Raw genomic sequence first — 55,287 nt, forward strand, 5'->3', positions numbered from 1 at the left:
GCCTGGCCGCACACAGCGGCCACCGCCAAGCCCGCCGAACCCAGCGAGGCCTCGCCCGACGACGCGGACATCGCGTCCGAAGACAGCGACGTTGATGAGGCGCGGGGGCGCGCGCGCCGCCTACCAGGTGGGCGTGCTGCGCGGCATCGCACGGCTGGCGCGCGACACTGCGCCGAGCGTCACGCGCACGCCGTTCGACGTGATCTGCGGCACCTCCGCGGGGGCCATCAATAGCGTGGGACTGGCGCGTGGCGCACAGGATTTCACGCAGGCAACCGAGGCGCTCTCGCAGCTCTGGGCGAACCTGCACGCCGACCGCGTCTATCGCACCGATATCAGTCGCGTGGGCGCCAGCGGCGCGCGTTGGCTCACCGCATTGGCGTTCGGCTGGATGACCGGCCGCACGCCCCGCGCCCTCTTCGACAACACACCGCTGCGTGAACTGCTGGAAGCGCAGCACGATGGCCAGCAGGTGCAGGCCGCCTTCGAGGCGGGCGCATTGCGCGCGCTGGCCATCACGGCGCTGTCCTATACGACCGGGCGGCACGTCACCTTCTACCAGTCGCCGCATGTGGTGCTGCCATGGCGGCGTTCGCAGCGGATTGCGGTGACGGATGAGATCGGCGTGGCGCACATGCTGGCGTCTTCGAGCATTCCGTTCGTGTTTCCGGCCGAGCCGGTGCCGCTTGAGGGCAACGACGAGTGGTTTGGCGATGGCACCATGCGGCAGATGTCGCCGCTGAGCCCCGCCATTCATCTTGGCGCGAACCGTATCCTGGTGGTGGGGGCCGCATCCCGCTCTCAGCCGGGCTGGTACGACACGGTACCGGCCTCGGGCTATCCGTCCCTGGCGCAGATTGCCGGGCAGGCCCTTGCCAGCATCTTCCTCGATGGTTTGTCAGCCGATATCGAGCGCCTGCAGCACATCAACGCGATGGTCAGCCGCAACCCCGAGATTGCGGATGCACGCGATGGGTGGCGCAAGATCGAAGTCCTGGTGATGGCGCCGTCGGAGCGTATCGAGCTGCTCGCCCTGCGCCATGTCCAGCACTTGCCGAGCACCGTGCGCGCGCTGCTCAAGCCGTTGGGCGGCACGGAGGCCCGGGGTGCGGCGTTTGCCAGTTACCTGCTGTTCGAGCCCGAATTCACGCAGGAATTGATCGACCTGGGCGAGCGCGACGTGCAGGCCCGGCGCGACGAACTGGCCGCGTTTCTCTACGGCGTGGTGCCCGACACCGTTCGTGTCGCCTGAATCAATGGGGTGCCGGCTCGGCCAATAGCGCGCTGATGCGTTTGATGAGCGCCGGGTCCGTGGGCTCGACCTTGCTGGGGTACACGGCAACCACGCGGCCCTGGCGGTCCAGCAGGTACTTGTGGAAATTCCACTGGGGCGGCTGGCGTGTCTGCCCAGCCAGCCACGCATACAGCGGCGAGGCCCCCGGGCCGATCACCGCCGTCTTCGAAAACATCGGGAACTTCACGCCGTACGTGTTGTAGCAAAAATCGGCGATCTGCTTGCTACTCCCGGGTTCCTGCTCGAAGTCGTTGGACGGGAAGCCGAGCACCGTCAGCCCCTTGTCGCGGTATTTGGCGTAAAGCGCTTCCAGGCCCTCGTATTGATACGTGTAGCCGCAATAGCTGGCTGTATTGACGATCAGCACCACCCGGCCGGCGTACTGGCAGAGGTCTTGCGGAGCATCATCCTGCAAGCGCTTGACGCGAAAGTTCAGGCTTGCCGGGCACGCGCCGGCCACAGCGGGCGCAGCGGTCTGTGCAGCGGGTGCTGCGGCATGACCCGTACGCGGCAGCAGCAAGGCGATGATCGCAATGACGATGGCAATGGCGATCAGCAGCACATGGTGGCGGCGCAGTACGCCAGACGTGTGCCGGGGCAGGGGCCGGCGACGCGCCTGAACGATGGCGGAATACAACATGTCATATCTCCGTGAGCAAGCAAGGCATGAACTGACTTCAGTCTAGGGTATAAAGCGGCGGGATTTGGGCGTTCGGCGCACCAAAAGTGCTTCATATGCGACACATCGGCCGCCGCCCCGAAACGCTGCGCTCTCTATACTGGAGGGCAGCCGGGGCACCGAGACGGCTCGCCCGGAATAAGACGACGGCCAGGACCGTCCGACACATCGCGGCACACCGCGAGACGACGCGCCGGAGACCGGCGCGTCAAAAGGGGGCCGCCAAGCCACGGTGGGTGCGTGGCGTTGGGGGGCCTGTTGTGATGAGGAAACGGGCAGGCGCCATTCTTCGCCCCGGTGAACACGAAAAGCCGGGGGCGGTCAAGCATGTCTGCTAGAATCCGCCTGCAAATTCAAAGGCTTACCATGCTCTATCCCGAATTGTTCAAGTCGTTGGAAGCGGTCCGCTGGAATATGGAAAAGGATATTCCGTGGGACACGTTCGATGCGTCGCTGTTGACCGACGCGCAAGCGCAGACCATCAAGATGAATGCCATCACCGAGTGGTCAGCCTTGCCGGCCACCGAGATGTTCCTGCGTGACAATCGTCACGATTCCGATTTTTCGGCGTTCATGAGCGTGTGGTTCTTTGAAGAGCAGAAGCACTCGCTGGTGCTGATGGAATATCTGCGCCGATTCCGTCCGGACCTGGTGCCGACCGAAGAAGAGCTGCACAATGTGCGCTTCGAGTTCGATCCGGCCCCCCCGCTCGAAACCCTGATGCTGCACTTTTGCGGCGAAATCCGTCTGAACCACTGGTACCGCCGTGCCTCCGAATGGCATACCGAGCCGGTCATCAAGGCGATCTACAAGCATCTGTCGCAGGATGAAGCCCGCCACGGCGGCGCTTACCTGCGCTACATGAAGAAATACCTGGGCCAGTTCGGCGACAGCGCGCGCAGCGCATTCGCCAAGATCGGTGTGCTGATGGCCTCGGCCCGCCGTACCGAAAAGCCGCTCCACCCCACCAACCTGCACGTGAACAAGGCGTTGTTCCCGCAAGACACGGTGCAATCGCGCCTGCCGAACCCGGACTGGCTGGAGCACTGGCTCGACGAGCAGATCAAGTTCGATGCCGGCTGGGAAAAGAAGGTCATCGAGCGCATTCTGCACAACATGGGTCTGCTGTTCGAGCGCACCTTCGAAACCGTGCAGGACCTGAACCGCTACCGTAAGGAACTGAACGCGCGCCTGCTCGGCTCGGCCGGTGCCGAACAAGCGGCTTGATCCTGCCTCTGGCAGCCAGCGGCCCATCGATTCGATGGGCCGTTTTGTTTTCCACTTTCACCCTGTTCCATGACCACCGCTCGCCAGCCCGCACCCGCCTTTGAACAGAAGATCTGCGACTCCGCCGATGTGGAAGCCCGCGTGCGCGCCTTGCCGCGCCCGATCGTGTTCACCAACGGCGTGTTCGACATCCTGCATCGGGGGCATGCGACGTACCTCGCGCAGGCGCGCGCCCTGGGCGCGTCGCTGGTGGTGGGCGTGAACACCGATGCTTCCGTGCGCATGCTCGGCAAGGGCGATGACCGCCCGCTCAACACGCAGGACGACCGCCTGGCCGTGCTGGCGGCGCTCGAATCGGTGAGCCTGGTGGTGTTGTTTGCCGAGCGCACGCCGGTCGAGCTCATCCAGCGCGTGCGTCCCGACATCTACGTCAAGGGCGGTGATTACGACATCGACGCGCTGGAAGAAACGCGCGTGGTACGCGGCTGGGGTGGCACGGCGCTGGCCATTCCGTTCGAGCACGACCGCTCGACCACGGCGCTGCTCAAGCGCGTGCGCGCGACGTCCTGAGCGATCAGCGCGATGCTGTGACTGCGGCAGCCGGCGAGGCGCAGGCGCGCAACTCATCGGCGCCGAGCGTCTTTCTGAGGGTTGCCAACTGGGCCGCAACGCCAGATGCCACGTCGGGCGACGTGGTCACACGCAGCCATGTGCGCGCGGCGCTGCGGTGCGTTTCCGTCATCACGGCGGTTCGCACGTCCTTGGCGTGCAGATCGTCCAGCCGCTGCTGCGCGCGCGCCTTGTCGCGGAACAGGCCCAGCGACACCACGAACGCATTCCCCTCCTGCACGATGGCCGAGTCGCTCACGTTGCGGCGCTTGAGTTCGCTGACCTTGCGTTCGGCGTCGTCGCGCATGTCGCGGGCAGGCATGTGGACCCACCAGCGGGCGTCTTCCTGGCGTGAGATGCGTTCGACCTGCACGCCGGCCATCCCCTTGAGCTGATCGATACCGCGCGCGGCCTGCGCATCGGACAGGCCGCCGAGCTCGTTGCAGGTGCTGACCGTGTCGGCTGTGGAGAGGGCCGTGCGTTCGATGGAGGCTTGCGCCGCCGATGGCGCAGATGCGGGTGCAGCCGGAGCCGGAGCCGCCCCCGACGCCGGCGCTGGCTCCAGAATGCGAATCTCGTCGGTGCGGATCTGGCGGCGCATGCGATCCGGTTCGCGCTCGCTCTCGAACCAGGCGTTCGCGACATCGGGCCCGAAGACGCCGGTGTTGGCCGCCAGCAGAGCGCCGTTGACGAGCAGCAGGAGCAGCAGGGCGAGGCGAAGCGTCATGGTGCGAACGGACGTGGATTCGGATGGTGGCTCGGAATGCAGGAACACGGTGGCGACAGCAGCGGTAAGACGAGTACGGCGGACGGGCCTTCAGTCCGGCATCGCGATGCCTTCACGGCTTGCGCGCGCCAGCACCTGCAGGCCAAGCAGCACGAGATTATCGTGCATCTGGAACGGCAGGCGCAGATGCGGGGCCAGCGCGGTGCGGGCGCCTCCGCTCAGCACGCAGCGTGCCGGACCGGGATAGCGCGACTGGAGGGTCTGCCACGTCTGCGCGATGGCGCCCGCCTGCGCGGTGACGCAGCCCAGCGCGATGGCGTCTTGGGTGTTGTCTGCCCACGGCGGTGGCGCGACATCGCGCTTGCCGAGGTATGCGATGTCCACTTCCGGCAGCTGGGCCGTGTTGCGCGAGAGTGCGCGCATCATCAGCGTGATGCCGGGCAGGATCAGCCCGCCGGCAAACAGCCCGTCGGGCGTGATGATGTCGAGCGTGGTGGCCGTGCCGGCGGTCACAAGCAGCAGGGCGGTATCAGGCCACAGGCCGCGTGCGCCCACGGCGCCGACCCAGCGGTCTGTGCCGAGCTGCGTCGGTTCTCGGTAGCCATTGCGCAGCCCGGCGGTTGCGGCTTCCGACGCGGCAATGCGCACGCGCGCACCGTCAAACACGCGCGCGATGCGCGCCGTCAGCGCGTCGCGCAGGGCCGGGCCCGCCACCGCGCTGATCCACACTTCGGGCGGGGCGACCTCTGCCTCATGGCAGTCGCGCCAGTCTTCCACCAGTTCAGCGAGTTGATCGTGCGGGCGCGCGCCGGCATGCTGCCATGGACCGCTGCCGGCATTGCCGGGCGCATCAGGCGGTGTATCAATACCGCCGGCTATCCATGCCCACTTGATGCGGGTGTTGCCGGCATCGATCAGCAACAGGGGGCGCGCTGCGACGGGAAGGACGGGGGCTTTCAAGCGCGTCATGGCTGCGCCGCGCTGGCTGCGCGCAAGGAGACTTCGCCGCTGTGGACCCATTGCACGCGCCCGCCCGATTCGATGGCCAGGCGGCCGTGCGCGTCAATGCCGTGCGCCACGCCTTCAAGCACGACGATGCCGTCCTGCCAGAGTTGTACGCGCTGGCCGGCAAAGGCGTCGCGCGCCGCAAACGGCGCGACGAAAGGCGCGAGCCCCTGCGCGCCAAAGCGTTGCAGGTGTTCACCCAGGGCAGTGAGCAGCGCCGAGAACACCGCGTTGGGCTCCGGTGCGTCCACCAGTTCTTCCACGCCAGACAGTTCGCGGCCCAGCGCGTTTTCCAGTGCACGCGGGCGTTCCAGGTTCAGGCCGATGCCGATGACCGCCCAGGTCTGCCCGGGCGCGTTACGTACGGTTTCGACCAGAATGCCAGCCAGCTTGCGCCCGGCGATCTGCACGTCGTTGGGCCACTTGAGCGCCAGGGCCTGGCCACTGCCGCCGTGGCTTTCCGCGTAGGTTGCCACGGCATCGGCCACCGCCACGCCGACAGCCAGGCTGAGGCCCGCCAGCTGGGCGGGTTCGCCGGCAAAGGCACAGGCGACGGAAAAGGTCAGGCCGTGATCTCCATTCCACGGCCGGCCTTGCCGGCCGCGCCCGGCAGTCTGACGCTGGGCGCCCAGCACGCGGGCGGCCAGCAGTGGCGCGGGACCTGCGCCGGCAGCATGGCCGGGCCAGGCCGCTTCCCGCACGGCAGCCATCAGGTCAGCGTTGGTGGAGCCAGTGGCCTCGACGACGTCGACCGGCCAGTCGGCCGCGGGGCCGGTGGGCTGGATGCGTTCGCGCGACAGGCGCCAGCGCGCGGAAGGTTCAGCGACAAACATAACAGGCAGGCGATCGGGTTCGCGCAAGAGATGGGCGCATTGTACGAGCGCGGCCTCCAAACCGCGGTCCGGCGCTTGCGACAAGCTGCGCATGAGGCCCACAGTGTGACAGCGTCGGGCAGCGCGTTGGCTACAATTCGACCGATATCCGGCATCACCCGCCCACGGAGCACCGTTTGATCACTTGCCGTACGCCTCAACTGGAGATTCGCCTTGTCGATGGGCGCTCCGTCGCGTTCCTTTCGGGCGACTGGACCACGCTCGCGCTGGCCGAACGGGCCGGCGTGCGCAGCGCGCGGCAGCAGATCCGGGCGGGGCTCGACAACGCCAACGCCTGGTGCCTCACCGAGGTCGGTCGCATCGATCACTTCGGCGCGCAGCTGCTCTGGCGCGCCTGGGGCAACCGGTGGCCGGAACACCTCGACGCCCGCCCGGACCAGCGCCGCATGATCGACCGCGTCGCGAGGCTGGACCCTGGCGGCTGGAAACAACGCCTCGCACCGCGCATCAACCCGGTGGCCATCCTTGGCGAAGGCATGCTCGAGTTCTTCGACCACGCCCAGGAAGGCATCGCCATGGTGGGCCAACTGATGTTCGATGCCGTGCGCTTCCTGCGCGCACCGCACCGGGGGCCGTGGCGGGAGATCTCCGCCAACATCTACAGCACCGGCTACAAGGCGCTGGGCATCACCGCGCTGGTGGGTTTCCTGATCGGCATCGTGCTGAGCTATCTGTCGGCGAATCAGTTGCGCGTGTTTGGCGCCAGCATCTTCATCGTCAACATTCTCGGCATGGCGATCATCCGCGAGCTGGGGCCCGTGCTCGCGGCGATCCTGGTGGCGGGACGCTCGGGCTCGGCCATCACTGCGCAGATCGGCGTGATGCGCGTGACCGAAGAGCTCGACGCGATGCGCGTGATGGGCATCTCGCATGGCTTCCGGCTGATTCTGCCCAAGGTGATTGCGCTGGCGATCGCCATGCCGCTGCTGGTGGCGTGGACAGACCTGCTCGCGCTGGCCGGCGGCATCCTGGCCGCCAAGTTCCAGCTCGACATCAGCCCGACCTATTTCATCACCGCGCTGCCCGATGCGGTGCCGGTGGCCAACCTGTGGCTGGGTATCGGCAAAGGCGTGGTGTTCGGCATGCTGATCGCGCTGGTGGCATGTCATTTTGGCCTGCGCATCCAGCCCAACACCCAGAGCCTGGGCGAGGGCACGACCACGTCGGTGGTGGTGTCGATCACCATCGTGATCCTTGCCGATGCCGTATTCGCCATCCTCTTCAAGGATGTCGGGATATGACGCGGCCACGCCACCCGCACGTCGAACGTTCGTCCGCACCGGACGCGCCTGCCGCCACGCCCATCACGCCGGCCCGTGAGCGCGTGATCGAGGTGCGCAACGTCACCAAGCGCTATGGCAGCGTCACGGTGCTGGAGGACATCGACCTCTACGTGTTTCGCGGTGAGGTCCTGTCCATCGTGGGCGGATCGGGCAGCGGCAAGACGACGCTGCTGCGCCAGGTGGTGGGGCTGGAAAAGCCCACGTCAGGCACGATCCAGATCTTCGGAGAAGAGCTGACCTGCCAGGTCGGCAATGAATTGCAGTCGATGCGCAACCGCTGGGGCATGCAGTTTCAGCATGGCGCGCTGTTTTCGGCGCTGTCGGTCATCGACAATGTGGCCTTGCCGATGCGCGAGTTGCGGACGTTGCCCGATGACTTCGTCGTGCGTGTGGCGATGCTCAAGCTGCAGATGGTCGGGCTCAAATCGACCGATGCCGACAAGATGCCGTCGGACCTGTCTGGCGGCATGATCAAGCGGGTGGCGCTGGCGCGGGCGCTGTCGCTGGAGCCCGAGCTGGTGTTTCTCGACGAGCCGACCGCTGGGCTCGACCCGCGTGCCTCGGATGACTACGTCGCGCTCATCCGGGAGTTGCGCCAGGAACTGGGCCTGACCGTGGTGATGGTCACGCACGATCTGGACACGCTGGTGGCGCTGTCCGACCGCATCGCCGTGTTGGCTGATCACAAGGTGGTGGCGGCCAAGCCGATCGAGCAGCTCATTCAGATCGACCATCCGTTCATCAAGGAATATTTCCTGGGCGAGCGGGGGCAGCGGGCCTTGCTGGCGCTGGGGCCGCAAATGACGGAAGCGGTGGCCGCGGCCTCGCTTTCGACGCAGGAGGATTGATGGAAAACAAAGCCCACGCATTCCTGGCCGGGCTGTTCACGATCGGGCTGATCATCTTCATCGGGCTCGCAGTGATGTGGTTCAACCGCGACCAGACGGTGCGCGTGCCATACGACGTGGTCACGCGCTCGACCGTCAACGGGCTGAATCCGCAGGCCGCCGTCAAGTACCGTGGCCTGGACGTCGGCAAGGTCGACAGCATCCGCTTTGATGACAAGGTGCCGGGGCAGATCGTGGTGCGCGTGCTGGTCGACAAGGACGCGCCCATCACCACCACCACGTATGGCCGGCTTGCGTATCAGGGCGTGACGGGCCTCGCCTATGTGCAGCTCGACGACCGCGGCTTCGACAACAGCCAGCACGCGCCCAGCCCGGTGCGCCTGGCCACCTCCCAGAAGGACCCCGCTCGCATCCGCATGGATGCCGGCTTCCTCGACGAACTCGACAAGCGCGGCGACCAGATGCTGTCCAAGATCGACCAGACGCTGAGTTCGCTGTCCATCATGTTCGATGAGGAGCACCGGCAGCAGATCACCGATTCGATGCAGTCCTTCAGGAAGACGATGGACGCGTACAGTGCGCTCGCACAGCAGGCACAGCCGACCCTGCGCAAGCTGCCGCAGATCGCCGATAACCTGGACGCGACGCTGGCGTCCACGCGCAAGCTGTCGCAGTCACTGGCTGACCCCAAGGGGGCGCTGATGATGATCCTGTCCGGCGCGGGTGCAGACCTCACGACGGCCACGCAGTCGATGCAATCGGCTGCCAACGTGCTGACCTACGAGACACTGCCCCAGCTCAACGGCTTCGCACGTGAGGCGCGTCAGGCGGTGCGTGGTTTCGACCATGCCGTGACCGATTTCAACGCGCGGCCGCAAAGCGTGCTGTTCGGCCCCGCGCCCGCCATGCCGGGCCCCGGTGAGACCGGATTCAACGCGCCTGCCGCCCGGGCTTCGGCCCAGCCCTGAGGAGACCCCATGCTGATGTTGTCCGCTGTCTTCCGTCGCGCGCTGGCGTTATCAGCGCTGGCCGCGCTGGCCGCGTGCTCGAGCGCACCGGCCACGCCCACCGCGCTCTACGATTTCGGCCTCGCCCCTGCCGCCAGCAGCGGCGCGCGCCTGCCCACCGCGCTGCGCGTGACCGAGGTTGCCGGCCCCGGCTGGATGGACGGCAATGCCATCTATTACCGCCTCGCCTACGCGCAGGGCCAGCGTACCGACGCCTATGCGAACAGCCGTTGGGTGGAGTCGCCCGTGAACCTGTTCGATGCGCGGCTGCGCAACGCGGCGGCCGCGCGTGGGCGGGTCATCAGCTACGCCACGCCGGACGTGCCATCCCTGCGTGTCGAGCTGGTCGATTTCTCGCAGGTATTCGACCGCCCGGATGCGAGCCGCGGCGTGGTGCGCTTGCGGGCGACGGTGTTCCAGTCACGCGGGGTCGTCGACCAGCGCGTGGTCCAGGCCGACGCGCGCGCGCCCAGCCCGGATGCCGCCGGCGGCGTGGCGGCGCTGACCCAGGCCTCGGACAAGGCGATCGGCGAGGTGCTCGACTGGGTGGCGGGCTTGCCGCTGGGTGGGGCTTCACCGGTTGCGGGGTCTAATGGTGGGCGCCAGCCCTGAGCCCTCCGCCGGATGGAGGAATCCTTCTTGATGTGCCGCACCGGACGCTATCATGGGTGACTTTCCTGTACGTCCGTTCCTTCTCGTTGACTGTAGCGCCCTCCGGTGACGGACCTCCACTCGCAACCCGCCGCACCTGTTCCGCATCGCCACTCGCCGCTTGCGCGCGCCGGGCTGGGATGGTTCGTGCTCCTGGTGATCTACGCCAGCCTGTATCCGTTCGCGGGCTGGACCGACACGGGCGTCTCGCCGTTTGCGTTCCTGACCGCGCCCCTGCCGCGCTACAACACGAGCTTCGACCTGCTCACCAACGTCTGGGGCTATATGCCGCTGGGTATGCTGACGGTGCTGGCAGCCCATCCGCGTATCACGGGCTGGCGGGCGGTGCTGCTGGCGCTGCTGGCCGGGCTGCTGCTCTCGGGCGCCATGGAAGCGATGCAGACCTATCTGCCCACGCGCGTATCGTCCAACGTCGACCTGGCGACCAACACCATTGGCGCCCTGCTGGGCGGCATCGTCATGGTGCCGTTCTCGGCGCGGCTGATCGATCGCGGCGGGCTGCGTCGCCTGCGCCGCCGCTGGTTCGAGCCGTATGCCACCTTTCCGATCCTGTTGCTGCTGGCATGGCCGTTCGCGCAGATCTTTCCGCAGGAGTTCCTGTTCAGCATGGGCGGAGTGATCCGCAGCATCCTGCTCGATCCGTCGCCGGATGCCTTGGTGGTGAACCTCGTCAATGGCTGGTTCCCGGCGCTCTTCGATTGGCATGACAAGTGGCAGGCGCACCCGGAAGCGTTGCAGCGCCAGGAACTGCTGGAGGCGCTCATCACCGCGTGCAGCTGGATCGGAACCGGGCTGCTGGCCACCGTGTCCATGCGCCGCGGTGCGCCCATATTGCGCCTGCTGGCGGCACTGCTGGCCGGTGCGCTGCTGGTGAAGGCCGGTGCGACGCTGCTGCAGTTTCCATCGGGCGGGGCCTGGGACTGGCTGTCGTCCGGCGCGCGCTTCGGGCTGATCGTCGGGTCGCTCGTGCTCGTGCTGCTGGTCCGGCTGCCGCGCTGGCTGCGCGGTGCGCTGGCCATGACGCTGCTGATCGCGCTGATCATCCTCTCCAACGTGCTGCCTCCGAGCCCCTACTCCTGGGTGTCGGCGCAAGCTTGGCGCCTGGGGCGCTTTGTCCATTTCAACAGCCTGTCGCAATGGATCGGCTGGCTGTGGCCGTTTCTCGGCCTCGGCTACCTCGCCTGGCGCGCCGAGCAGACGCATCTGCAGCGGCGCGCCGGACGTCAGCCCCGCTAGGCGCTGAGCTCCGCGGATGCGGTGTGCGATGCGCCCGCACGGCGCACCGCGAGTAGCGCCGCGAGCGCCGCCAGGTACATCCCGGTCATGGCGACAAAGCCCGCGCGCCACCCGAACAGGCCCGTCGACAGCGCGGCCACGCCCAGGCCGATGAGCGCACCGCCCTTGGCCGCGCTGCTGCACAGCCCCAGGGCAAAGCCTTGACGATCTTCCGGGCTGGTTTCCACGACCAGGCTGTTGAGCACCGGCAGCAGGCCGCCGAGGCACAGGCCCCACGCCAGCCGGGCGACGATGAAATCGGCTTCGCCCTGCGCGAGCCCTTGCCAGAGCGAAATGCCTGCGCAGACGGCGGTCAGCGCACAGACGCGCCCCAGCGTGACATGCACGGGCAGGCCCGCAAAACGCTGTGCCCACCAGCGCGCAGACAGCGCCAGTGTCGCGGCCGTGGCGCTGTACGCCAGACCTGCCAGCATAACCGACCCATGCAGCGTCTCGGTGATATACGGCGCGAGGAAGCTTTGCGGCATGACGCGCGCGGCCTGCACTGCCACCATGCCGAGCAGCAGGCCGATCACCAAACCGCCCAGCGGCGCGCGACGTGCCTGGCGAGCATCGGTGTCCCGCTCGGTCTCGGATCTAGGCGCGGGCTTGATCGCGGGCAGGCAGAACATCGCCAGCGGAATGCACGCCAGGATCACGACCGCCCCCGCCGTGTTGGCCATCCGGAAGCCCATCAACCCCACGAGCCATGCGCCGACCGGCGGCGCCATGAAGCTGCCACACGCCGTGACGGTCTGCAGATCGGCGAAGACGCGTCGGCGCATGTCGGCCGGCGCCACTCGCATGGCGTAGATCTGTGCGGCCGCCAGGAAGCCGGCGAGGCCACCTTGCACCGTGCGCGCCAACAGCACGCTCGCCGCCGAGTCTGCATAGACCGACCACAGCTGTGACGCCGCCAGCGCGACCAGCGCCCGCAGGATCATCGGCTTGGGCCCGACACGGTCGGCGAGGCGCCCCCACCATGGCGCGGTGACGAGCGTGGCGGCCATCGGTGCAAAGTACGCTGCGCTCGCCACCCACGCGAACGGCACGTGCGGCACCGGTGACAGCTCGCGCAGGAACAGCGGCCAGAACGGCCCCGTCATTTCCATTGCGCCCATTGAAAGGGCCTGGATGACGAGGAGCCACCGGATGGCCCCCCGCCACGCGTCCACAGTCGTTGCCGGGTTCATGCGCGAGCTGCTGCAGCCAGCGGATTGGGCAACGCGGCGTGCATGTCGTCGGACTGGTCGCGCAGGCGCATGCGGACGAACGTCTTGAATGTCCATGGCGCTTCGAGCAGCGCGTGGCGCTCGTGCGCCCAGGTGTCGGCATCCAGCGCTGGGCGGTTCGCATCGAACACGGCGTGCATGGCGTCACGCCAAAGGCGCAGCCCGACCTTGCTGCCCTGGTCGGGAAACAGCGCCAGCGCCAGCTCACCGATATGGCACAGCAGGAAGGCGTGGATGAGCTTCTTGCGCGGAATGTCGCGATCGGGATACGTCGTGTGGCCGGCGCGGAACGGTTCGATCGAGAAGCCCTGTGCCTGCAGCGTCGGCAACGCGATCTTCACGTCGCCAAAGTCACGCACCACCAGCAGCTCCGGCATGCCGGCCTCGCTGATGACGACGAAGGTGTTCTGCTGATGCGCTTCCAACGCCATGCCGTAACGCAGATAGAGGCCGACGATGGCCGGAATGGCGACGCCCAGGTACGCCTCAAAGAAACGCGCGGCGCGCTCGGCGCGGGTGCCGTCGGCCTGGCGTGCGAGCACGGTGTCGAGCAGCATCGGCGCCGCCGCGTCGGTGATGTCGGCCGTGAAGTCCGGTGTGAAGAGGGCGCCGACCGGCAGCAACCGCGCGTTGCCGGCAATGCGCGTGGTGGGGTTGTCGCGCACGATCATCGACAGATGCCGGGCGCGATCGTCATCCGTGCCGGCCACGTGGATGCCGTGGCGTTCGGGCACGATCGACAGGACGCTCGCCAAGCCTGCGTCGACCGCAAGGATGCGTTCGAGCAGGGCACTCACGCGCGGGCCCATCACGGCCGACTTGGGCGACACAGTGCGCTCGACGCTGGTCAGCCGCATGCTCACTGGCAGCTTGAGCATCGGGCCGCCCGGCGCGTCGGTCGCGGCCAAGGTGCGGAATGACATCGTGGGCCGGGCGGCAATGTTGATGTCCGGTAGGTGGAGCAGTTCGCCTGCAGTAAATTCAGCGGCAAAGGTCTCACCGAGTGTCGTGTCGCGCTGCCATGGGTGGACGGGCAGCGGCAGCCACGCTTCGGGCGCGAGCCGGCGTGCCAGCAAGGCTTTGCGAAACGCCGCCATGGTTTCGGGGAAGGTCGCCGCGAACCAGTGGGCGTACGGCTGCACACCCTCCATCGTGGTGACCTGCAGGCGATGGGCCGCCACGGCCACCACGCCGATGGGCACCTGCGCCTCGAACTCTGGTGAGAGCTCGATGACCTGCTCGGGCGCGAGCCCCAGCCGCGTCTTGTAGGCCGGATGCCACGGATGCCCGCCGGTGCCCCACTGCTCGGTACGCGCCAGGGCGTGCGGCGTGCCATCGCCGCAGAGCAGGGCGAGCGCGTCTTCCGACGCCGCAACGCGATGCTCGGCGGCGAGACGCTCACCCCGGACCAGTCGATAGGCCTGGCACAGCGTGTCGTTGTCCTGGCTGTTGTCGAGTTCCGTCGCGAGCCGCGCAATGGCGGTCAGGCGATGGGCATCGGTGGCATCGCCGATCTCCAGCATCGGTGCGAGCCAGTGGAGCAGCGTGGATGGACGTTCAATGGGCGTCGCCGGACGATCGTGCGCCAGGACGGCGACATCGCCCGCCAATGTCCAGCTACCGAGCGCGCCCGACCGCAAACCGGCAAAGCGCAGCAACACGCGCTGCTGCCAGATCGGCAGCAATGTCACATCGGCGCGGGTGTCGGCGATGAGCTGGTCTGCGTTGAGCAGCGCTTCACGAAACAGCGCCTGCAGCAGGCGCGACAGGACACGTCGGCGTGCCAACTGCTGCGCTGCCGACCAATGTTCGGTCTGCACGCCGGCCTCGAGCAGCGCAGGAATGGATTCAAGGGTCAGGTTGCCGGCCGCAGCGGCAGCAGATGCTGTTCGGGTTTGAGCGGCGGTATCAGATCGACGTTGCACGAGGGCTCCTACGGGACATGAGCGTGTGCAGGCGAGCGGGGCTCGGCCCTGCAGCACAGGGGGTCCAGATGTAGGGGCCGCTTCTGAGGCAGGCGGGCGTGCAGCGCTCCCGTGTGGAAGCCGCAAGGACAGTCGTTCTTCTACTGCCACGGGCTTTGCGGGCCGGCTGAGTTCAGCCGCGCAAAGGCGTCATTGCGTGCATTGCAGTGTAGATGAGAATCGATCGCATTTGCAACACTATTCCATCCATTTGTCGGGGGCAGGGATCGCGCCGGCGTGCGCCGTCTTCACGCAACCGACATGAATCCTTTCTACCTTAGCGCGTGGTGAGCAGACGGCGCGCGCCGCACAGTCCGGCTCGCTGACGTCATCAGGAGGTGTCGTGTCCGCTAACCGAAAGGCCAGCGCTCCACGCCGCGTGCGCGTGTTGGTGTCGGGTGGCGTCGCGCTGCTCGCCCTCGTGTTGAGCGGCTGTGATGCGGCTGATCCGCATGTGCCGGCCGTGGTGCGTGCGCCCGCTTCCGTGCCGCCTGCCTCGCCGGTGCAGGCCGTTGCGTCGCAAAACGGCCTGGCGCCGCCCGTGATCCATACCGTCGACTGACTTTGCGCACGGTGTTCAGTCAGTCGCTGCCCGTGTTGTTTCCTCCCCCCAACCCCAAAAAGCACACAGACATCAGGACGAGAACATGACCTCCAACAGTCGCCGTGGTTTTCTCCGTTCCGCCGCCCAGTTGGCTGCTGCATCCGCAGCCATGGGCGCGGTGCCCGAAGGCATTCGCCAGGCGCTGGCGATTCCCGCCCATAACGCGCACCGCAATATCGAAGACGTGCAGCACATCGTGATCCTCATGCAGGAGAACCGCTCGTTCGACCATTACTTCGGCACGCTCAGGGGCGTGCGCGGGTATGGCGACACGCGCACCGTCACGCTGCCGACCGGCAAGAGCGTGTGGCATCAGCCGATGGCCGGGGGCGTGGGCGAAGTGCTGCCGTTCCGGCCGAGCGCGCCGGACCTGGGCCTGCAGTTCCTGCAAGACCTGCCGCACGGCTGGAACGACACGCACCTCGCCGTCAACGGCGGCCGTTACGATGGCTGGGTCCCGCACAAGGGCACGACCACGATGGCCTACCTGACGCGGCAGGACATTCCGTTCCACTACGCGCTGGCCGACGCCTTCACCATCTGCGACGCCTATCACTGCGCGACACCCACGTCGACCGACCCGAACCGCTACTACATGTGGACGGGCTATGTCGGCAACGACAACGTCGGCGGCGGCCCCGTGATCGACAACGCAGAAGCCGGCTACGGCTGGTCGACATATCCGGAAGTGCTCGAAGCCGCCGGCATCTCGTGGAAGATCTATCAGGACATCGGCACGGGCCTGGACGCCGCAGGCTCCTGGGGCTGGACGAGCGACGCCTACATCGGCAACTACGGCGACAACGCGCTGCTGTACTTCAAGCAATACCAGAATGCACAGCCCGGCAGCCCGCTGTACGACAAGGCACGCACCGGCACCAACGCCGCGGCCGGCGACGGTTACTTCGACATCCTCAAGCGCGACGTGCAGAACGGCACGCTGCCGCAGGTGTCGTGGATTGCCGCGCCAGAGGCCTTCTCCGAGCACCCGAACTGGCCGGCCAACTATGGCGCCTGGTACATCGACCAGGTCCTGCAGATCCTGACCTCCAACCCCGAGGTGTGGAGCAAGACGGCGGTGTTCGTCACATATGACGAGAACGACGGCTTCTTCGACCACCTCGTGCCGCCGTTTGCATCGTCGGGCAGCAATGGCCTGTCGACGGTCGACACCACCGGCGAATATTTTCCCGGCGACAGCAAGTACGGCGCTGGCAGCTACGGCCTGGGCCAGCGCGTGCCGATGCTCGTGGTATCGCCGTGGTCCAAGGGCGGCTACGTGTGCTCGGAAACGTTCGACCACACGTCGATCATCCGTTTCATCGAACAGCGCTTCAAGCGCACGCACAACGTGCGCTCGCCCAACATCTCGAAGTGGCGTCGCGCCGTGTGCGGCGATCTGACGTCCGCGTTCAACTTCGCCACGCCCAATGAGGTGGTGCCCACGCTGCCGAGCACCGCCGCCTACGTGCCGAAGGACAAGCTGCGCCACGCCAGCTACGTGCCGCTGCCGCCGCTGGTGCAGGCCGTCCCCGAGCAGGAGGCCGGCGTGCGCCCGTCACGCGCCTTGCCGTACGAGCTGTTCGTGCGCGGTCGCCAGGACGAGGCCGCCAGCAAGTTCGAACTCGACTTCGTCAACACCGGCGATGTGGGCGCAGCCTTCCTCGTCTACGCCGCCGGCAGCCCCGACGCGCCGCGCACCTACACCGTGGAGGCCGGCAAGCGCCTCTCCGACAGGCTGCCGGTCGGGGCGGGCGGCGCGTATGACTTTACGGTGCATGGCCCGAACGGTTTCCTGCGCCGCTTTGTCGGCAAGCTCGCCTTGTCTGGCCTGCTGCGTCCGCGTGGCCGCGCGCTGGAGGTGAAGGAGGGCTACGACGTCGCCAACGGCAATCTGCAACTGCGTCTCATCAACCACGGCGGCATGCCGACGCTCTTCACCATCAAGAGCGCCTATACCGGCGAGAGCGTGCAGCGCGAAGTGCGTGGCGGTGAAGATGCCTCGGTGTATCTGGATCTGCGCGGCCAGCATGCCTGGTACGACGTCAGCGTTACCGCCAGCATCGATATTGCCTTCGAGCGCCGTCTCGCCGGCCACGTCGAGACCGGCCGTGCCAGCGTGTCAGACCCCACCCTGAGCGCCTGAGTCGAAGCGCAGGCCGGCAAACAAAACGGCCCGCTGGCGCGATCCGCCGGCGGGCCGTTTCCATATCGATGCGCGGTCTCAGAGTTGCCGCGTGTAGGTGCGTGCCTGATACAGCGCCAGCGCGCTCAGGCCGACGATCACCACGATCGCCAGCACATCGGCAAACGGGTAGCCCCAGTAGTGCGTCATGGCGTGGTCTCCTTCGGTTCGGGTTCGAGATCGATGAGTCCGGTATCGGCCATGCGCTGGCGGCCGAACTCGGTGATGGCGTAGCGGAAATGCATCTTTCCCGTGGCTTCATCCAGCGCGTCTTCCGGCGTTTGCACGAGGCCGCCGGAGTACAGGTCGGCAAGGATGGCCCGGATGCTGCCCGTCCAGTAGTCGTCTTCCGGCTTGCCGTACTCCTGGCAGGTGCGATGTGCGATATCGCCGTCCCAGCGTGCCTTGCCTGTGGACAGCAACTGGAGGATGTAGCCCTTCATGTGCAGTTTCATGCGTGGGTCTCCGACGGGGTTGCCGGTGCCACACCGCGAATGACTTCCAGGTTCTCGGCGTTTTCCGACACCATGACGAAGCCACCGAAGATCACCAGCGCGAGCCCGATCACGAAGTACCACTCCGGAAACTGCAGCGTGAAGATGGCCGTGAAGAGCGTCGCAAACATGGCATAGAACGCGCCCAGCGCCTGGCCGCGTCCGACGCCGATCAGCGGGAACGACTTGTACCAGGCTACCGCGCAGAACGAGAACGTGAGCCCGCCCACCGTGAGCCAGAGCAGCGCCTTGCTGTGCAGGATGCCCGCCGCGATCTCGGTGACGGGAACGGGCACCTGCGCAAACCATGCGATGGCGGGCAACACGAAGGCGACCCAGTAGATGGCCTCTGCGGTGTAGCGGATCGAGACGCCGCAATCCGGGTCCGTCACGTCCATCGCCCGGCCGACGATCGCGCCTTCCAGCCCCCAGCCCACGGCTGCCATGGCGCCCCCCAGGTAGCCGATCCACGCGTTGCCGTCGCCGTGCGACTCGGCCATCAGCGCCGGCGCATAGATGGCTACGCCGCCCAGGATGATGATGGCGATGCCCACCGCCGCCCGCGCGCTGATGCGCTCGTTGTACCAAAGCTTGGCCACCGTGGCGCCGACGACCGGGTACAGCAAGCCGGCGACTGCTGCGAACACCGCACCCACATAGCCCATTGCCAGATACGAGCCGAAGTTGGCCATCAGGCCCCCGGCCACTGCCGCGATGAAGTACCAGCGGGAGATCTTGCGGAATTGGCCGAGGGTCCGGAAGTAGTCGCCGAGCTTGCCGAGCGTGCCAAGCCACACCCACTGGAAGACCATCACCATGCAGCTATGGACAGCCGTGATGACGGCTGCACACGTCAGGAAGATCCGCGGATCGGAAAGGTCGAGCGCTGCAAAGGGCGATTCGTGCCACACGGCCGTGCCCGGCACATACCAGGCGCCCCACAGGACCGCGGCCCACAGCGCCCAGCGGTAGCCCCACTGCAGGGTGCGTCGATGATGCGCCGCGCGGGCGACGGAGGAAGCAGACAAAACGGTCTCCTTGTTCTGGACGCGCGGCACACCGGGGCGGCCAACGCGTGAGTTACTGGAGGTCTAGAAATAAACCAGGGGTGTTTTCGGGTGAGTCTGTGCCGGCCCTCCAGGCATGCCGGAAACTCCGTCGCAAGCGTCGGACGGAAGGGTGAGAAGGGGGACGCCCGCAAGCGACTACGACGCCCCGGCTTCGGGAACCGTGTCAACCACGGTAATGAGATGCAGCGGTGCTTCAGTGGCTGGATCCCGGGCCAGCGAACTGGTCAGCCGGACCCGCACGGCCGATCCATCGCCGCGTACCAATTGCAGCGTCAGCGCATAGGCGGGCACCGTCCCGCCGAGCAGTTCGCCGTATTCGCGCAGGTGACGAGCGAGATCATCGCGATGCGTCAGGTCGAGCAGCGTACGCTGCTGCAGCATGGCTTCGGGCTGGCCCAATAGCGTGCACAGCCACGGGTTGGCTCGCAGGCAGCGGCCTTCCAGGCTCACCTGCGCGATGCCGACCGGCGCCTGCTCGAACAACGTACGCAGCTTGGCCTCGCTGTCGCGGAAGGCGGCTTGCGCGTCCATCTCGGCCGTCACGTCCTGCGCGGCACCGATCATCATCGGCGTGGCGCCGGACGCGTCCTGCGGCTCGCCTTCTTCGCGAAGGTGCCGGCGCGTGCCGTCGGGCAGGGCGATCGTGTATTCCACGCGATACGGCTGGCGTGTGGCGACGGCCTGGTCGAGCACGGCCTGCACGCGGGCACGGTCGGCCGGAACGATCGCCTCGAGGTAGCGCGCCATCGAGACCGGCGTAGCCTGAGGTATCCAGCCAAAGAGGCGATATGCCTCGTCGGTCCAGCGGCAGGCGTCGGTGCCGGGTTCCCAGAGCCAACTGCCGAGATGGGCGATCTGCTGCGCCTTGGCGAGCAGCGCCTCGGAGTCGCGCAGGGCAGCCTCCGCTGCATGGCGCTCGGTGGTGTCCAGGCTCAGGCCGATCATCTTGACGGGCCGGTCCTGCGCGTCGCGCACGAGCGTCGCGCGGGAGATGATCCAGCGCACCGTATCGGGCGCCGGAGCAATGCGGAATTCGTGCGCGTAGACTCCGCCGGCCGCCAGGTTCTGCGCGATGGCAGCCTGCACGCCCGGCACGTCTGCGGGGACGACGCATTGCCAGAAATCGTCCAGCGTGCGGATCGCTCGGCCGAACAGCCGCGCCACGTTGGGCGAGTACGCGACCGCATCCGTCAGCAGGTTCCACTCCCAGGTGACCACGCCGGAGATCTCCTGCGCGAACGTCATGCGCGCCTCGCTTTCCATGATGGCGGCCAAGTGCTTCTGACGGCCTTCCCGGGCGCGGGCATCGGTAGTCAGGCTCGCTTCCAGATCGGCAAGCGCGCGATCGCCGTAGCGCAGCCAGAGCCAATTCACGTTCAGGAACCGCGCCAGCGCCAGCAGGTTGGCGTATTCGATTTCGCCGCCGCGCGTCCATTTGTGCACCGCCGAAGGCGATACCCCCAGCGCCGCCGCCACCTGTTTGAGCTGGATACGGCCGCGCGTCAGCACGCCTTTGAGGCGGCCGGCGAAGCTGTCGTCATCAAGCGGGCCGTCGGACGGCGGAAGTGCAGCGGCGGTCATGAAAGGGAATTCACTGGAAGTTGTTTGCGACAGTATAACGGCTTAAAAATAGCGAAAAACTATGAAATAAAGTGATTGGTAGCCCATAACGATTGGCGTCAGGCAACTAATTCTTTCTAGACTAGTCGAAAATTCTCCAAAGGTAAATAAAAACACTGATAGTGAATTTATGGGTCGCCGCGCTGGGTGCGTCCGTTGAGGCGCAACGGTCGGCATGTCGGGCGCCGTCTTCCTCGGGCGCCAGCCATCAACCGGTTACTGGATATGACGCAAGTTTCCCTCTCCACCGATCTCCGCTCCGCCACCGTGGCGCCTCGTCTCGATCTGTATATCGACGGCCGGTGGGTGCCGCCCGAAGGCGGGGTGTACCGCGATATCGTCGATCCGGCCACAGAGAACGTTCTGACGCAGGCTGCGGACGCCTCGGTTGCCGACGCCCAGCGTGCCATTGCTGCCGCGCGTCGCGCGTTCGACGAGGGCCCGTGGCGTGAGACCGGCGCGCGCGAGCGGTCGCGCCTTCTCAACCGCGTTGCGGACGCCATTGACGCCGACGCAGAGCACCTGGCGACGCTCGAATCGCTGAATACGGGCAAGACGCTCGTCGAGAGCCGCTGGGATATGGATGGCATTGCCGCCACCTTCCGCTACTTCGCGGGGCTGGTGGCGACCGAGTCGGGTCTGATCAACGAAGCGCCGTCGCATGTGATCAGCCGCACGTTGCGCGAGCCGGTGGGCGTGTGCGGCCTGATCACGCCGTGGAACTACCCGCTGCTGCAGGCGGCATGGAAGATCGCCCCCGCGCTGGGTGCGGGCAACACGGTCATCGTCAAGCCGAGCAACCTGACACCTCTGACCACCCACCGCTTGACCGAACTGCTCATCGACGTCGGCTTGCCGGCGGGCGTCTTCAACCTCGTCACGGGGGCGGGCGAAGCGGGGGCCGAGCTGTCGCGCAACCTGGACGTGGATCTGGTGTCGTTCACGGGCGGTGCGGTTGCCGGGGCGGCCGTCATGCAGGCGGCCGTCGGCAACTTCAAGAAGATCGCGCTGGAGCTGGGCGGCAAGAACCCGAACATCATCTTCGACGATGCCGATTTCGACGCCGCTGTGGACTACGCACTGAATGCGGCGTTCTTCCATGCCGGGCAGGTGTGCTCCGCCGGCTCGCGGCTGATGCTCCAGGACGGCATCCATGACCGCTTCGTCGAGGCGCTGGTCGAGCGCGTCAAGCGCATCCGCTTGGGCAACGGCTTTGCCGAGGGCACGCAGATGGGGCCGGTGCAATCGGCATTCCAGCGCCAGAAGATTCTCAACCTGATCCACGCTGGCGTGCACGAAGGCGCAGTGCTGCGCTGCGGAGGCAAGGTGCCGGCAGGCGAGGCATTCGAGCGGGGCTTCTGGCTGGAGCCGACCGTGCTGACCCACGTGCACGACGACATGAAGATCGCCACCGAAGAGATCTTCGGCCCCGCGCTCACCGTCGAGCGCTTCGCAACGGAAGACGAGGCGGTACGCCGCGCCAATAACACGCCGTTCGGCCTGGCCGGGGCGGTGTGGACGCGCGATCTCGATTGCGCCAACCGCGTGAGCCGCGCATTGCGTTTCGGCACCGTCTGGGCCAACGACTATCACCCGTACTTCCCCGAAGCGCCTTGGGGCGGCTACAAGGCCAGCGGCATCGGCCGGGAGCTCGGTCGTGGCGGCCTGGACGAGTACACCGAGCTCAAGCACAGCTATATCAACCTCGCCCCGAGCCCCATGCGCTGGTTCGGTGCGGACGTGCAGTGACAATGGGAGGGCCAGTTTTGACGACGAACACCGTACAGGAATACGACTACATCATCGTGGGCGCGGGCTCTGCCGGCTGCGTGCTGGCAGCGCGCCTGACCGAAGACCCGGGCGTGACCGTCCTGCTGCTCGAGGCGGGCGGTCCGGACCACCGCTGGGATTTCCGCACGCAGATGCCGGCCGCACTCGCGCATCCGCTGCAAGGCACCACGTACAACTGGGCCTACGAAACCGAGCCCGAGCCACACATGAACAACCGCCGCATGGCGCAGGGGCGCGGCAAGGGGCTGGGCGGCTCGTCGCTCATCAATGGCATGTGTTTCATTCGCGGCAACGCGATGGATTACGAGCGCTGGGCGAGCGATTTCCAGCTGGACGACTGGACCTACGCCGATTGCCTGCCGTACTTCCGCAAGTCGGAAACCTACGACAAGGGCGCCAACGACTGGCATGGCGATGCCGGCCCGCTGCACGTCACCACGCCCAAGCGCGACAACAGCCTGCTCTTTCACGCCTTCATCGAGGCGGGAGAGCAAGCCGGCATTCCGGCCACCGACGACCTGAACGGCTATCGCCAGGAAGGCCTGGGCCCGATGGACCGCACCGTCACCGCCAAGGGCCGCCGCTGCAGCACCTCGCTTGCCTATCTGGACACCGCTCGCCGGCGCCCGACGCTGACGGTGTTACCGCGAGTGCTGGCGGATCGCGTCCTCTTCGAGGGGACGCGCGCAGTGGGTGTGGAGGCGCTGATGGATGGACAGCGCCAGACGTGGCGCGCGCGCCGCGAGGTGATCGTGAGCAGCGGCGCCATCGCTTCGCCCCAACTGCTGATGCGTTCGGGCGTGGGCAATGCCGACGAGCTGCGCGCGCTGGGTATCCATTCCGTTGCGCATCTGCCGGGCATGGGCGAGAACCTGCAGGATCACCTCGAGATGTACATCCAGTACGAGTGCATCCGGCCAGTCTCGATCTATCCAGCGACGCTCTGGTACAACAAGCCAAAGGTGGGGCTGGAGTGGTATCTGCACGGCAGCGGCCCCGGCGCGAGCAATCATTTCGAAGCGGGTGGCTTCATCCGCAGCGACGACAGCGTCGAGTGGCCGAATCTCCAGTATCACTTCCTGCCGCTGGCCGTGAACTACGACGGTAGCAATCCGGTGCGGATGCACGGGTTCCAGTGCCACGTCGGGTCAATGCGCTCGCCCTCCACGGGTTACGTCAAGCTGGCCTCGCGTGACCCGCGCGACAAGCCGCGCATCCTCTTCAACTACATGGCCCATGACGTGGACTGGCGGGAATTTCGCGCCGGTGTGCGCATCACGCGCGACATCATCGCGCAGCGGGCATTCGACGCATACCGCGGACGCGAAATCAGCCCCGGCCCCGGCGTACAGACCGATGCCGAGATCGACGCCTTCGTGCGCAGTCATGCCGAGACTGCGCTGCATCCGTCCTGCACCTGCAAGATGGGGCCGCCCAACGATCCGATGGCCGTGGTCGACCACGAAGGCCGCGTGCATGGACTCGACGGACTGCGCGTGGTCGATGCGTCGATCATGCCGCGCATCGTCACCGGCAACCTGAATGCACCGACCATCATGATCGCCGAGAAGATCGCCGACCGCATCCGCGCTGTGGCCCCGCTCGCGCGCGCCGAAGCCGCGTTCTACGTGGCCGGCAAATCGCCGCTGCAGGCGCCGCTGCCGGCATCGACGCGAGCGCTCGTGGCTGATGAACTGGTGACGGCCTGATGCGCCGGTGCCGAACTGCATCGGTGCTGGGCGGGGCGGTGGCGTGCCTGGCCGCGCCGCCCGCGTGGGCGGACGGTGTGACGGTGAGCGAGAGCAAGCGCTGGTCGGCCAATGCCTCGGTCGTCTCGCAGTACGTCTCGCGCGGCTTGCGACAGACGTGGGGCAGGCCGGCGCTGCAGGCCGGTGTCGACTACACCGCGCCGAATGGCTTTTACGCCGGTGCCTGGGGCGCACAGGTGAGCAGTCACGTCATCGCAGGCGGCCATGCCGAGATCGACACCTACGTCGGCTACGCCGCCACGACAGCGCACGACATCGCGCTCACCACGGGGCTCTACCGCTACTGGTATCCCGGCGCGCGCTACGACCGGGCATTCGCGGGCGGCCCTGCGACCGGCTACGGCTATACCGAATGGATGGTCGGCGCCGGCTGGCGCGGCGTGTCGGTCAAACTGTGGACGTCGCTGTCGAACTACTTCGGTCTCGATGGCAACACGCTGGCCGATGGTATCGACAAGGGCTCCCGCGGCTCGACCTACGCCGAGATCAACTGGGCGGTGCCGATCGGCAGTGATGTCACGCTCGGCCTGCACGTGGGACATGAGCACGTGCGGCACCACAGCGCGTTCAGCTTCACCGATTACCGCATCGAACTGTCGCGGCCCCTCAACAAGTCCTTGACCGTCTCAGCGGCCTTCACCGGCGCGGACGCGCCTGCCTATGCCAGCCAGGCATCCGCGCGCAATGGCATCGATCGCATGACGCTCGGGCGCCGCACCGTCGCGCTCAAACTGACGGCGACGTACTGAACCGCGTCCGGCGGAGGCTTCTCCTCGCAACCCTTTCTCCACCACCATCGCTCTGAGAGCAACACACCATGGCCTCCCTGGGTTTTACCGACGTTGTCGGTCTGGTCGGCGTCGCCGCCTATGTTTCGGCGCACTTTGGCGTGCAGGTCCTGCACAAGCCGCCGACTGGCGCATTTGCCGTTCGCCTCAACCTGCTCGGACCGACGTGCATCCTCATTTCGCTGATGGGCGCGTTCAACCTGGCGTCGTTTCTCACGCAGTGCTTTTGGCTTGCGCTGACGCTGATGGGCTGGTGGCGTAACAAGCAGGCGGGGCGCGTGGTGATGGAGGCACCCGGGGCGCCGCGCCCGGGACGGCCGGCCCAGCCATGACGCCGCGCCAAGCAAGGGAACGCCGCGCCACTGTGCGCGGCTTTTTCTTTCAGCAACAAGGTGCCAAAACCAACAGGGTTCTTCCGTTCCGACGTGCGGGGTGATGTTCAAGGCACGAAAACGGCATTCCACTATTGTTGATGATAAGGGAACAGTCTTTTCTTGGATCATTCATTTATCAATCAATGGCAACGATCTATTCTGGTCACAAGCGCAACGAACCGAGCGCAACCGAACATCCAGATCCATCAGGAGTCAATCATGAACACCCGTCTCGCAACCGCTTTCTCCCGCAACGCTCTGCTGGCCCTGGTGGCCACAGTGTCCGCTTCCGCCGCTCTGCTGGCGGCTCAACCGGCCGCTGCTGCTGTGCAAAGCGCTGCCGATCCCTATACGCAGGGCGCCGTCGCCAAGGCCGATCCGTACACCCAGGGCGCTGCCGCCAAGTACGACGTCTACACCCAGGGCGCGGACCGCCAAGCTGATACCTACGGCTATCTGTCGTGGAAGAACGACCGCTTCGATCCGTACACCCAAGGTGCCGTCGCCAAGGCTGACCCGTACACCGATGGTGCAATCGCCAAGGCTGATCCTTACACACAGGGCGCTGCCGCCAAGTACGACGTCTACACGCAGGGCGCCGACCGTCAGGCCGACACTTACGGCTATCTGTCGTGGAACGGCGATGCCTCGTATCCGAAGGACGCCGCTTCGCAAGCCTGATCGAGCCGCACCAAAGCAAAAGGGCCTTGGGTTTTACCCCAAGGCCCTTTTTGTTTCTGCAGCGTTCCGGCTTGGTCAGACCACGCCGGCTTCGTGTGCCTGCTGATCTGCGTGGTATGAACTGCGCACCATTGCACCAACCGCAGCGTGCGTGAAGCCCATCTCGTACGCCTTCTCTTCGAACATCTTGAAGGTGTCCGGGTGCACGTAGCGAAGCACCGGCAGATGGTGGCCCGACGGCGCCAGATACTGGCCGATGGTCAGCATATCGATGTCGTGCTCGCGCATGTCGCGCATGACTTCGAGGATTTCCTCATCGGTCTCGCCCAGGCCGACCATCAGGCCGGACTTGGTCGGCACGTTCGGGTTGCGGGCCTTGAAGTCCTTCAGCAGCTTGAGCGAGTGCGCGTAGTCCGCACCCGGGCGCGCCTGCTTGTACAGGCGGGGCACCGTTTCGAGGTTGTGATTCATCACGTCGGGCGGGCATTCTTGGAGGATGTCCAGCGCCTTCTCCAGGCGGCCGCGGAAGTCCGGCACCAGCACTTCGATGCGCGTGGCCGGCGACAGGGCGCGGGTGCGCGAAATGCAATCGACGTAATGCTGGGCGCCGCCGTCACGCAGGTCGTCGCGGTCGACGCTGGTGATGACGACGTAGTTAAGCTTGAGCTCGGCGATCGTCTTGGCCAGGTTTTCCGGCTCGTTCACGTCGAGCGGGTCCGGGCGGCCGTGCCCGACGTCGCAGAATGGGCAGCGGCGCGTGCACTTGTCGCCCATGATCATGAACGTGGCCGTGCCCTTGCCGAAGCACTCGCCGATGTTCGGGCAGCTTGCCTCTTCGCACACCGTCACGAGGTTATTGGCGCGCAGGATGTCCTTGATTTCGTAGAAGCGCGAGTTGCCGGTGGCGGCGCGCACGCGAATCCAATCCGGCTTCTTGAGCTTCTCGGCCGGCACGATCTTGATGGGAATGCGTGCGGTCTTGTCGAGCGACTTCTGCTTGGCCGTCGCGTCGTACGGCTTGTTCGACGGGGTGGCAGGGGTGGCGACTTCAGTGGCGCCGGCGGCGGAATCGGTCATCGTGTTCTCCGCACGGGCTTGCGGCTCGTGCATTTCCGGGCGCTAAGCGGTAGCGGCCTCGGCGGGGTGCGCTTGCGCGCGTTGCTGCAATTGGGCGACCAGCGCATTGGCCAGGTCGCGGGAAACGGTTTGCCAGTCGTTCGCATCGACGGCGCGTCCGGACGCATCGCGGGCGCCGGCGGTCACCATATCGACGGTTTCCAGGCCGGCATAGCCGCACGGGTTGATCTGCGTGAAGGGCGACAGGTCCATCGCCAGGTTCAGGCTCACGCCGTGGTAGCTGCAGCCGTTGCGGATCTTCAGGCCCAGCGCGGCGATCTTGGCGCCAGCATGCGGCCCGCCCGACAGGTAGATACCGGGGGCGCCAGCCTTGCGTTCGGAGGCGACATTATACGTGGCGAGCGTCTCGATAACGGCCGCCTCAATGGCATCGACCAGCGCCTTCACGAACAGCCCGCGTCGGCGCAGATCCAGCAAAAGGTAAGCGACGACTTGGCCCGGACCGTGGTAAGTGATCTGGCCGCCACGATCGACTTTCACCAGCGGGATGTTGCCGGGAGCCAACAGATGCGCCGGATCGCCCGCCAAGCCGAGCGTGAACACCGGAGGGTGTTCGACCAGCCAGATCGTGTCGGGTGTATCGGGGCCGCGCTGTGCGGTGAAGGTCTGCATTTCGTCGAAGCAGGTGGCGTAGTCCTGCAGGCCGCGTTCGACGATGTCAATCGGAATCATGCCCGCGAGTGTAGCGCAGGGCAGGTTCGGGCGCCCTGCGCCTTTGTCCGCTTCGCCTGCAGGGTTGAGCCAAAAAAGATGCCGACGCGATGGGAGGCATCGGCGCCGGCATCGGCTTTTGCGGTATCTGCCGCAAAAGGAGACTCAAAACAGATTGCGGGCTCAGGCGGCCACGACGGGCGTCTCGGCGTGCTCGTTCCAGCCCAGCGCGGCCAGCGTGTGGCGCCACCCATTCGTGACGTGCCATGGCTGGCGCGGCATGTGGCCATCAGTCGCTTCGACTGCCAGTGCCACGGGGCCGAGGGCTTTCGGGTCTACCGAGACGACGATTTCTTCACCGCGCTTCACGGCAACGCTGCCGCCTGCGTGCAGCCATTCGTCGCCGGCTTTGTTCTCATCCATGACGGAGATCCGCGAACCGATGCGCTTGCCTTCACTTGGCGCGCTGCGGGTGTTCGAGGCCGCAGCCCGCTATGAGAGCTTCTCTCGCGCGGCGACGGAGCTGTTCGTCACGCACGGCGCAGTCAGCCACCAGATGCGCACGCTGGAAGACGAACTGGGCGTGCCGCTGTTCGAGCGACGCGGCAAGCGCGTGGTCCTCACGCACGCAGGCCGCGCCTATGCCGATCGCGTGCGAGACGCGCTCGACCAGATCGCCCAGGCCACGCATCAACTGCGCGCCGGCAATCGTGACAACCGTCTGGCCATCAGCACGATGCCGTCATTCGCGGCGCGGTGGCTGACGCCACACATCGGTACCTTCATCGAGCGGCATCCGGAACTGGAAGTGGAGCTGTTCTCCAGTCCGGCGCTGGTCGACTTCGCACGCGAGGAGGTGGACGTGGCGCTGCGCATGGGCTCGGGCAACTATCCTGGCCTGTACGTGGAGAAGCTGCTCGATGATGTGTTCTTCCCGATCTGTAGCCCGTCGTTCAACGGTGGCCGATTGCCGCGCACCGTTGAGGAGATGGCCGGCATGACCCTGCTGCGCAGCGAAGGCGAAGACTGGAAGCCGTGGTTTGATGCGGCGGGCTTTCCCGGATTTGTGGAGCAGCGCGGCGGATTGATGTTCCAGGATTCGTCCCTGCTGCTCCAGGCGGCTGCGGCGGGGCAGGGCATTGCGCTGATCCGCCCGACACTGGGGTTCAACGACCTGTTGACCGGTCGCGTGGTGCGCCTGTTTGAGACGACCATTCCGTGCCCCTGGAACTACTACTTCGTTTGCCCGCACAGCGCCCTGCAGACCCCGAAGATGCAGGCGTTTCGCACGTGGCTGCTGCCCGAGATCGCGGCATTCAAGCTCAAGCTGGAGGGGCTCATGAATGACAACACGGCCTGCCTTGGGCACGTGGCCAAGGGCTAGCGCTGCGGGGTCGACACCAAGCAAAACGCCCCGGCTCGACCGGGGCGTTCTTCCTTGCAGAGGTGTGCGTTACAGCACAATCTTGACCATCGGATGGCTGGTCAGCGCCTGGTACAGCGCGTCGAGTTGCTCGCGGCTGGTCGCGCGCACGATGACGGTCAGGCCGAGGTAATTGCCACCCGACGACGGGCGTCGTTCCAGGCGCCCTTCATGAAACGCCGGATCGTGCTGTCGGACCACCTCGATGATGGTTTCGACAAAGGCGTCATGAGATTTCCCCATCACCTTGATGGGGAAATCGCTCGGATATTCAATCAGAGATTGTTCGGGCGGGATGTGGCCCGGCGGGGTCATGTGCGAAGAAGTCATGTCGATCTAGTTGGAGACGATTACTTCTTTTTAAACCACAACTTGACTGCGTCGATCGTCCGGCCAACGAACCCAGCCTCGGGCACGGCCTCGAGTGCCACCGCCGGGAATTCCGACACCACGGTCGAGCCGTCCATCACCTTGACCGTGCCCAGCTGCTGACCCTGCGCGATCGGGGCGATCAGCGGGTCCTTGCGCTCGAGCACCGGCTTCAGGCGGCTGCCTGCGCCCTTGGGCACGGTAATCCATTTGTCCTCCAGCACGCCCAGCTTCACGCTCTTGGCCTGGCCCTTGTACACGTCGGGCGTCTGCAGCGCCTCCTTGGCCTGATACAGGCGCACCGTGTCAAAGAACTGGTAGCCGTAGTTCAGGACTTTCAGGCTTTCCTGCGTGCGGATCTGGTCGCTCTTGGTGCCGATGATGACGGACAACAATCGGCGGCTCGCGCCCGGGACATCCGGCAGCGGACGGTTGGCCGATGTGACGAGACAGTACCCGGCAGACTTGGTATGGCCGGTCTTGCCGCCGTCGACAGTCGGGTCCAGCCACAGCAGGCGGTTGCGGTTGGGCTGCTTGATGTTGTTATAGGTGAATTCCTTCTCAGAGTAGAACTTGTAGTCCTGCGGAAAATTCTTGATCAGCGCCGCCGTCAGGATCGAGAGATCACGTGCGGTGGAGTAGTGGTTCGGATCCGGCAGGCCGGCAGCGTTGGCGAAGTGCGTGTTCTTCATGCCCAGGCGCTCGGCTTCGCGGTTCATCAGCATGACGAAGTTGGACTCGGTGCCGCCCACGGCTTCTGCCAGCACGAGTGCCGCGTCGTTGCCCGATTGCACGATCAGGCCCTGCGTCAGATCCCGGACCGAAACGGGTTTGCCCGGTTGCAGGAACATGCGCGACTCGTCCGTCTTGACAGCACGCACGGTCTCGGTGGGCGTGATCATCTGGTCGTACTTGAGCTTGCCATCGCGCACGGCTTCGAAGACCAGGTAGGCGGTCATCAGCTTGGTCAGCGAGGCGGGCTCGATGCGCTCGTCCATGTTGCCGCCGCCCAGGATCTGGCCGCTGGTCACGTCGGTCAGCATCCACGAGCGTGCGGCAACCTGCGGTGCGGGGACGGACTGCGCCGCGGCAGGCAATGCCGTGACCAGCACGGCGGCAGCAACGGCGGTGGCAGCGGCGGAATGGAAGGCGGATAGCGTGAAACGGGTCTGCATGTCGGGTCCTGCGGTCTGCTTGGGGGAGGGGGATCGACGATGCCTTGCACCGGGGGAGGCGCGGCATCTGAAAACTCAAAAGGTGCTGGTTACGGCCGTGGCGCCCACGCGCCGGTGATGAGCTGCTTGATCAGATGCAGCTTGCGGTGAAAGAAGTGATCGGCGCCCGGAATGACGATGACGGGCAGTTCCTGCGGCCGCGCCCAGTTCAGGACGTCGATAAGCGGCACGGTGTCGTCTTGCTCACCGTGGATGACGATGGTGTCGGCCGGTACCGGCGCGACGTCCCAGCGCGAGGTGGCTGTGCCAACCAGGGCGAGTCGCTCGGCGGGCGTGCCGGCCTCGGCGAGGCGGCGCGCCACCTGCGAGACGACGAAACTGCCGAATGAGAAACCGCCCAGCGCCAGCGGCAATGTGGCAACGTCGGGCGACCACCCGGTTTGCGTGCGCATCCAGGTCAGCACGGCCAGCATGTCGTCCTGTTCGCCGATACCGCTGTCGTGCGTGCCTTCCGTCTTGCCCACGCCGCGAAAATTCGGACGCACCGTCGCATAGCCGAGACCGACAAAGGTGCGTGCCAAGGTCTGTGCGACCTTGTTGTCCTTCGTGCCGCCAAACAGCGGATGCGGATGGCCGATCAACGCGAGGCCGCGCGGGGCGCCGTCCGGCAGGTCGATCGAGAGGTCGATCTGCCCGGCCGGGCCGGGGATCAGGCGTTCTTCGGTATGCACGTTCATGAAAAAGCGGATGCTGTCAGGCGGGCTCAGGCTGCGGCGGGACGGTCGACCATCAGGCGCTCGACCGGTTTGCCGTCGATCAGGTGGCTCTGGATGATTTCGTCGATGTCTTCCTTGTCGACGAAGGTGTACCAGACGGCCTCGGGGTAGACCACCATCACCGGACCGAGTTCGCAGCGGTCCAGGCAGCCGGCCTTGTTGATGCGCACGCGGCCTTCACCGTTGATGCCGAGTTCCTTGCAGCGCTTCTTGGCATATTCCTGCATGGCCTTGGCGCCAAAGTCGGCGCAGCAGCGCGAGCCGTCCTCGCGTTCGTTCAGGCAGAAGAAAACGTGGTGCTTGTAGTGGCTGCTCATGGGCGGATCGCGCGGGCTGAGGAAGCGGTGCGCTGACGGCTGGCGAAAGATCTCTCCGCGCCGCGCACACACGGGTTTTGCGTAACGAGCCGGCATTATACGGCCCCGGGACAACCGATTTACGCAGCAGGAGCGTATGGTGCTGCGCCGCAACATGCTTTCCGGATGTCCGGACGGTGCGCTGCGCGAATTCCGGGATTGACGACGGCCAAGGCGGGTGCCATGGTAGTCACACCGAGCTGGCACAAGGGTTGGCGGGCCGCTGATGCGGGGGCGGGAGACTGGCATGGCCCTTGCAATTCAGAGCGACCTGCTGCGGGCAACGCCGCGAGCATCGGCGCATCGAGGCAGGAGAGAGACCACATCAGGGCGGGTCGGACCGGGCGAGCAATCGAGCGCACGGCCGGTCTGTGACACTCGAGGAAGACATGAAAAAACCGTTCTACAAAATCCTGTACGTACAGGTGCTGGCCGCGATCGTCATCGGCGTGCTGCTGGGCCATTTCTCGCCCAAGCTTGCCGTGCAGATGAAGCCGCTGGGCGATGGCTTCATCCAGCTCATCAAGATGGTGATCGGGCCGATCATCTTCTGTACGGTCGTCTCCGGCATCGCCGGCATGCGCGACATGAAGAAGGTGGGCCGCGTGGGCGGCAAGGCGCTGCTCTACTTTGAAGTTGTCTCGACCTTCGCGCTGGTGATTGGCCTGGCGGCCGGCCACATCTTCAACCCGGGCGCGGGCTTCAACGTCGACGTCAACACGATCGACGCCAAGGCCGTGGCGCAGTACGCCGCCAAGGCTCACTCGGCCAGCACGGTCGACTTCCTGCTCAACATCATCCCGAGCACGGTGGTGGATGCGTTTGCCAAGGGCGACATCCTGCAGATCCTGCTGATCGCGCTGCTGTTTGGCGGTGCGCTCTCCGCCATGGGTGATCGCGCGCAGATGGTGACGGACTTCATTGACCAGATCGCGCACGTGTTCTTCCGCATCGTGCACATCATCACGCGCGTGGCCCCGATCGGCGCGTTCGGCGCAATGGCATTCACCATCGGCAAGTACGGCGTGGTGTCGCTGGTGCCGCTGCTCAAGCTGATCGGCACGTTCTACCTGACGGCGATCATCTTCGTGGTGGGGGTGCTGGGCATCATTGCGCGCTTGACCGGCTTCAGCATCTTCCGCTTCGTGGCCTACATCAAGGAAGAACTGCTGATCGTGCTGGGCACCAGCTCGTCGGAATCGGCGCTGCCGCACCTGATGGAGAAGATGGAGAAGCTCGGCTGTTCGAAGTCGGTGGTGGGCCTCGTTGTCCCGACCGGTTATTCGTTCAACCTGGACGGCACCAACATCTACATGACGATGGCGGTGATCTTCATCTCCCAGGCGCTGAACATCGAACTGACCTGGACGCAGCAGCTGACCATCCTGGCCGTCGCCATGCTCACGTCGAAGGGCGCTTCGGGCATTACCGGTGCGGGCTTCATCACGCTGGCCGCAACGCTGGCCGTGGTGCCGACGATTCCAGTGACGGGCATGGTGCTCATCCTGGGTATCGACCGCTTCATGAGCGAATGCCGCGCGCTGACCAACATCACCGGCAACGGTGTGGCCTGCGTGGTGATCTCGGCGTGGGAACGCGAACTCGATCGCAGCAAGCTGGCCCGCGTGATGTCGGGTAGCCGAAGCGAGAGCGTGCCGGCAACCCCGGCGGTCTGATCGAGCGGTGATGGCCGGCGCCTGCGGGCCCGGCTGCTCGAAAGCGTATGATTGCGGGGCCTGTCCTTCCAGACGGCCCCGCTTCTATTTGGGGATTCCCTTCGTGAAGCATCTGGGCGACATGCCCGCTGCGGGCGTGGCATCAGAAGGCAAGGCAGCCTCCTTCGCCGCCGATCTTCAGCCGATGTCCGATCCCGATTTCTCGTTTTCCAGCGCCTTCGGCTCGCGACGCGTGTTCTGGTGGCTGGTAGCGGCCGGGCTCGTAGCGCTGATGGCGGTGGTGTGCGCGACGACCTTCGTGCTGACGTGGAATCGCGGGCTGGCACAGGCGCAGCAGGCCGCGGGCGGGCGGGTCGACCGCTATGCCGCCAACCTCAAGAGCACGCTCGACCGCTACGAATACCTGCCGGCGCTCGTTGCCCTGCATCCGTTCATCCACGATCTGCTGGCCAACCCCACGCCTGCCAACGTCGACCGCGCCAACCGCTACCTGCGCGAGGTGAATGACCGCGCGCATGCCACCGCCACCTACGTGATCGCCCCGAGCGGGCGGGCGTTGGCTGCGTCCAACTACAACCAGCCTGACAGCTTTGTCGGTGCCGTGTACCTGTTCCGGCCGTACTTCCAACAGGCTGCCGCCGGACACGTCGGGCGCTTCTACGGTATCGGCATCACGCGCGAAGAGCCTGGCTATTACATCTCGCAGCCGGTCATGCAGAATGGGCGCGTGATCGGAGTGGCGGTCGTCAAGCTCAACCTTGAATGGTTCGGCCGCGCGAGCCAGGACGCGTCTGAACCCGTCATGGTGGCCGACGAGAATGGCGTAATCTTCCTATCGTCCGTCCCGGCGTGGCAGTACCGGACCGTAGAGCCGCTCACGCCAAGGCTGCAGGCCCAGCTCGAGGCCACACGTCAGTACTATCGCAAGCAGATCACGCCCCTGCCGCTGCAGCCGGAGGCGCCCGCCTTTCTGAGATTGACGGGTCGTCTGCCCGAGGGCGCGGAGCTGATACGCATCGGCGCGCGTGCAAATGCCACGCGCTATCTGCAGGTCTCGCGCGATCTGGCGGAGCCCGACTGGACGCTGATGTATCTCACCCCTGTCGATCCGGTAATGGGCGCCGCGCGCAGTGCCACTGTGGCGGCCGCGTTTGCCTTCGCGTTTGCCTGCCTGCTGCTGTTCTACTGGCGCCAACGCCGCCTGCGCATGATGGAAATGGTGCGCAGCCGCCGCCTGCTGGAGGCGGCCTACGACCAGCTGGAGCGCCGGGTGGAGGACCGCACGGCCGACCTGATGGCGACCAACGAGCAGCTTCAGCACGAAATCGTCGACCGCACGCGCGCTGAGGCCGAACTGCGCGCCACGCAGGACGAACTCGTACAGGCCAGCAAGCTGGCTGCGCTGGGCCAGATGGCTGCCGGTATCACACACGAGCTCAATCAGCCACTGGCCGCGCTGCGGACGTTTTCCGATAACACGCGCATCCTGCTGGATCGCGGCCAGCTCGGCGCGGCCACCGACAATCTGCAGGCCATTGCCGACCTGACCGAGCGGATGGGCAAGATCACCGCGCAGCTCAAGCTGTTCGCGGGCCGCTCCCGCCGCAAGCTGGTCGACGTGCAGGTGCGCGTGGCGCTCGATCACACGCTGGCACTGCTTCGGCCACGCCTGGGCGACGTGCGGCTGGAGTTGCGCTGGCGCATTCCCGAGGCAGACGCCATCGTTCGTGCGGACGAACTGAAGCTGGAGCAGGTGCTGATCAACCTGATCGGCAACGCACTGGACGCGATCCATTCCCATGACGGCGGACGCCCTGGCCGTATCGACATCAATATCGGTCCAGCCGAAGGCGCGCCGTCGCAATTGAGCATTGCCGTGCGCGACAACGGCCCGGGCATTCCGCCTGACGCCATGCCGCACCTGTTCGAGCCGTTCTTCACCACCAAGGAGATCGGCCAGGGCCTGGGGCTGGGGCTGGCGATTTCCACGAGCATCGCGCGTGATTTTGGCGGCTCGCTCTCGGCCGCCAACCTGCGGGACGGCGGGGCGCAGTTCACACTGACACTGGTACGCGCCGAGGTCACCTCGGCGGCGTGCTCCTGATTCTCCTAACGCATAGACGATCCATGTCCGAAGGCTTGAACGTTCTCTTTATCGAAGACGACCCGCCCGTGCGCCAAGCCACTGCACAGAGCCTCGAGCTGGCTGGCTTCAACGTGCTGGCGTTCGGCTCCGCGGAAGAGGCCATCGGCAAGATCGACGCCAATTTCCCCGGCGTGGTGGTGAGCGATCTGCGTTTGCCGGGCGCGAGCGGCCTCGATGTCCTTGCGCATTGCCAGTCGTTCGGCACTGGCATCCCCGTGGTGCTCGTCACCGGCCACGGCGACATCACCATGGCCGTACAGGCGATGCGCGATGGCGCCTTCGACTTTATCGAGAAGCCGTTTCCCGCCGAGCGCCTGACCGAAACGGTGCGCCGTGCTGTCGAGCGCCGTGCGTTGGAACTGGAGAACCGCGCGCTGCGCCGTGAGCTCGCCGGGCCCGCGGCCGGCACGCGCATCATCGGCCGCTCGCCGGCGATGGCGGCAGTCCGCGCGCTGATCGAAAATGTGGCCGCCACCGATGCGCCCGTGCTCATCAACGGCGAGACGGGCACCGGCAAGGAACTCGTCGCGCGAAGCTTGCACATGCTGTCCCCCCGGCATGACAAGCCCTTTATCGCGCTCAACTGTGGCGCGGTGCCGGAGCAGATTTTCGAGTCCGAGATGTTTGGCCACGAGGCCGGCGCGTTCACAGGGGCGGGCAAGCGGCGCATCGGCAAGCTGGAGCATGCATCGGGCGGAACGCTGTTCCTTGACGAGATCGAAAGCATGCCGATCGCGCTGCAAGTCAAGCTGCTGCGCGTGCTGCAGGAGGGCGTGCTGGAGCGCCTGGGTTCGAATGTCTCCGTGCGCATCGATGTGCGCATCGTTGCAGCAGCCAAGGGCGACATGGAGGCGCTGATCGATGCGGGGGGCTTCCGGCGCGATCTGTATTACCGCCTGAACGTTGTCATCATCGACCTGCCGCCCCTGCGCGAGCGCCGCGAAGACATCATTCCGCTGTTCGAGCACTTCCTGCTGGAAGCTGCCGTGCGCTACCAGCGTCCGCTGCCCATGCTGGCCGAGCGCCAGCGTCATGAGTTGATGCAATCGAGTTGGCCAGGCAATGTGCGCGAGTTGCGCAATGCAGCCGATCGCCTCGTGCTCGGGGTCGGCCGGATGCCTGTCATGCCCGATGTGTCTGAAGATGGCATGCCGCTCAAGGAGCGCGTCGAACGCTACGAACGCACGGTGATTGCCGAAACGCTCGCGCGCACGGGGGGCTCCGTGCACCAGGCGGCGGACATCCTGCAAGTCGGCCGGGCAACGCTGTACGACAAGATCAAGCGCTACGGGCTCTGATGCCTCGCACGCGCAAGACGCAAAAACGCCCGGACGTGCCGGGCGTTTTGTCTGGGTTGGCTGACAGACCGTTCAGGCCTGCTTGCCCAGCGTCTGCTGCAGCAGCGTATCGAACGACGCCCATTCGGGCTCGCCGACGTAGCGCTTGAGAATGCGCCCGTCGCGGTCGACCAGGAAGGTGGTGGGCGTAAGTTGAACGTCACCGAATGCCTTGGCGGCGGACCCATCGGCGTCCATCGCCACCTTGAAGGGCAACTGACGCGTCTGGCTGAAGTTCATCACATACATCGGCGCGTCGTAGCTCATTGCCACGGCCACGTACTCCAGACCCGCCCCCTTGTACTTGTTGTAGGTCTGGACCATGTTGGGCATTTCCTTGACGCACGTGGCGCAGCTCGTCGCCCAGAAATTGACCAGGTAGACCTTGCCTTTCAGATCCTGCGTGGAAAGCTTATGGCCATCGAGCAGCGTAAAGGTGGCGGTCGGCACATGCTGCGTCGGCGAAAACGCGCGCCAGCCAAACCAGCCCGCCGCGGCCAGCGCCAGCAGGATGACGGGCAACAGCCAACGGCGGCTGCCGGACGCGGCGGGCGCGGCAGCGGAAGAGGGCGTCAGGGTCGAGGCCATATCGGCAACGGTTCCGGAAACAAAAAATAGAGTTGTATTGTAGGCCCGCCAAGGCGAGTTCGCCGACCGACTGCGACATTCTGTCGACTGCGACGCTGAAATCACTTTCAAGCGGCGAGCGCCGCCTGGTACAGGGCCAGATCGGCGGTAGAGAAACAGCAGAACAGGATCTCGTCGAACCCGGCGCCGTGTTCGCGCACGGTGCGCAGCGCAATCGGCGTGGCCAGCTGTGGCGGAAAGCCATAAACGCCCGTGCTGAAGCACGGAAAGGCCACCGACCGAACGTCGTGCTGCCGAGCAAGCCGCAGGCTATTGCGGTAGCAGGCGGCCAGCAGCACCGCTTCCTCCTGCCCGCCGCCACGCCAGATCGGCCCCACGGTATGGATGACGTAGCGCGCCGGCAGGCGAAAGCCGGGCGTGAGTTTGGCTTCACCGGTGCGGCAGCCATGGAGTGCGCGGCAGGCTTCGAGCAGTTCAGGCCCGGCGGCACGGTGAATGGCGCCGTCCACCCCGTCGCCGCCAAGCAGCGAACTGTTGGCTGCGTTGACGATGGCATCGCAGTCGAGCGTGGTGATGTCGGCGCGCAGTGCGCGAAGGGAGGCGGTCGGGGGCGGCATGGAGCGCTCCTTCAATGAGGCGGCGGCTTCTGTCCGATAATAGCCGCTCGGCGAATGGGCAGAATGGCGCAACAAGACACGGGAGGCGGCGTGCAAGTCAGGAGAACGGCGGGTTGGTGGAGGGGCTTGGGCGCTGTGATGTGTGCGCTGCTGCTGGCCTGCTCGCCGAAGTACGACTGGCGCACGGTGCAGTCGAACGACGGTGCCTACATCGTCGACTACCCGGCCAAGCCCACGGCCGAGGCCAGGCCCGTCAACATCCATGGCCAGCGGCTGCCGATGACGCTGCAGGCAGCGAATATCGACGGCACGCTGTTCGCCGTCGGGGTGGTCGAACTGCCCGCCGATGACCCCGCTTGGCGGCAGCAGGCCGTGGATGCGCTGCGGATGGGGCTGTCGGCCAATCTGAAAGGCAGCGTGGCCGTGCGCGACATCGCCGTGAAGACCGCCGCGCAGCCGCCGTTGTCCCTGCCAGCGGTTGAGCTGATCGTGCAGGGGGCGGGCGGTGACGATCCCGCCCAGCGCCGTCTCACCGCACGCGTGGTGGCGACCGGCAGGCGCGCCTATGAGGCCATCGTGCTCGAATCGGGCGATGCCGCGCGCGATGGGCGCCAGCAGGAGCAGGTTGACCAGTTCCTCACCAGCTTTCACCCGTACTAGCGGCAAGCGCGCCTGCGGCTGTCGGTGCACAATCGACGCCTTCCGGTTTTCGTCAACACATCACGGGGAACCATCATGACGTTGCAGGTCTGGTTGGCCTTCTTTCTGGCCGCCTGGGTGATCGCCATTTCGCCGGGGTCGGGCGCAATCCTTTGCATGAGCCACGGGCTCACCCATGGGGTGCGCCGCACTTCGGTCACGATCGCCGGGCTGGAGCTTGGCATCGTCGTGATCCTGTTCATCGCGGGCGCGGGGCTGGGCGCGCTGCTGGTGGCCTCGGAGCATGCCTTTACGGCGATCAAGATCGTTGGGGCGCTCTACCTGATCTACCTTGGCATCGTCCAATGGCGTACGCCGATCCGGATCGGCAAGCCGGCGGAAGGTGCACCTGCAGCGGTCTCTGGCGGCGGAGCCCGCCGCCGCTTTCTCATCGGCCTGCTGACCAATCTGACCAACCCAAAGGGCATCCTGTTCATGGTGGCAGTGCTGCCGCAGTTCATTGATCCGGCCAAGCCGCTGTTGATGCAACTTGGCATCCTGGCCCTGACGATGGTATTCGTCGACCTGATCGTCATGCACGGTTATGCCCTGCTCGCCTCGCGCGCGCAGCGCATGTTCCGTAACCCGCGCGCGCTGCGCTGGCAGAGCCGGTTCTTTGGCGGCATGTTGATGAGCATTGGCGCCGCGCTGTTCTTTGTGAAGCGCCACGCATAAGGTCGTGGCGTCGACCGGCGGGTCAATCTGCGCCGGTCACTGCGCATCGCATGACTGATTCGGTCTTGGCAGCGCGCGGGCAACGCTCTTCTGCGGGCGATGCTGCCGGCAGGTTGGATCGTGGTGCGGCCCGGTTTTCCGCGGTGCCTCGCCGTCCTTAATCCGCCTTGACCCCACGCCGGTACTGAATGGCTTCGCCGACGTGTGCCGCGTCGACCGGGTCATCGCCTGCCAGGTCGGCGATCGTGCGAGCGAGCTTGAGCACACGCGCATAGGCGCGGGCTGACCACGAGAAGCGTGTCATGGCATGGCGCAGCAAGCCGTCGGCGGCATCGGTGCGGGCGCAATACCGGTCGATCTCGTGGCCGGTCAGCAGCGCATTGCGTTTGCCTTGCCGCGCGAGTTGTCGGTCATGGGCCGCGGCCACCCGCTCTGCGACGTTGCGGCTCGGTTCGCCGGGTGGCCCGTCGAGCAATTCTTCTTGCGAGGGCGTCGGCACCTCGATCTGGACGTCGATGCGGTCGAGCAGCGGCCCGGAGATGCGAGCCTGATAGCGCTCCACCTGGTCGGGCGTGCAGCGGCAAGCGCGCAGCGGGTGTCCGCGATAGCCGCATGGGCACGGATTCATCGCTGCGATCAGCTGGAAGCTGGCAGGGAAGTCGGTCTGGTGGGCCGCGCGCGAAATCGTGATATGCCCTGTCTCCAGGGGTTCGCGCAGGACTTCGAGCACGCGGCGTTCAAATTCGGGCAGCTCGTCGAGGAAGAGAACGCCCTGATGTGCCAGCGAGATCTCGCCTGGCCGGGGCGTGTTGCCACCCCCGACCATCGCCACGGCCGAGGCCGTGTGGTGCGGCGCGCGGAAGGGTCGCACCTTCCAGCGTCGCGCGTCGAAGCCACGCGTGGTCAGGCTTGTGACGGCGGCAGCGGAGAGCGCTTCGTCGTCGCTCATGTCGGGCAGCAGGCCAGGAAAGCGTTGTGCGAGCATCGACTTGCCGGTGCCCGGCGGGCCGATCATCAGCATCGAGTGGCCGCCAGCAGCCGCCACCTCGAGGGCGCGGCGGGCTTGCGGCTGGCCCCGCACATCGGCCAGGTCCGGATAGCGGATATCGGTGGCGACCGCGGCGGGCAGCGCGGGTGCGAGCTTGCGGTCCGGTGCGCTGAGGTGGTCGCACACTTGGATGAGGCTGCGCGCGGGTAGCACCTTGGTGCCGCTGACGAGCGCAGCTTCAGCGGCGTTCTCGGCGGGCAGCACGAATGCCCGGCCAAGGGGCGCTTCGCCATCAGCCGGGGCGGGGTGGCGCGACAGCGCATACGCCATCGCCAGGGCGCCGCGAATCGGGCGTAAATCCCCGGACAGCGACAACTCGCCGGCAAACTCGTGTGCGTCCAGATGCGTGTGGGGAATCTGGCGGCTCGCCGCCAGGATGCCCAGCGCAATGGCCAGGTCGAAGCGGCCCGATTCCTTGGGGAGGTCGGCCGGCGCAAGGTTGACGGTGATGCGCCGCGCCGGAAACTCAAACCGGCTGTTCTGGATGGCCGCGCGGACGCGGTCCTTGCTTTCTTTGACTTCGGTGTCCGGCAGGCCAACGATGGTGAATGACGGCAGCCCGTTCGCCAGGTGCACCTCTACCGACACGGCGGGTGCATCGATACCCGACAGCGCACGAGAACGCAGGACCGCGAGGCTCATCGCGCGGCCCTCTGGCCAAGACCGCGAGCGAGTCGGAGGGGGGGATATCGATGCATGGCGTGCCGGTCCTCAACGGTAGGAGAGCCCCCACTGTGCCAGCCGCGCGGCATCGTCACGCGCTTGCGCATCCAAATTTAACGATCGGGGCGAGGAAAAAGAAGACCGGAGCGCTGGGCTCCGGTTTCGCTGTCAGGGGTGTGATGGATCGCGTCGTCAATCAGGGGAACGCGGGCATCGCTGAATCCTCGCCGCTGAAGCGGCCTTCCGGATGCGTGTTCTGCAGCAGCGCGCGTATTTCCGACATGCGCGAGCGCGGCACGTCCACCATCAGCAGGATCTGCCCTTCCTCGACTGCCCGCTTGAAGGGTTTGAGGCGGCTGTTTGGCACCGAACTGCCGATCATGCTGGAGGCCCACGCACCGAACAGCGCGCCCACCAGGGTTGTGATGCCCACCATGCCCCATTGCGGGCCGTCGCCGATGATCGGGAACAGTGCGGCGACCACACCCGCCAGCACCCCCGCCCCGCCGCCGATCACCAACCCGTTCTGTGTCGCGTGAACGATGTCGGAGGTCTGCAGCAGGTTGGCCTCATGCAGGCCGGTGAGGTCGGCGCCCTGTCGGGCGACGAAGTGGATGTGGCGCTCGGTGACGCGCGCCAGCAGCAGGTCGTTCATCACGCGCCGGGCGCTGGCCACGTCTGGCAATAGAAAGTAGAGGCGATGCTGCATGATCTCGCTCCTCAAGCGTGTGTCTTGAGGACGTTCTAGATCAGTTCGCCACCCGCAACAAGGCGGTTCTCCTGTGCGCCGCAGCAGGGGTGCGGCTGCGGGCACAGCGGCAGGGCAGATGCGTGCCCGGTGCAACACCGGGCAACTGATTATTGCTCGTCCGGAGCAGCGGACTTCAGCTGCGCTTCCAGCGTTGCCACGCGCGTCTCCAGCTCTTCCAGGCGCGCGCGGGTGCGGGCAAGGACCTGCGACTGCACGTCGAATTCTTCGCGGGTGACGAGATCCAGCTTCGAAAATCCCTGAGTCATCATGGCGCGGACGTTCTTCTCGATGTCCGCAGCCGGCGAATTGCGCAGCGCCTCCGTGACGCGGTTCTGGAAGTCGGAAAAGAGATCGGTGGGTTTCATGATGGGCTCCGTGGGTCGTGCTGTTTGCGCCAAGCCGGTGCATGCACTGACTCTGTGCGCGGAATGTGCTGTGCCGTGGTGCGGGGCAGTGCGCGGGACGCGCGTTTTCCGTGCCGCAGACGTGGATGGTACCGGCAGAGCGCTCAAAACGGCACAAATCGTGGCAATTCGCGCTGCGATGCGGCAAAACGCCTGTTTTCCAAACGGGGACAGAATGCACGCTGAACCCTCTGTCCGTCGGCCATCGCGTGCCGCACGGAACTGAAATCACTCTATCACATGGTTTCTATCGGGGCAGGGTCGGCACGTGCCGGGCATCTGTGGATCGGCCTGCAGCAACCCGTGGCGGGCCGCATGGGCCACGCTGGTCGATCCGTCCCCAATTTCATTCCCCTGTCATGGCGAGGGCGTGTCGACGCGCCGGTCCATGGGTGCCGCCAACGCGGGCGTTTTGACATGGCATGACAGTTGCAGAACACGAGCGACTTTTTTTCCACGCTCTGTTGCGACTTTCTAAAGGGGGAGAGCCGTTATGAAGAAGTTTGCTTATGCAGCCAGTGTTCTGTTGCTGACCGGTGTCGCTGCCGGGGTTTGTCAATCCGCCGCAGCCCAGACCGCACCGGCGGCGGATGCGCCCGCCGCAGCTCCGGCCCCGGCGCCTGCTCTGACCGCCAACGTTACGTTGGCAAGCCAGTACCGTTACCGCGGGATCATGCAGACGAACAACAAGCCAGCCATCCAGGGCGGCTTTGATTACGCCATTCCTGGCGGCGTCCTGCCCGAAGGCTTCTATATCGGTAACTGGAACTCGTCCATCAGCTGGCTCAGCGATTCCAACTCGAACGTCTCCGCGCCGATCGAGATGGATTTTTACGGCGGCTACAAGACCGAGATCGTCAAGGACGTACCCATCGACGTGGGCGTGCTGCAGTACTACTACCCGGGCAGCTATCCCGACGGCTTCACGCGCCCGCACACCACGGAAGGGTATGCCCAGATCGGCTATGGCCCGGTCACGTTCAAGTACTCGCACGCGTTCTCGAACCTGTTCGGCACGCCCGATTCGCATCACAGCCAGTACTTCGACCTGTCGGGCAACTTCGATACGGGCTTCTGGGGCCTGACGCTGAATCTTCATGTCGGCTACCAGCAGGTGCCGCATCAGGCCGTGCGCGCCTCGTACGCCGACTGGAAGGTTGGGTTGACGAAGGACTTCGGCAGCGGCTGGACGGCATCGCTGGCCTACATCGACACCAACGCTTCGCGCGCGTTCTATACCAACACGCGTGGCAACTACATGGGTAAGGCTACGGCCTTGCTGGCGATCACCAAGACTTTCTAAAAACGATGCGTGGCGGCGCCTCCGGGCGCTGCCGTCCGAGGAGGAATCCAGCATGAAACTCATCATGGCCATCATCAAGCCATTCAAGCTCGACGAGGTCCGGGAGGCCTTGTCCGAAGTGGGTGTGTCGGGTATCACCGTCACCGAGGTCAAGGGCTTCGGCCGCCAGAAGGGGCACACGGAGCTCTACCGCGGCGCAGAGTACATCGTCGACTTCCTGCCTAAAGTGAAGATCGAAGTGGCCGTGCCGGACGACGTGGTCGAACGCGCGGTCGAAGCCATCGAGAAATCTGCGCGCACCGGCAAGATCGGCGACGGGAAGATCTTCGTGGCCGATGTCGAGCAGGTCATCCGCATCCGCACCGGCGAGACCGGCGGCGACGCCCTGTAAGCCCCAATCTGCCAAGGAAGAGGTCAAAACATGAAAACCTGGTTCACACGATTCCTGACGGCGGGGGCCGTCGTTGCGGCGCTCGCGGGCGCCGTGATGTCGGCGCCGGCCATCGCGCAGGACAAGCCCGCTGCCGAAGCCTCCGCATCGGCCGCCGCCCCAGCGGCTGCGGCGTCCGAGGCGGCAGCCGCCCCGGCAGCCGCTGCCGCTGCCGCAGCACCTGCCGCCGCCCCGGCGCCAGCCGCTGCCACGCCTGTGCCCAACAAGGGCGACACGGCGTGGCTGCTCATCTCCACAGCCTTCGTCATCCTGATGACGTTGCCGGGCCTGGCGTTGTTCTATGGCGGCCTGGTACGCAAGAAGAACATGCTCTCGGTGCTGATGCAGTGCATGGGCATCTTCTCGCTGATCATCATCCTGTGGGCCGTCTACGGCTACAGCTTCGCCTTTACCGAAGGCAACGCCTTCATCGGCGGACTGGACCGGCTGTTCCTGAAGGGCATGACGCCGGATTCGGTGGCCGCCACCTTCAGCAAGGGCGTGGTGGTGCCGGAATACGCGTACTTCGCCTTCCAGGGCGCGTTTGCGGCGATTACCTGCGCGCTGATCATCGGCGCCTTCGCCGAGCGCGCAAAGTTCTCTGCCGTGCTGCTGTTCGTGGTGCTGTGGTTCACCTTCAGCTACCTGCCGATCGCGCACATGGTCTGGTTCTGGCCGGGTCCGGACGGCTTCACGGATGCCAAGGCGGCCGAGTTGATGACGGCCAAGTCGGGCTGGCTGTTCCAGAAGGGCGCGCTGGACTTTGCCGGCGGTACCGTGGTGCACATCAACGCCGCCGTCGCGGGCCTGGTGGGTGCCTTCCTGTTCGGCAAGCGTATCGGCTTTGGCCGTGAGGCGCTCAAGCCGCACAGCCTGACGCTGACCATGGTCGGTGCCTCGCTGCTGTGGTTCGGCTGGTTCGGCTTCAACGCGGGTTCGGCCCTGGAAGCCAACGGCAGCGCCGCGCTGGCCTTCGTCAACACGCTGCTGGCGACCGCCGCTGCCGTGCTGTCGTGGAGCTTCGGCGAGTGGATCGGCAAGAGCAAGCCGTCGATGCTGGGTGCCGCGTCGGGTGCCGTGGCCGGCCTCGTGGCCATCACGCCGGCAGCCGGCTTCGTCGGCCCCATGGGCTCGATCGCCCTGGGCATCATCGCCGGCTTGCTGTGCCTGTGGGGTGTGACGGGCCTCAAGCGCATGCTCGGCATGGACGATACGCTGGACGTGTTTGGCGTGCACGGCGTGGGCGGTATCCTCGGCGCGCTGCTGACGGGCGTGTTTGCCGCACCGAGCCTCGGCGGCACCGGCATCTACGACTACGTCGCCAACAAGGTGGCCGATGATTATTCGATCGCCGGACAACTGTGGATCCAGTTCCAGGGCGTACTGACCACGGTCATCTGGTCGAGTGTCGTAGCCTTCATTTCGTACAAGATCGTCGATGCGATCGTCGGGCTGCGCGTGCCGGAGGAAGAGGAGCGCGAGGGCTTGGACATCACGTCCCACGGCGAAACCGCCTACGAAGACTGATCGTTCCCCTGAGTCAGCAAAAGACCCGGCCGCATGCCGGGTCTTTTCATTGGCGCACCCTTGAGCCTTCAAGTCTTAATTCCGATCTTAAAAACCTTCAATTGCCTGTCTTTATGCGGACGCTTACATTCCAGTCGTGGTTTCCTCCACCTGCAGAACGCTCCCCGTATCTGTCAGGCTATTCCCCAAGCGCGGCAGCCCCGCGCTTTTTTTTATCCGCAGTTTTTGTGCGAATCGGTGCATCGCCGCACACATCTCCTTCTCCGCCCTTGCGAAATCGGCCAGCGACCGCATATCGATAGCCCGCTGTCGTCTGCAAGCTATTGCCTGTTCCTCTACAATCGGACCGGGCGATAAATAACATCAATAGGAAGGGTATGGTTCCGCACTTGATCACCGCGCTGAACGGGCCGCTGCTGGAGCTCGAGCAGAAGATTCTTGACGCCACGCCCGCAATCGAACGGTGGTTCCGCCTCGAATGGCAGGAGCACACACCGCCGTTCTACTGTTCGGTGGACCTGCGCAACGCCGGTTTCAAGCTGGCGCCGGTCGACACGAATCTCTTCCCCGGGGGCTTCAACAATCTCGCCCCCGAGATGTTGCCGCTGGCCGTGCAGGCCGCAATGGCCGCCATCGAGAAGATCTGCCCGGACGCGAAGAATCTGCTGCTGATTCCCGAGCGCCACACGCGCAACATGTTCTATCTGCAGAACGTGGCGCGGCTGTCGCAGATCATGCGCCAGGCGGGTTTGAATGTGCGCCTCGGATCGCTTTCAGAGGACATCACGGAACCGACGCCAATTGACCTGCCTGACGGTCAGCGCTTGGTTGTCGAACCGATCAAGCGGATCGGGACCAAGGGCCGCCGGGTTGGCATGGACGACTTCGATCCGTGCTCGATCCTGTTGAACAACGATCTGTCGGCGGGTGTCCCCCCCATCCTCGAGAACATCCACGAGCAATACTTGCTGCCGCCGCTGCACGCCGGGTGGTCGCAGCGTCGCAAGACCAATCACTTCGCGGCATACGACGAAGTGGCCAAGAAGTTCGCCAAGCTGATCGACATTGATCCGTGGATGGTCAACCCGTACTTCACCAAGTGCAAGGGCCTGGATTTCCACGAGCGCACCGGCGAGGAAGAGCTCGCGCATGCAGTGGAGACCGTGCTCAAGAAGACCGCCAAGAAGTACAAGGAATATGGCGTGACCGAAACCCCGTACGTGGTCGTCAAGGCGGATGCCGGCACCTACGGCATGGGCGTGATGACGGTGCGCGATCCTTCCGAGGTCAAGGGCCTGAACCGGAAGGAGCGCAACAAGATGAGCGTGGTCAAGGAGGGGCTGGAGGTCTCCGAGGTGATCGTGCAGGAAGGTGTGCACACCTTCGAGAAGATCAACGAAGCCGTGGCCGAGCCGGTCGTCTACATGATCGATCGCTACGTGGTGGGCGGCTTCTACCGGGTTCACACCGGCCGCGGCATCGATGAAAATCTGAATGCGCCGGGCATGCATTTCGTGCCACTGCCGTTCGCGTCGAATTCGCTGCCGGACAGCCACGCCAAGCCGGGCGCCGGCGAGCCAAACCGTTTCTACATGTATGGCGTGGTGGCGCGCCTGGCCTTGCTGGCCGCGTCGCTCGAGCTCGAGAAGACCGACCCGAACCCGCTGATCTGATCGCCGTACCACGCTGCTGACGGAGCCGCCATGCGCATCCTGTTCATCGTCGATCCGCTGTCGACGTTCAAGATTTACAAGGATTCCACGTTTGCGATGATGCGCGAGGCGGCTGCGCGCGGCTACGCGATCTACACCTGCCTGCAATCGGAACTCGCCCTGGCGGGCAATGTGGTGGAAACCGTCGCCACGCCCATCGCGCTGACCGGCAATGAGGACGGGTACGACTGGTACCGAGCCGGCGATCCGCGCCTGCTGCCGCTCACGGGCTTCGACGCCGTGCTGATGCGCAAGGACCCGCCGTTCGACATGGAATATGTCACCAGCACGTGGCTGCTGGAGATCGCCGAGCGGCAGGGCGCGCGCATCTTCAACAAGCCCCAGGCGATTCGTGATCACTCCGAGAAGCTGGCCATCGCGCAATTTCGCGAGTTCACCGCGCCGACCATTGTGTCGCGTGATGCCCGTCGCCTGCGCGATTTCCACGCCGAGCAGGGCGACGTCATCTTCAAGCCGCTCGACGGCATGGGCGGCACGGGCATCTTCCGTGTAGGGCCGGATGGCCTGAACCTCGGCGCCGTGATCGAAACGCTGACCAACAACGGCGCGCGCACGATCATGGCTCAGCAGTACATTCCCGCCATTCGGGACGGCGACAAACGCATCCTCCTGATTGGCGGTTCCCCTGTCCCGCACGCTCTGGCCCGCGTGCCGATGGCCGGTGAGGTTCGCGGCAACCTGGCAGCGGGTGGCACCGGCCGCGCACAGCCGCTGTCGGAGCGTGATCAGGTGATTGCAAACGCACTCGCGCCGGTCCTGTGGCAGCGCGGCTTGCTGCTGGTCGGGCTGGACGTCATCGGCGACTACCTGACCGAAGTGAACGTCACCAGCCCGACCTGCTTCCAGGAAATCACGCAGCAGACCGGCTTCAATGTGGCGGGGATGTTCATCGATGCGCTGGAGCGCGCCGTCGGCAAGACGAGCGTGCTGGGGCGGAAGCCCGCCTAGCAGGAACGCGCAGCCCCCCCTCCTGCGGATGTCCTCCGCTCGGGGGAGTCTCGCCTTATCCGCGGCGTGTGGCGCAAACGGCCCTGATACAATCGGTTCTACACTGATTCGCTTTTCGATCATGGCAGGGATTCTGATCATCGCGCATGCGCCGCTGGCGAGCGCATTGCGCGATTGTGCTGCACACGTGTATTGCGGCCAGCCTGAACGGCTGGATGCGATCGACGTCCTGCCCGATGTTGACCCAGCTGCCGTGCTGGCCCAGGCGCGCGCCAAGCTCGCCGAGCTTGTCGAGGGCAACGGCGCGCTGGTGCTCACCGATATCTTCGGGGCGACGCCCGCAAACATCGCGTCGCGCCTGGCCGATCCCGGCCGTGTGCGCGTGCTGGCCGGCGTGAATCTGCCGATGCTGGTGCGTGCCATCTGCTACCGCACCGAAAAGCTGGACCAGCTTGCAGCCAAGGCGTTGGCCGGCGGCTCGCAGGGCGTACTGCAGGTCGGCTCGACAGCCGTTCAGAACCAGGTTGCCAACCATCCGGACAAATATGCTGCAGAGGGATATCACCATCATCAATAAGCTCGGCTTGCATGCCCGAGCCTCGGCCAAACTCACGCAGCTCGCCAGCAAGTTCGACAGCCACATCAAGATGTCGCGCAACGGCCGCCAGGTCGATGCCAAGAGCATCATGGGGGTGATGATGTTGGCCGCCGGCATCGGCTCAACCGTCACGCTGGAGATCGACGGCCCCGACGAGCAGGACGCCATGGATGGCCTGGTTGCCCTCATCAATGACCGCTTCGGTGAAGGCGAGTAACGCCTGAGCCCACCGCCGTTTTCAGCCAGCGCCTTTTATGCCCTTCACCCTGCACGGCATCCCGGTTTCACGTGGTATTGCCATCGGCCGCGCGCACATGCTGGCACGTGCGGCGCTGGACGTGTCGCACTACCTGGTCGACGAGGACAAGCTCGACGCCGAGGTCGAGCGCTTGCGCAAAGCCCGCGCTGCTGTGCGCGCCGAGCTGGCCGGGCTCAAGCGTGATCTGCCCGTCGACGCCCCGGAAGAGATGGGCGCTTTTCTCGACGTGCATGCGATGATTCTCGATGATCCGCTGCTGTCGCAGGTCCCCGAGACCCTCATCCGCCAGCGCCGCTACAACGCCGAGTGGGCGTTGACCACCCAGCTCGAGGAGTTGATCCGCCAGTTTGGTGAAATCGAGGATGAATACCTGCGCGAGCGCAAGGCGGATATCGAACAGGTTGTCGAACGCATCCTGAAGGTGCTGGCCGGTGCGCCGGCGTTGGCCCCTGCACCGGTGGCCGTCGGCTGCGACCCGGACGCCGGCATGATCGTCGTTGCGCATGACATTGCGCCCGCCGATATGCTGCAGTTCCGTGACCAGACCTTCGCCGGTTTTGTGACGGATCTGGGCGGACGCACGTCGCACACCGCCATCGTCGCGCGCAGTCTCGACATTCCAGCAGCGGTTGGCGTGCATAACGCGAGCACGTTGATCCGCCAGGACGACATCATCATCATCGATGGCGATAACGGTATCGTGATTGTCGATCCGAACGCCGCCATCCTCGAGGAATACCGCCATCGCCGCAGCGAAAGCGAGCTGCAGAAGAAGCGCCTCGAGCGCCTGCGCCACACGCCGACCGTCACCCTCGACGGCACGCAGATTGATCTGCTGGCCAATATCGAGATGCCCGAGGATGCGGCGGCTGCCGTGAAGGCTGGCGCAGTCGGCGTTGGCTTGTTCCGCTCGGAGTTTCTCTTCATGAACCGGCGCGGCGCGCTGCCGGATGAGGACGAGCAGTTCCGCGCGTACCGCACTGCGGTCGAATCGATGATGGGTCTGCCGGTCACCATCCGGACCATCGACATCGGCGCGGACAAGCCGCTCGATATCCGCGACGACGTGTTCGAAACCGCGCCGAACCCGGCGCTCGGGCTGCGCGCCATCCGCTGGTCGCTGTCGGAGCCGGCGATGTTCCTCACGCAATTGCGCGCGCTGCTGCGCGCCTCGGCCTTCGGGCCCGTGAAGATTCTCGTGCCGATGCTTGCGCACGCCCGCGAGATTGATCAGACGCTTGAGCTGCTCGCGCGCGCCAAGGCGTCGCTCGATGAAGACGGGCTGGCCTACGACCCAGGCATCAAGGTCGGCGCCATGATCGAAATTCCGGCCGCCGTGCTGATCCTGCCCGTATTTCTGCGCCGCATGGATTTCTTCTCCATCGGCACCAACGACCTGATCCAGTACACGCTCGCCATCGACCGCGCCGACAACGCGGTGGCGCATCTGTACGACCCGCTGCATCCGGCCGTGCTGCAGTTGATTGCACGCACCATTCGCGAAGGGCTCCAGGCTGGCAAGCCGGTGTCGGTATGCGGCGAAATGGCCGGTGATGCAACCATGACACGCCTGCTCATCGGCATGGGGCTGACCGAGTTTTCGATGCATCCGTCGCAACTGCTGCGGGTCAAGCAGGAGATTCTGCGGGCGGACCGCCCGCGGCTGATGCGAGAGGTCGATCGTCTGCTGCACGCTTGTGAACCGGCTGACATCCAGGACGCTCTCGGCGCGCTCGCCCGCGCGTAATCTGCGTACGCCTTGCACGCCGGCCGTTGCGTCGGCGCATCGCTAGGCTACCCCGCGCGGTCGACCTAAGTGATTGAAGTTGCACGTCTTTCTAGGGAAGGACGGCTCGTCGGCACCCGCATGCCCCTTCCCCCAATATGGTGTCGAACAAGAATTGTTCTCATTACCATTCTCTGTTATTCTGATCTGGCAGCGCGTTCTGAGCGTTGCTGGAGGAATGCCGTGTACGTGTGCATCTGCAATCAAGTGACCGACCGCGAAATCCATGGCGCCGCCCGCCTGGGTGTGTCCACGCTGGATGAGCTCGCCGAGACGCTGGGCGTCGGCACGTGCTGCGGGCAATGTCGGGACTGCGCCAGGCAGGTGCTCGCCGAGGCCGTGAGTTGCATCCCTGTCGACCACGTGTTGGGCCACGCCGGCACGCATGCCATAATCGAGCGTCGCGACGAGCCCGTTGCCAACGACCAAGCCGTCTCGGCCAGCGTCTTGGCTGCCTGACCCTTCCCGTCCCCCTTTCTTGATCGCCGCGATTTGCCGCCCGGACCTGCGGTCCTGATGGCAGAGGTCGCTCGGTCAGGTCCAGGGCTCGCCTTGAACGGACGCGTGCGTGCGTCCCTTACCAGCAGGAGCCCCGAGAATGAAAGGCGATAAGAAGGTCATCCAGTATCTGAACGCCCAGCTCAAAAACGAGCTGACCGCCATCAACCAGTATTTCCTCCACGCGCGCATGTATGGCCATTGGGGACTCAAGCGCATTGGGGACCACGAGTACAAGGAGTCCATCGGCGAGATGAAGCACGCCGACAGACTGATCGAGCGCATCCTGATGCTCGATGGCCTGCCCAACCTGCAAGACCTCGGTAAGCTCTTCATCGGCCAGGACACCAAGGAGATCATCGAATGCGATCTCAAGCTCGAGCGCGCTGCGCACGGTACGGTGGTTGAGGGCATCGCTTACTGTGAATCGGTCAAGGATTATGTCAGCCGCGAAATCCTCGTCGATATCCTGGACGACACCGAAGAGCATATCGACTGGCTGGAGACACAGCTGGAGCTGATCGACAAGGTCGGTATCCAGAACTATCTGCAATCGCAGATGGAGCCCGCGGGCGAGTGAGCCTGTCAGCCGGTAAAAAAGAAGGAGGCCTCGGCCTCCTTTTTTGTTGTGGTGGTTCGCCGTATTCAGTGGGCGTCGCCGCAAACCGGGCACGTTGCCTGACGCGCCACGCGCATCGTCGTCCATTCCATCGACAAACCGTCCAGCATCAGCAGGCGTCCGGTGAGCGAACGTCCGATACCGGCAATCAGTTTGAGCGCCTCCGCAGCCTGCACCGTGCCGACCATGCCGACGAGCGGTGAGAAGACGCCCATCGTCGCACACGCCACATCGGGCACGGCCTCATCCGGCGGAAACAGGCAGGCGTAGCACGGGCCGCCAGCCCTGGTGTCGAACACGCTGATCTGTCCGTCGAAGCGGATCGCCGCGCCCGATACCAGCGGCACGCCCGCGCGTACGCAGGCACGATTGGCAGCCTGGCGCGTCGGGAAGTTGTCCGAGCAATCCAGCACGACGCTGACATCCTGAAGCAGTGCGCCGAAGTCGTCGGCATTGAGCCGGTGCTGCAGGGCGTTGACGCGGACGTCTGGGTTCAGCCGCGCGATCGCCGCCTGCGCCGATTCGACCTTCGGGCGTCCAACCGACGCTGTCGTATGCAGGATCTGGCGCTGCAGGTTGGTAAGGTCCACCGTGTCGTCGTCGACGATGGTGAGCGTACCGACACCCGCCGCCGCCAGGTAGGGCAGGGCAGCTGCGCCCAGCCCCCCCGCGCCGATGACCAGCGCGTGCGCGTCCAGCAGGCGTGTCTGCCCCTCGATGCCGATTTCGTCGAGCAGGATATGGCGCGAATAGCGCAACAGTTGTTCGTCGTTCATGGGGGGGTGCAATGAAAAAGGCCGTGCAAAGCACGGCCTCGTAAGTTTGCCAGTCTTGGCCGATGTGTGGATCAGCGGGCGCCAGTCGGCTCAGGCACGGGCTGCACACCGCTGGCCGGGCCTGCCGGCGCCTTCGGTGTGGCCGGTTCGGAAGCCGGCGCGGCCTTGCCCTTGGGGAGCTTGGCGGGCGCGCTTGACGACTTGGCCGCCGACGACTTCACGGCTTTGTCAGGCACCGCCGCTGCCGCGGTCTCCAGCACCGATTTCGACCGCTTGACCGGCAGACCCTTCAGGTCGGCAATGGCCTGCTGCAGCATGAAGTCGTCGGTCGAGCCGAATTCGATGGGCTTCTTGTTGCGTTCCTTTTCCCGCTGTTCCGGCGTCTTCTTGGCGTTTTCTTCTTCCAGGCGGCGCAGTTCTTCGATGCGGCGCTTTTCGCGCTCGTTCATCTCTGCGACTTCCGATTCCTGCTTGTTATGCAGGTGGCGCTCGGTGTCGATTTCGCGAGTGATCAGCGCGTCATCCGGGTCACCGTCCGGATTTTGGTCAACCGGGATATCCGGCCGGATACCCTTGGCCTGGATCGACTTGCCCGACGGCGTGTAGTAGTAGGCGATCGTCAGCTTGATGCCGGTATCGTTGGACAGCGGCCGCACCGTCTGCACCGAGCCCTTGCCGAAGGTCGTCTTGCCCATCGTCTTGGCACGGTGATGGTCTTGCAGCGCGCCGGCCACGATTTCCGATGCGGACGCGGTATAGGCGTTGGTCAGCACGATGATCGGCACCGTCTTGAATTCCGGATCCAGGCCGACGAGCGGGTCGGAGTCGAAGTTGCTCAAGCGGTAGTTGGCGAACGTCGCCTTGTAGGTGCGCTTGGCGTCCGGCACCTGGCCGTTGGTCGAGACCACCGTGACGTCAGGCGGCAGGAAGGCGGCCGCCACGCCCACCGCAGCTTGCAGGACGCCGCCGCCGTTGTTGCGCAGATCGAGGATCAGCCCCTTCAGATGGCCGTCCTGATGCGCCAGGTCGTTCAGCTTCTTGGCCAGATCCGGAACGGTGCGTTCCTGGAAGCTGGTGATCCGAACCCAGGCGAGGTCGTCACCGAGCATCTTTGCCTTGACCGACTGCACCTGGATCTCGGCGCGCGTGATCGTCACGGGGAACGTACGCTCTTCCTTCTTGCGATAGATGGTGAGCGTGACCTTGGTTCCGGGCGCGCCGCGCATGCGCTTGACGGCTTGCTCCAGCGGCATGCCCCGCACGGGCTTGTCGTCGATGCGGGTGATCAGGTCGCCGGGCTGCACGCCGGCGCGGAAGGCTGGGGTGTCCTCAATCGGGTTGATGACCTTGACCAGGCCATCCTCCTGAGAAATCTCGATGCCCAGACCGGCGAAGCGGCCCTGGGTGCCTTCCTGCAGTTCCTGGAAGTCTTTCTTGTCGAGATACGCCGAGTGGGGATCAAGGCTGGCGACCATGCCCTTGATGGCTTCGGTGAGGAGCTTGTCGTCGTCCACCGGCTCGACGTATTCGCGCTTGATCTGACCAAAGATGTCGGCCATCAGGCGGAGCTTTTCCAGCGGTAGCGGCCCTACCGTCGCGTTCTGCGCGGTGGCGGAGAGCTGGAGCGTCGCCAGAACCCCGGTAACGAGGCCAATGGCGATCAAGCTGATGTTCTTGAGCGAAGTTCGCATGTGTCGAGGGCAGACGTGGAAACGGTAGATAAACTTGACCCGGGATAGCTCGCGCACATCCCGGGTAACAGGCTTCGACAGTATAAAGGTGTTGGAGTGCCCAGCGCCTCGTTACGGCTTATTTCGACTTGCCCTGGCTGGCCACTGCCGCAAGCGACGCGGCAATCGCATCCTGATCGCCCAGGTAGTAATGGCGGATCGGCTTGAGGTTGGCGTCCAGTTCATACACCAGCGGCGTGCCATTCGGAATGTTCAAGCCGACGATGTCAGCGTCCGAAATGCCGTCCAGGTACTTCACCAAGGCGCGGATGCTGTTGCCGTGCGCGGCAATTACAACACGCTTGCCGCTCCGGATGGCGGGGGCAATCGACTCGTCCCACAGCGGCAACACGCGCGCGACGGTGTCCTTGAGGCATTCGCTCAGAGGCACCTGTTCGCGCGTCAGGCCCGCGTAGCGCGGATTGCCGAAGACGTCGTTCGTGGCGCCGGGCTCGAGGGCGGGCGGCGGCGTATCGTAGCTGCGACGCCAGATCAGGA

54 protein-coding genes and 1 pseudogene (1 of these 55 only partly in view) are annotated in these 55,287 nt (G+C 65.4%); 31 read left to right on the forward strand and 24 right to left on the reverse strand.

Annotated features, from left to right (window positions below):
* Positions 1-94: 94 nt before the first annotated feature.
* Complete coding sequence (locus R2N03_RS15725) at positions 95-1,252, forward strand: patatin-like phospholipase family protein (RefSeq protein WP_316658617.1); 1,158 nt, start codon at positions 95-97, stop codon at positions 1,250-1,252.
* A gap of 1 nt (position 1,253) precedes the next feature.
* Here R2N03_RS15725 and R2N03_RS15730 read toward each other — a convergent pair whose 3' ends face one another.
* Positions 1,254-1,934 (reverse strand): glutathione peroxidase, encoded by a 681-nt coding sequence (locus R2N03_RS15730; protein ID WP_316658618.1) that lies wholly within the window; start codon positions 1,932-1,934, stop codon positions 1,254-1,256.
* Between the two features lie 405 nt (positions 1,935-2,339).
* Here R2N03_RS15730 and R2N03_RS15735 point away from each other — a divergent pair, with 405 nt between their 5' ends.
* Entirely contained in the window at positions 2,340-3,200 is an 861-nt protein-coding gene (locus R2N03_RS15735; protein WP_343228922.1) for a ferritin-like domain-containing protein, read from the forward strand.
* Positions 3,201-3,269: 69 nt separating this feature from the next.
* A complete protein-coding gene (rfaE2, locus tag R2N03_RS15740) occupies positions 3,270-3,770 on the forward strand; it encodes a D-glycero-beta-D-manno-heptose 1-phosphate adenylyltransferase (RefSeq protein ID WP_316658619.1) in 501 nt (166 codons plus the stop codon).
* 4 nt (positions 3,771-3,774) lie between these two features.
* Here rfaE2 and R2N03_RS15745 read toward each other — a convergent pair whose 3' ends face one another.
* From R2N03_RS15745 to R2N03_RS15755, 3 genes are all read right to left on the reverse strand, one after another.
* Positions 3,775-4,536, reverse strand: coding sequence for an SPOR domain-containing protein (locus R2N03_RS15745; protein WP_316658620.1), 762 nt, complete (start codon positions 4,534-4,536; stop codon positions 3,775-3,777).
* Positions 4,537-4,626: 90 nt separating this feature from the next.
* On the reverse strand, positions 4,627-5,505 hold the full coding sequence (locus R2N03_RS15750; protein ID WP_316658621.1) for a type III pantothenate kinase: 879 nt from the start codon (positions 5,503-5,505) through the stop codon (positions 4,627-4,629).
* On the reverse strand, positions 5,502-6,374 hold the full coding sequence (locus R2N03_RS15755; protein WP_316658622.1) for a biotin--[acetyl-CoA-carboxylase] ligase: 873 nt from the start codon (positions 6,372-6,374) through the stop codon (positions 5,502-5,504). Before R2N03_RS15755 ends, R2N03_RS15750 begins: the two co-directional genes overlap by 4 nt.
* A 176-nt stretch (positions 6,375-6,550) precedes the next feature.
* Between R2N03_RS15755 and R2N03_RS15760 the strand changes: the two genes are divergently transcribed.
* From R2N03_RS15760 to R2N03_RS15780, 5 genes are all read left to right on the forward strand, one after another.
* Positions 6,551-7,675 (forward strand): MlaE family ABC transporter permease, encoded by a 1,125-nt coding sequence (locus R2N03_RS15760; RefSeq protein ID WP_316658624.1) that lies wholly within the window; start codon positions 6,551-6,553, stop codon positions 7,673-7,675.
* Positions 7,672-8,565: an ABC transporter ATP-binding protein gene (locus R2N03_RS15765; protein ID WP_316658625.1), complete on the forward strand. Its 894-nt coding sequence runs from the start codon at positions 7,672-7,674 to the stop codon at positions 8,563-8,565. The genes R2N03_RS15760 and R2N03_RS15765 overlap by 4 nt, the downstream gene beginning before the upstream one ends.
* A complete protein-coding gene (locus tag R2N03_RS15770) occupies positions 8,565-9,533 on the forward strand; it encodes an MlaD family protein (RefSeq protein WP_316658626.1) in 969 nt (322 codons plus the stop codon). The genes R2N03_RS15765 and R2N03_RS15770 overlap by 1 nt, the downstream gene beginning before the upstream one ends.
* 9 nt (positions 9,534-9,542) lie before the next feature.
* A complete protein-coding gene (locus tag R2N03_RS15775) occupies positions 9,543-10,184 on the forward strand; it encodes an ABC-type transport auxiliary lipoprotein family protein (protein WP_316658627.1) in 642 nt (213 codons plus the stop codon).
* Between the two features lie 105 nt (positions 10,185-10,289).
* Positions 10,290-11,480: a VanZ family protein gene (locus tag R2N03_RS15780; RefSeq protein WP_316658628.1), complete on the forward strand. Its 1,191-nt coding sequence runs from the start codon at positions 10,290-10,292 to the stop codon at positions 11,478-11,480.
* On the opposite strand, the gene R2N03_RS15785 is transcribed toward R2N03_RS15780, so the two are convergent.
* Complete coding sequence (locus tag R2N03_RS15785) at positions 11,477-12,712, reverse strand: rhizoferrin export MFS transporter (protein WP_316658629.1); 1,236 nt, start codon at positions 12,710-12,712, stop codon at positions 11,477-11,479. The genes R2N03_RS15780 and R2N03_RS15785 overlap by 4 nt on opposite strands.
* Positions 12,709-14,676 carry an NRPS-independent rhizoferrin synthetase gene (locus tag R2N03_RS15790; RefSeq protein ID WP_316658630.1) on the reverse strand — a complete coding sequence of 656 codons (1,968 nt, stop codon included), beginning with the start codon at positions 14,674-14,676 and terminating at the stop codon, positions 12,709-12,711. The genes R2N03_RS15785 and R2N03_RS15790 overlap by 4 nt, the downstream gene beginning before the upstream one ends.
* A gap of 382 nt (positions 14,677-15,058) precedes the next feature.
* Here R2N03_RS15790 and R2N03_RS15795 point away from each other — a divergent pair, with 382 nt between their 5' ends.
* Together R2N03_RS15795 and R2N03_RS15800 are read left to right on the forward strand one after the other, a co-directional pair.
* Entirely contained in the window at positions 15,059-15,277 is a 219-nt protein-coding gene (locus tag R2N03_RS15795; protein WP_316658631.1) for a hypothetical protein, read from the forward strand.
* An 85-nt stretch (positions 15,278-15,362) separates the two neighbouring features.
* Positions 15,363-17,465, forward strand: a complete 2,103-nt coding sequence (locus tag R2N03_RS15800; RefSeq protein WP_316658633.1) for a phosphocholine-specific phospholipase C — start codon at positions 15,363-15,365, stop codon at positions 17,463-17,465.
* A gap of 185 nt (positions 17,466-17,650) precedes the next feature.
* On the opposite strand, the gene R2N03_RS15805 is transcribed toward R2N03_RS15800, so the two are convergent.
* The 3 genes from R2N03_RS15805 to R2N03_RS15815 all read right to left on the reverse strand — a co-directional run bounded on the left by R2N03_RS15805 (position 17,651) and on the right by R2N03_RS15815 (position 20,649).
* Positions 17,651-17,959 (reverse strand): hypothetical protein, encoded by a 309-nt coding sequence (locus tag R2N03_RS15805; protein ID WP_316658634.1) that lies wholly within the window; start codon positions 17,957-17,959, stop codon positions 17,651-17,653.
* The gene (locus tag R2N03_RS15810) at positions 17,956-19,026 is read right to left on the reverse strand and encodes a DMT family transporter (RefSeq protein ID WP_316658635.1); all 1,071 of its coding nucleotides are present in this window, start codon (positions 19,024-19,026) and stop codon (positions 17,956-17,958) included. Before R2N03_RS15810 ends, R2N03_RS15805 begins: the two co-directional genes overlap by 4 nt.
* A 177-nt stretch (positions 19,027-19,203) precedes the next feature.
* Positions 19,204-20,649 carry a PAS domain-containing protein gene (locus R2N03_RS15815; RefSeq protein WP_316658636.1) on the reverse strand — a complete coding sequence of 482 codons (1,446 nt, stop codon included), beginning with the start codon at positions 20,647-20,649 and terminating at the stop codon, positions 19,204-19,206.
* 264 nt (positions 20,650-20,913) lie between these two features.
* Here R2N03_RS15815 and R2N03_RS15820 point away from each other — a divergent pair, with 264 nt between their 5' ends.
* The 5 genes from R2N03_RS15820 (at position 20,914) to R2N03_RS15840 (ending at position 26,091) form a co-directional block, all read left to right on the forward strand.
* Complete coding sequence (locus R2N03_RS15820; protein WP_316658638.1) at positions 20,914-22,437, forward strand: aldehyde dehydrogenase family protein; 1,524 nt, start codon at positions 20,914-20,916, stop codon at positions 22,435-22,437.
* Between the two features lie 17 nt (positions 22,438-22,454).
* The gene (gene betA, locus R2N03_RS15825) at positions 22,455-24,188 is read left to right on the forward strand and encodes a choline dehydrogenase (RefSeq protein ID WP_316658639.1); all 1,734 of its coding nucleotides are present in this window, start codon (positions 22,455-22,457) and stop codon (positions 24,186-24,188) included.
* Positions 24,188-24,997 carry a TorF family putative porin gene (locus R2N03_RS15830; RefSeq protein ID WP_316658640.1) on the forward strand — a complete coding sequence of 270 codons (810 nt, stop codon included), beginning with the start codon at positions 24,188-24,190 and terminating at the stop codon, positions 24,995-24,997. The genes betA and R2N03_RS15830 overlap by 1 nt, the downstream gene beginning before the upstream one ends.
* A 68-nt stretch (positions 24,998-25,065) precedes the next feature.
* Positions 25,066-25,368, forward strand: a complete 303-nt coding sequence (locus R2N03_RS15835) for a CBU_0592 family membrane protein (protein WP_316658641.1) — start codon at positions 25,066-25,068, stop codon at positions 25,366-25,368.
* Positions 25,369-25,629: 261 nt separating this feature from the next.
* Complete coding sequence (locus tag R2N03_RS15840) at positions 25,630-26,091, forward strand: hypothetical protein (RefSeq protein ID WP_316658642.1); 462 nt, start codon at positions 25,630-25,632, stop codon at positions 26,089-26,091.
* A gap of 75 nt (positions 26,092-26,166) precedes the next feature.
* Here the strand turns inward: R2N03_RS15840 and lipA are convergent, their stop codons facing one another.
* The 3 genes and pseudogenes from lipA to R2N03_RS15855 all read right to left on the reverse strand — a co-directional run.
* Entirely contained in the window at positions 26,167-27,168 is a 1,002-nt protein-coding gene (gene lipA / locus R2N03_RS15845; RefSeq protein ID WP_004633801.1) for a lipoyl synthase, read from the reverse strand.
* Between the two features lie 42 nt (positions 27,169-27,210).
* On the reverse strand, positions 27,211-27,900 hold the full coding sequence (lipB, locus tag R2N03_RS15850) for a lipoyl(octanoyl) transferase LipB (RefSeq protein ID WP_232041791.1): 690 nt from the start codon (positions 27,898-27,900) through the stop codon (positions 27,211-27,213).
* A 162-nt stretch (positions 27,901-28,062) separates the two neighbouring features.
* Positions 28,063-28,299: pseudogene (locus R2N03_RS15855) on the reverse strand (DUF2917 domain-containing protein); the annotation flags it as partial.
* Position 28,300: 1 nt separating this feature from the next.
* Between R2N03_RS15855 and R2N03_RS15860 the strand changes: the two are divergent.
* Positions 28,301-29,263, forward strand: coding sequence for a transcriptional regulator GcvA (locus tag R2N03_RS15860; protein WP_316658647.1), 963 nt, complete (start codon positions 28,301-28,303; stop codon positions 29,261-29,263).
* 69 nt (positions 29,264-29,332) lie between these two features.
* Here the strand turns inward: R2N03_RS15860 and R2N03_RS15865 are convergent, their stop codons facing one another.
* The 4 genes from R2N03_RS15865 to R2N03_RS15880 all read right to left on the reverse strand — a co-directional run bounded on the left by R2N03_RS15865 (position 29,333) and on the right by R2N03_RS15880 (position 31,939).
* On the reverse strand, positions 29,333-29,632 hold the full coding sequence (locus tag R2N03_RS15865) for an HP0495 family protein (RefSeq protein ID WP_316658648.1): 300 nt from the start codon (positions 29,630-29,632) through the stop codon (positions 29,333-29,335).
* 20 nt (positions 29,633-29,652) lie between these two features.
* Complete coding sequence (locus R2N03_RS15870) at positions 29,653-30,846, reverse strand: D-alanyl-D-alanine carboxypeptidase family protein (RefSeq protein WP_316658649.1); 1,194 nt, start codon at positions 30,844-30,846, stop codon at positions 29,653-29,655.
* A gap of 89 nt (positions 30,847-30,935) precedes the next feature.
* Entirely contained in the window at positions 30,936-31,583 is a 648-nt protein-coding gene (locus R2N03_RS15875) for an alpha/beta hydrolase (RefSeq protein ID WP_316658651.1), read from the reverse strand.
* A 26-nt stretch (positions 31,584-31,609) separates the two neighbouring features.
* Entirely contained in the window at positions 31,610-31,939 is a 330-nt protein-coding gene (locus tag R2N03_RS15880) for a (2Fe-2S) ferredoxin domain-containing protein (protein WP_316658652.1), read from the reverse strand.
* A gap of 428 nt (positions 31,940-32,367) precedes the next feature.
* Here R2N03_RS15880 and R2N03_RS15885 point away from each other — a divergent pair, with 428 nt between their 5' ends.
* The 3 genes from R2N03_RS15885 (at position 32,368) to R2N03_RS15895 (ending at position 37,098) form a co-directional block, all read left to right on the forward strand.
* Positions 32,368-33,654, forward strand: coding sequence for a dicarboxylate/amino acid:cation symporter (locus R2N03_RS15885; RefSeq protein WP_316658654.1), 1,287 nt, complete (start codon positions 32,368-32,370; stop codon positions 33,652-33,654).
* Positions 33,655-33,775: 121 nt separating this feature from the next.
* Positions 33,776-35,758 (forward strand): sensor histidine kinase, encoded by a 1,983-nt coding sequence (locus R2N03_RS15890; protein ID WP_316658971.1) that lies wholly within the window; start codon positions 33,776-33,778, stop codon positions 35,756-35,758.
* A gap of 23 nt (positions 35,759-35,781) precedes the next feature.
* Positions 35,782-37,098, forward strand: coding sequence for a sigma-54-dependent transcriptional regulator (locus R2N03_RS15895; RefSeq protein ID WP_316658655.1), 1,317 nt, complete (start codon positions 35,782-35,784; stop codon positions 37,096-37,098).
* Positions 37,099-37,170: 72 nt separating this feature from the next.
* Here R2N03_RS15895 and R2N03_RS15900 read toward each other — a convergent pair whose 3' ends face one another.
* A complete protein-coding gene (locus R2N03_RS15900) occupies positions 37,171-37,725 on the reverse strand; it encodes a TlpA disulfide reductase family protein (protein ID WP_316658657.1) in 555 nt (184 codons plus the stop codon).
* Between the two features lie 107 nt (positions 37,726-37,832).
* Positions 37,833-38,342 carry an O-acetyl-ADP-ribose deacetylase gene (locus R2N03_RS15905; RefSeq protein ID WP_316658658.1) on the reverse strand — a complete coding sequence of 170 codons (510 nt, stop codon included), beginning with the start codon at positions 38,340-38,342 and terminating at the stop codon, positions 37,833-37,835.
* 63 nt (positions 38,343-38,405) lie between these two features.
* Between R2N03_RS15905 and R2N03_RS15910 the strand changes: the two genes are divergently transcribed.
* The gene (locus R2N03_RS15910) at positions 38,406-39,002 is read left to right on the forward strand and encodes a hypothetical protein (protein ID WP_428984420.1); all 597 of its coding nucleotides are present in this window, start codon (positions 38,406-38,408) and stop codon (positions 39,000-39,002) included.
* Positions 39,003-39,077: 75 nt separating this feature from the next.
* Positions 39,078-39,716, forward strand: coding sequence for a LysE family transporter (locus tag R2N03_RS15915; RefSeq protein ID WP_316658660.1), 639 nt, complete (start codon positions 39,078-39,080; stop codon positions 39,714-39,716).
* A 157-nt stretch (positions 39,717-39,873) separates the two neighbouring features.
* Here R2N03_RS15915 and R2N03_RS15920 read toward each other — a convergent pair whose 3' ends face one another.
* The 3 genes from R2N03_RS15920 to R2N03_RS15930 form a co-directional block, all read right to left on the reverse strand.
* Positions 39,874-41,406 carry a YifB family Mg chelatase-like AAA ATPase gene (locus tag R2N03_RS15920; protein WP_316658661.1) on the reverse strand — a complete coding sequence of 511 codons (1,533 nt, stop codon included), beginning with the start codon at positions 41,404-41,406 and terminating at the stop codon, positions 39,874-39,876.
* A 217-nt stretch (positions 41,407-41,623) separates the two neighbouring features.
* A complete protein-coding gene (locus tag R2N03_RS15925; RefSeq protein WP_316658662.1) occupies positions 41,624-42,136 on the reverse strand; it encodes a DUF1269 domain-containing protein in 513 nt (170 codons plus the stop codon).
* A 149-nt stretch (positions 42,137-42,285) separates the two neighbouring features.
* Positions 42,286-42,543: an accessory factor UbiK family protein gene (locus tag R2N03_RS15930; protein ID WP_316658663.1), complete on the reverse strand. Its 258-nt coding sequence runs from the start codon at positions 42,541-42,543 to the stop codon at positions 42,286-42,288.
* Between the two features lie 532 nt (positions 42,544-43,075).
* Between R2N03_RS15930 and R2N03_RS15935 the strand changes: the two genes are divergently transcribed.
* From R2N03_RS15935 to bfr, 10 genes are all read left to right on the forward strand, one after another.
* Positions 43,076-43,885, forward strand: coding sequence for a TorF family putative porin (locus tag R2N03_RS15935; protein ID WP_316658664.1), 810 nt, complete (start codon positions 43,076-43,078; stop codon positions 43,883-43,885).
* Between the two features lie 52 nt (positions 43,886-43,937).
* Positions 43,938-44,276, forward strand: coding sequence for a P-II family nitrogen regulator (locus tag R2N03_RS15940; protein WP_004637070.1), 339 nt, complete (start codon positions 43,938-43,940; stop codon positions 44,274-44,276).
* A gap of 30 nt (positions 44,277-44,306) precedes the next feature.
* Positions 44,307-45,842: an ammonium transporter gene (locus tag R2N03_RS15945; protein WP_316658669.1), complete on the forward strand. Its 1,536-nt coding sequence runs from the start codon at positions 44,307-44,309 to the stop codon at positions 45,840-45,842.
* Between the two features lie 377 nt (positions 45,843-46,219).
* Positions 46,220-47,515: a glutamate--cysteine ligase gene (gene gshA, locus R2N03_RS15950; RefSeq protein WP_316658670.1), complete on the forward strand. Its 1,296-nt coding sequence runs from the start codon at positions 46,220-46,222 to the stop codon at positions 47,513-47,515.
* 30 nt (positions 47,516-47,545) lie between these two features.
* Positions 47,546-48,523, forward strand: a complete 978-nt coding sequence (gene gshB, locus R2N03_RS15955; protein WP_316658671.1) for a glutathione synthase — start codon at positions 47,546-47,548, stop codon at positions 48,521-48,523.
* Between the two features lie 121 nt (positions 48,524-48,644).
* A complete protein-coding gene (locus R2N03_RS15960; RefSeq protein ID WP_316658672.1) occupies positions 48,645-49,100 on the forward strand; it encodes a PTS sugar transporter subunit IIA in 456 nt (151 codons plus the stop codon).
* Positions 49,069-49,338: an HPr family phosphocarrier protein gene (locus tag R2N03_RS15965; protein ID WP_316658673.1), complete on the forward strand. Its 270-nt coding sequence runs from the start codon at positions 49,069-49,071 to the stop codon at positions 49,336-49,338. Before R2N03_RS15960 ends, R2N03_RS15965 begins: the two co-directional genes overlap by 32 nt.
* A gap of 37 nt (positions 49,339-49,375) precedes the next feature.
* A complete protein-coding gene (gene ptsP / locus R2N03_RS15970; protein ID WP_316658674.1) occupies positions 49,376-51,127 on the forward strand; it encodes a phosphoenolpyruvate--protein phosphotransferase in 1,752 nt (583 codons plus the stop codon).
* A 222-nt stretch (positions 51,128-51,349) separates the two neighbouring features.
* Positions 51,350-51,625 (forward strand): (2Fe-2S)-binding protein, encoded by a 276-nt coding sequence (locus tag R2N03_RS15975; RefSeq protein ID WP_316658676.1) that lies wholly within the window; start codon positions 51,350-51,352, stop codon positions 51,623-51,625.
* A 139-nt stretch (positions 51,626-51,764) separates the two neighbouring features.
* Positions 51,765-52,244, forward strand: coding sequence for a bacterioferritin (gene bfr, locus R2N03_RS15980; RefSeq protein ID WP_316658677.1), 480 nt, complete (start codon positions 51,765-51,767; stop codon positions 52,242-52,244).
* A gap of 65 nt (positions 52,245-52,309) precedes the next feature.
* Here bfr and R2N03_RS15985 read toward each other — a convergent pair whose 3' ends face one another.
* The 3 genes from R2N03_RS15985 to gpmA form a co-directional block, all read right to left on the reverse strand.
* Positions 52,310-53,059 (reverse strand): HesA/MoeB/ThiF family protein, encoded by a 750-nt coding sequence (locus tag R2N03_RS15985; protein ID WP_316658678.1) that lies wholly within the window; start codon positions 53,057-53,059, stop codon positions 52,310-52,312.
* 71 nt (positions 53,060-53,130) lie between these two features.
* Entirely contained in the window at positions 53,131-54,750 is a 1,620-nt protein-coding gene (locus R2N03_RS15990; protein WP_316658680.1) for a S41 family peptidase, read from the reverse strand.
* A gap of 118 nt (positions 54,751-54,868) precedes the next feature.
* On the reverse strand, positions 54,869-55,287 hold the 3' portion of the coding sequence (gene gpmA / locus R2N03_RS15995; RefSeq protein WP_316658681.1) for a 2,3-diphosphoglycerate-dependent phosphoglycerate mutase. 328 nt of this gene lie beyond the right edge of the window; the window shows 419 of its 747 coding nt (coding positions 329-747); its start codon lies off the right edge, out of view; the stop codon is at positions 54,869-54,871.

It is taken from the genome of Ralstonia condita (assembly GCF_958405655.1).
Lineage (GTDB): Bacteria > Pseudomonadota > Gammaproteobacteria > Burkholderiales > Burkholderiaceae > Ralstonia > Ralstonia condita.

What these genes read in the sequence shown, in the direction of transcription:
- R2N03_RS15750 (WP_316658621.1), bottom strand. Translation starts at nt 5,505, where the DNA reads ATGACGCGCTTGAAAGCCCCCGTCCTTCCCGTCGCAGCGCGCCCCCTG.
- ptsP (WP_316658674.1), top strand. Translation starts at nt 49,376, where the DNA reads ATGCCCTTCACCCTGCACGGCATCCCGGTTTCACGTGGTATTGCCATC.
- R2N03_RS15745 (WP_316658620.1), bottom strand. Translation starts at nt 4,536, where the DNA reads ATGACGCTTCGCCTCGCCCTGCTGCTCCTGCTGCTCGTCAACGGCGCT.
- R2N03_RS15770 (WP_316658626.1), top strand. Translation starts at nt 8,565, where the DNA reads ATGGAAAACAAAGCCCACGCATTCCTGGCCGGGCTGTTCACGATCGGG.
- rfaE2 (WP_316658619.1), top strand. Translation starts at nt 3,270, where the DNA reads ATGACCACCGCTCGCCAGCCCGCACCCGCCTTTGAACAGAAGATCTGC.
- R2N03_RS15930 (WP_316658663.1), bottom strand. Translation starts at nt 42,543, where the DNA reads ATGAAACCCACCGATCTCTTTTCCGACTTCCAGAACCGCGTCACGGAG.
- R2N03_RS15935 (WP_316658664.1), top strand. Translation starts at nt 43,076, where the DNA reads ATGAAGAAGTTTGCTTATGCAGCCAGTGTTCTGTTGCTGACCGGTGTC.
- R2N03_RS15735 (WP_343228922.1), top strand. Translation starts at nt 2,340, where the DNA reads ATGCTCTATCCCGAATTGTTCAAGTCGTTGGAAGCGGTCCGCTGGAAT.
- R2N03_RS15865 (WP_316658648.1), bottom strand. Translation starts at nt 29,632, where the DNA reads ATGACTTCTTCGCACATGACCCCGCCGGGCCACATCCCGCCCGAACAA.
- R2N03_RS15940 (WP_004637070.1), top strand. Translation starts at nt 43,938, where the DNA reads ATGAAACTCATCATGGCCATCATCAAGCCATTCAAGCTCGACGAGGTC.
- R2N03_RS15920 (WP_316658661.1), bottom strand. Translation starts at nt 41,406, where the DNA reads ATGAGCCTCGCGGTCCTGCGTTCTCGTGCGCTGTCGGGTATCGATGCA.
- R2N03_RS15915 (WP_316658660.1), top strand. Translation starts at nt 39,078, where the DNA reads ATGACGTTGCAGGTCTGGTTGGCCTTCTTTCTGGCCGCCTGGGTGATC.
- R2N03_RS15900 (WP_316658657.1), bottom strand. Translation starts at nt 37,725, where the DNA reads ATGGCCTCGACCCTGACGCCCTCTTCCGCTGCCGCGCCCGCCGCGTCC.
- R2N03_RS15805 (WP_316658634.1), bottom strand. Translation starts at nt 17,959, where the DNA reads ATGAAACTGCACATGAAGGGCTACATCCTCCAGTTGCTGTCCACAGGC.
- R2N03_RS15870 (WP_316658649.1), bottom strand. Translation starts at nt 30,846, where the DNA reads ATGCAGACCCGTTTCACGCTATCCGCCTTCCATTCCGCCGCTGCCACC.
- R2N03_RS15860 (WP_316658647.1), top strand. Translation starts at nt 28,301, where the DNA reads ATGACGGAGATCCGCGAACCGATGCGCTTGCCTTCACTTGGCGCGCTG.
- R2N03_RS15960 (WP_316658672.1), top strand. Translation starts at nt 48,645, where the DNA reads ATGGCAGGGATTCTGATCATCGCGCATGCGCCGCTGGCGAGCGCATTG.
- R2N03_RS15725 (WP_316658617.1), top strand. Translation starts at nt 95, where the DNA reads ATGAGGCGCGGGGGCGCGCGCGCCGCCTACCAGGTGGGCGTGCTGCGC.
- gshA (WP_316658670.1), top strand. Translation starts at nt 46,220, where the DNA reads ATGGTTCCGCACTTGATCACCGCGCTGAACGGGCCGCTGCTGGAGCTC.
- R2N03_RS15730 (WP_316658618.1), bottom strand. Translation starts at nt 1,934, where the DNA reads ATGTTGTATTCCGCCATCGTTCAGGCGCGTCGCCGGCCCCTGCCCCGG.
- gshB (WP_316658671.1), top strand. Translation starts at nt 47,546, where the DNA reads ATGCGCATCCTGTTCATCGTCGATCCGCTGTCGACGTTCAAGATTTAC.
- bfr (WP_316658677.1), top strand. Translation starts at nt 51,765, where the DNA reads ATGAAAGGCGATAAGAAGGTCATCCAGTATCTGAACGCCCAGCTCAAA.
- R2N03_RS15880 (WP_316658652.1), bottom strand. Translation starts at nt 31,939, where the DNA reads ATGAGCAGCCACTACAAGCACCACGTTTTCTTCTGCCTGAACGAACGC.
- R2N03_RS15945 (WP_316658669.1), top strand. Translation starts at nt 44,307, where the DNA reads ATGAAAACCTGGTTCACACGATTCCTGACGGCGGGGGCCGTCGTTGCG.
- lipA (WP_004633801.1), bottom strand. Translation starts at nt 27,168, where the DNA reads ATGACCGATTCCGCCGCCGGCGCCACTGAAGTCGCCACCCCTGCCACC.
- R2N03_RS15890 (WP_316658971.1), top strand. Translation starts at nt 33,776, where the DNA reads ATGCCCGCTGCGGGCGTGGCATCAGAAGGCAAGGCAGCCTCCTTCGCC.
- R2N03_RS15765 (WP_316658625.1), top strand. Translation starts at nt 7,672, where the DNA reads ATGACGCGGCCACGCCACCCGCACGTCGAACGTTCGTCCGCACCGGAC.
- R2N03_RS15815 (WP_316658636.1), bottom strand. Translation starts at nt 20,649, where the DNA reads ATGACCGCCGCTGCACTTCCGCCGTCCGACGGCCCGCTTGATGACGAC.
- R2N03_RS15990 (WP_316658680.1), bottom strand. Translation starts at nt 54,750, where the DNA reads ATGCGAACTTCGCTCAAGAACATCAGCTTGATCGCCATTGGCCTCGTT.
- R2N03_RS15800 (WP_316658633.1), top strand. Translation starts at nt 15,363, where the DNA reads ATGACCTCCAACAGTCGCCGTGGTTTTCTCCGTTCCGCCGCCCAGTTG.
- R2N03_RS15830 (WP_316658640.1), top strand. Translation starts at nt 24,188, where the DNA reads ATGCGCCGGTGCCGAACTGCATCGGTGCTGGGCGGGGCGGTGGCGTGC.
- R2N03_RS15965 (WP_316658673.1), top strand. Translation starts at nt 49,069, where the DNA reads ATGCTGCAGAGGGATATCACCATCATCAATAAGCTCGGCTTGCATGCC.
- R2N03_RS15755 (WP_316658622.1), bottom strand. Translation starts at nt 6,374, where the DNA reads ATGTTTGTCGCTGAACCTTCCGCGCGCTGGCGCCTGTCGCGCGAACGC.
- R2N03_RS15925 (WP_316658662.1), bottom strand. Translation starts at nt 42,136, where the DNA reads ATGCAGCATCGCCTCTACTTTCTATTGCCAGACGTGGCCAGCGCCCGG.
- R2N03_RS15895 (WP_316658655.1), top strand. Translation starts at nt 35,782, where the DNA reads ATGTCCGAAGGCTTGAACGTTCTCTTTATCGAAGACGACCCGCCCGTG.
- lipB (WP_232041791.1), bottom strand. Translation starts at nt 27,900, where the DNA reads ATGATTCCGATTGACATCGTCGAACGCGGCCTGCAGGACTACGCCACC.
- R2N03_RS15910 (WP_428984420.1), top strand. Translation starts at nt 38,406, where the DNA reads ATGGCGCAACAAGACACGGGAGGCGGCGTGCAAGTCAGGAGAACGGCG.
- R2N03_RS15785 (WP_316658629.1), bottom strand. Translation starts at nt 12,712, where the DNA reads ATGAACCCGGCAACGACTGTGGACGCGTGGCGGGGGGCCATCCGGTGG.
- R2N03_RS15820 (WP_316658638.1), top strand. Translation starts at nt 20,914, where the DNA reads ATGACGCAAGTTTCCCTCTCCACCGATCTCCGCTCCGCCACCGTGGCG.
- R2N03_RS15905 (WP_316658658.1), bottom strand. Translation starts at nt 38,342, where the DNA reads ATGCCGCCCCCGACCGCCTCCCTTCGCGCACTGCGCGCCGACATCACC.
- R2N03_RS15835 (WP_316658641.1), top strand. Translation starts at nt 25,066, where the DNA reads ATGGCCTCCCTGGGTTTTACCGACGTTGTCGGTCTGGTCGGCGTCGCC.
- R2N03_RS15875 (WP_316658651.1), bottom strand. Translation starts at nt 31,583, where the DNA reads ATGAACGTGCATACCGAAGAACGCCTGATCCCCGGCCCGGCCGGGCAG.
- R2N03_RS15985 (WP_316658678.1), bottom strand. Translation starts at nt 53,059, where the DNA reads ATGAACGACGAACAACTGTTGCGCTATTCGCGCCATATCCTGCTCGAC.
- R2N03_RS15840 (WP_316658642.1), top strand. Translation starts at nt 25,630, where the DNA reads ATGAACACCCGTCTCGCAACCGCTTTCTCCCGCAACGCTCTGCTGGCC.
- R2N03_RS15885 (WP_316658654.1), top strand. Translation starts at nt 32,368, where the DNA reads ATGAAAAAACCGTTCTACAAAATCCTGTACGTACAGGTGCTGGCCGCG.
- R2N03_RS15775 (WP_316658627.1), top strand. Translation starts at nt 9,543, where the DNA reads ATGCTGATGTTGTCCGCTGTCTTCCGTCGCGCGCTGGCGTTATCAGCG.